Source organism: Aureimonas sp. N4 (assembly GCF_001463925.1).
GTDB classification, from domain to species: domain Bacteria; phylum Pseudomonadota; class Alphaproteobacteria; order Rhizobiales; family Rhizobiaceae; genus Aureimonas; species Aureimonas ureilytica_A.
In genome coordinates, this window is record NZ_BBWS01000010.1 from 54873 (window position 1) to 109971 (window position 55099).

Below are 55099 nucleotides of genomic sequence, written 5' to 3' on the forward strand. Positions count from 1 at the left end.
GCTCAAGCCGATGGACCGATCCGCGAGGTCCCATGCTTCGTGGCCTCCCTTCCCGTTCACATCATTACGAGCCCTGTGATTCGAGGCTTGCTTTCGAACCGGAAGACCGCGTCCTCGACGGCCTGGCCCTCCGCCCATCCATTTGGCAGATGCCTCGTTTCACGCCACGCTTTGCCGCCGGAATAAGCGACGTGACTGCCCGAGCCTGACCCGAGCCCGCTCGACGCGACGGAATATCAGCCATGCCGCGTCACGAGGCTTGGCATTTGGACGGTTTAGGCCATTCTTGTGATGGTTGATAAATCGGGGGGTTGGGTTGAGCGCATTCGACGAAATGCTGGCGAGCGAAGCAGGCGTTCGCGATCCTTATCGCCGTTTCCATTCCTGGTTCGAGACGCAGGTTCCCCAGACTCTTTCGCGCAAGGCCACCGAGGCCGAAGGGTTCTTTCGCCGCACCGGCATCACCTTCAACGTGTATGGCGATGAGGAAGCCGCCGAGCGCCTGATCCCCTTCGATCTCGTTCCGCGCATCATTTCCGGCCGCGAATGGTCGAAGTTGGCGGAAGGCATCGAACAGCGCGTTCGCGGGCTCAACGCCTTTCTGGACGACATTTATCATGACCAGGAGATCGTGAAGGCCGGCATCGTTCCCGAGCGGCTGATCAAGGGCAACGAGGCCTTCATTCCGCAGATGGTCGGCTTCCGACCGCCGGGCGGCGTCTATACCCATATTATCGGCGTCGACATCGTGCGCACGGCCGAGAACCAGTTCTACGTGCTGGAAGACAATGCCCGTACGCCCTCCGGCGTCTCGTATATGATCGAGAACCGGGAAACGATGATGCAGATGTTTCCCGAGCTTTTCGCGCAGAATCGCGTGCGCCCGGTGGAAACCTATCCGCGCCATCTCCGCCGCTCGCTTCAGGCGGTCGCCCCGCCCGCCTGCAAGGGCACGCCGCGTGTTGCGGTGCTGACGCCGGGCATCCACAATTCGGCCTATTACGAGCATGCCTTCCTCGCCGACCAGATGGGCGTCGAACTGGTGGAAGGCACCGATCTGAAGCTGGTGGACGGCCGGATCGCCATGCGCACGACGCAAGGCTACGTGCCGATCGATGTCCTTTATCGCCGCGTGGACGACGCCTTCCTCGACCCGGACGTCTTCCGGCCCGAATCCGTGCTCGGCGTTCCCGGCATCATGGACGTCTATCGCAACGGCGGCATCACCATCGCCAATGCGCCGGGCACCGGCATTTCGGACGACAAGGCGATCTATTCCTACATGCCGGAGATCGTCGAGTTCTACACGGGCAAGCCGGCCATTCTCGAAAACGTCCCGACATGGCGCTGCGCCGAGGAACAGAGCCTCGCCTACGTGCTGGAGCACCTCGAAGACCTGGTGGTGAAGGAAGTGCACGGGTCGGGCGGCTACGGCATGCTGGTCGGCCCCGCGGCCTCGAAGGCCGAGCGGGAGGCCTTCGCCGCCAAGCTGCGCGCGCGCCCCGGAAACTACATCGCCCAGCCGACGCTGGCCCTGTCCACCGTTCCGATTCTGACCGAAAAAGGTCTCGCGCCGCGCCATGTGGACCTGCGCCCCTTCGTGCTCGTGTCCGATAGCGTGAAGATCATTCCGGGGGGGCTGACGCGCGTCGCGCTCAAAGAGGGCTCGCTCGTGGTGAATTCCAGCCAGGGCGGCGGCACCAAGGACACCTGGGTTCTGGAAGACTGATGTCCTCCCGGCTCGGCCGTTCGCGGCCGGGCCATTTCCCTTTTCGCTCGGTCATCGTACGCACGTAACCGTCTTCGGCTCGCGCCGCCCCAACAGGATCAGAATCGCGACACATGGCTCTTCTCGGACGCACCGCCAACGGACTCTTCTGGATGCAGCGCTATATCGAGCGTGCCGAGAACATGGCCCGTCTGCTCGATGCCGGCCTGCGCCTGTCGCTGACCAACCTTTCGGCCGAACCCGACGAATGGCAGTCCGTGCTCGTGTCGGCAGGCGTCGAGACAGGGTATCTGGCGAAATACCGGAGCTTCGAGCCGAACCAGATCGTCGATTACATGCTGCGCGACTTCGACAATCCGTCGAGCGTCATCTCCTCCATGGGCATCGCGCGCACCAACGGGCGCATGGTGCGCACGGCGCTGACGCGCGAGACATGGGAGGCGATCAACGAAAGCTGGCTGATCCTGCGCCAGCATCTCTCTCAGCCCGTGGACGATCTTCCGGCCGTTCTCGACCTTGTGAAGGCCCGCACGGCACTGATTCGCGGCTCGTTCCACGGGACGATGCTGCGCAATCCGATCTTCGACTTCTGCAATCTCGGCACCTTCGTGGAGCGCGCCGACAACACCGCCCGCATTCTCGACGTGAAATATTGGGTGCTCATGCCGACCCATTCGTCGGTCGGCTCCTCGCTCGACAATTACCAATGGGGCTCGATCCTGCGCTCGGTCTCGGCGCTGCGCTCCTATGCCTGGGAATATGACGCGGACTTGCGGGCGGTCGACATCATCGACTTCCTGCTTCTCAATCGGCGGATGCCGCGTTCGCTCGCCTATTCCTATCGCTGCATCAACGACAGCCTCGACTATCTCGCCCGTGCCTACGGGCAGGAGCGCGAATGCCATGCGACGGCTCGCGCCATCTCCACCCGGCTGGAGCAGCACAGCGTCACCGAAATCCTGGAGACCGGCCTGCATGAGTTCCTGGAAACGCTGATCGTGGACAACAACCGCTTGTCCAACGAGATCGCGCGCGACTTCAGCTTCTATTCCTGATCGTCACGGCAGATCCGCCCCGATAGTGGGACGCTTCTGTTGCGATGCCGCGCCGCGTGTGGTTGATGGCGTTAACCTCCTTCGGCATAAGCTGCCGCCGAACGGCTCCCGTGGGAGCGGAAAGCGTCAGGAGCGTTCGAAGTGACCTATTGCGTCGGTCTCCTTCTCAATCGTGGCATGGTCTTCATGTCGGACACCCGCACCAATGCCGGGATCGACAATATTTCCGTCGTCACGAAGCTGCGCACCTGGAACATGCCGGGTGATCGCTTTCTCTGCCTCATGTCGGCGGGCAATCTGGCGACGACGCAGTCCACCATCTCGCTTCTGGAAGAGCGCGGCCTGGCCTCGCATGATCGCAAGCCCAAACTCCTGACGCAGCCGACCATGTTCCAGACGGCAAAGCTCGTTGGCGAGACACTGCGCGAGGTGATCTCCTATACGAACGAAGGCAGCGACGGATCGAGCCGCTTCCTCGGCTCTTTCATTCTGGGCGGGCAGATCAAGGGCGGCCGCCCTCGCCTCTTCATGATCTATCCCGAAGGGAATTTCATCGAGGCAGGCCCCGACAACCCGTTCTTCCAGATCGGCGAGCACAAATATGGTCGCCCGATTCTGGTGCGGACCTACGAGCCCACCATGTCGCTGGAAGATGCGGTGAAGCTTCTGCTCGTGTCCTTCGATTCGACCATCAAGTCGAACCTTTCGGTGGGCCTGCCGATCGATCTTCAAGTTTATGAGACCGACAAGCTCGAAACTGGCTATCGCCAGCGCTTCGACGATCGCGATCCCTATTACCGGCAGATTTCGGAAGGCTGGGGCGATGCGCTGAAATCGGCCTTCGATCAACTGCCGGCGTTCAGTCCGGCAGGTGTCGAGCGCTGACCCGATTCGTCAGGAATCGCGGCTGAGGCCCTTGGCCGCGAGTTCGTCCAGATAGGCGTTCCACAGACGCCCGCCGTCGCGCGCGAGCTGGAGCAGATAGGTCCAGGTGTAGATGCCGGTATCATGCCGATCGTCGAAGGCGATTCGGATGGCGTAATGGCCGACCGGAAAGATATTGGCGATCCGCACCTCGCGCTTGCCGCCGACGGTGACGCGCTGGTCCGGCGAATGGCCCTGCACCTCGGCCGAAGGCGATAGAACGCGCAGCATCTCGGCCGTGATTTCGGCCGGCGGCGCACTTCCGAAGCGCAAAACCAGGGTCTTGCGATCAGGCAAAACGCGAATTTCTTCGGGGACAGGCGCGGCGCACATGGTCATTCTCCTCAGCGAGTGTGATGCTCCCGCTTGACCGCATTGGCAAGCCTTTCCACATTCGTCACACGACGCAAGGAAAGGATGGCGGTTCGACGCCGCCGAGCATGACCCTGATCACGCCTCTCGCCCCGCGCCCGGAGAAGCCCGCGCTGATCGACCCGTTCCAGCGGGCGATCACCTATCTCCGTGTTTCCGTGACCGATCGCTGCGACTTCCGCTGCACCTATTGCATGGCGGAGGATATGGAGTTCCTGCCCAAGCGCGATCTCCTGACGCTGGAGGAGCTGGACCGTCTGTCGTCGGCCTTTATCGAGCGGGGCGTGCGCCGGCTCCGGCTGACGGGCGGAGAGCCGCTGATGCGCAAGAACATTCTCTACCTCATCCGTTCCCTGTCTCGTCATCTGGAGAGCGGGAATCTGGACGAGCTGACGCTGACCACCAACGGCTCGCAGCTCCAACGTTTTGCCAGGGATCTCGCAGCCTGCGGCGTGAAACGCCTCAACGTGTCGCTGGACACGCTCGATCCCGACAAGTTCCGTCACATCACGCGGCGCGGCGATCTCGCCGGGGTTCTGGCCGGCATCGACGCGGCTTTGGCGGCGGGCATCCAGCTCAAGCTCAACGCCGTCGCGCTCAAGAATTTCAACGAAGGCGAACTGCCCTTCATGATGCGCTGGGCCCACGAGCGCGGCATGGACATGACGGTCATCGAGACCATGCCGCTCGGCGAGATCGACGAGGATCGCACCGATCGCTACCTGCCCCTGAACCAGGTTCGCCGTAGCCTTGAAGAGCGCTTCACGCTGCGCGACATTCCCTACAAGACGGGCGGCCCCGCACGCTATGTGGACGTGGCGGAAACGGGCGGGCGTCTGGGCTTCATCACGCCGATGACCCACAATTTCTGCGAAAGCTGCAACCGGGTTCGGGTGACCTGCACGGGCACGCTCTACATGTGCCTCGGGCAGGAGGACGCGGCCGATCTGCGCGGCGCGATGCGCGGTTCGGAGGGCGACGAAGCGCTGCATCGGGCGATCGACGAAGCCATTTCCCGCAAGCCCAAGGGTCACGATTTCGTCATCGATCGCGCCACCAAACGCCCCTCCGTGTCCCGCCATATGAGCGTGACGGGCGGCTGATCTCCGCAAATCGCTTCGCCGAATTGCGAAAGCCCGACGCGGGAACGCGCTATACTGGTGGATTTCTAGGGAGCCACGGTATTTGCCGCAACGCTCGGGCGGCTGAACTTGGAACGACCTGTTAACGGTTCGCGTTACCCCGGTCAGTTCAGCACCAGCGTTTGGAAGGCTCCGATGAAAACCTTTGTGAAGACCAGCTTGGCCCTTGGTGCCGTGGTGATGGTGACGGCCGGCTGCACCACCACGGAGCGCACCGTGGGCGGTGCCTTGATCGGCGGCGCGGGCGGCGCGGTGGTTGGCGATGCGATCGGCGGTTCGGGCGGCGCGGTGATCGGCGGCTTGGCCGGCGGCACGGCGGGCGCGCTGATCGGCCGCGAATCCGGTCGTCGGGCCAACAACGGATATTATCGAGGATACTGAGCCGAGACGAAGCTCTGACACTTATGCTTCAGGGGATTAACGCGCTCGTGGTCGATCCCCTGATGCTTTCGGCGTATCGCCGCTATAAGAAACGAGAGCGCGCTATCGGCTGCCGTCTTCCTTGTAGGCGTTGGATGCCGATGTCGCTGAAATCGCATAAGCCCCGCCGCTGACGGAGATCGGCAAAGCCACGAAGGCGGGTGAAAGTGTCGCGGCGGCGGCAAGCCCGCCCGCGATCGCAGAAGCCGGTCCAGGGACCTGCACCTCGGCCGGATTGGCGAGCGTCGCGGTTGCGCCGGCTTTGCTCCAGGTGGTGCGCCATTGCGTCAATTGCTGGCTTCGCACCGCATCATCTGAAAATGCCAATCGATCCATCATGATCTGGCGTCGTCCCGCGTTCCGCAGTCCCGAGATCGGGGCCAGCCCTCACATAGGCTGAAGCAACTGCTCGCTTCCAATCTAGAGCGATTGTCTTGCCGGTTTCTTCGCGAGACACTTCAAATTGTGGATAACCCTGTCGTAGCGTCAACGCCTTCGCCAAAGCGCCGACCCGGCCACGCATTGCGACGGCCGCTGGCGCTTGTCCGCGCTCACCTTAAGCCTTTAGAAGCAGGCATCGATATGGTGAAGGCGAATGCCTATGAACGCGTCAGGCTCCTCTCTCGCCAGCGAGAATGCGCGCGCGAGCCTCCTGATGACAGGCGCCATGGCCTGTTTCGCCCTCAACGACATGATGGTGAAAACGCTCTCCGCCTCCATGGAGGCACCTCAGATCATGGCCCTTCGCGGGGTCATCGTATCCTGCCTCCTGATCGCGCTCGGCTTGCAACAAGGCGTTCTCCGTCCACTGTCGCGCCTTCGTCATCGCGCCGTTCTGTTGCGCACCCTGGCCGACATCCTGACGACCATTTCCTACATCTCGGCGCTCAAGCATCTTTCGCTAGGCAATGCCTCGGCGATCTTCCAAGCCCTGCCCTTCACGATCACGATCGGGGCGGCGCTGTTCCTGGGAGAAAGCGTCGGCTGGCGACGCTGGGTCGCCATCGCCGTCGGGTTCGTGGGCGTTCTGGTGATCTTGCGGCCGGCGACGGACGGGTTCAACACCTACGCCGTCTGGGTTCTGATCTCCGTCGTCTTCGCCGCGATGCGCGATCTCGTGACGCGCCGGATGCCGACCTCCATTTCCTCTCTGCAGGTGGCGACGGTCACATCGATTGCTGTCGCCATCACCGGCTTTCTGATGCTGCCGGCGGTCGGCTGGTCGCCCGTATCGGGAGCGAGCTGGCTAATTCTTCTGTGTGGCGCGTTTGCCATCGGCGCAGGCTACATCATGATCGTCGCGTCGATGCGCGTCGGAGACATGAGCTTCGTCGCACCCTTCCGCTATTCGATCCTGATCTTCGCCATGGCTCTCGGAGCCTTGGTCTTCGAGGAGCGGCCGGACGGTTTCGAGATCCTGGGCTCGCTCATCGTGGTGGGTAGCGGTGCCTACACGATCCACCGCGAAGGGGTGGCCCGGCGCGCGGCGCGCGCGGGGAGCACGGGTCCATGAAGGTCTATGGCGCGCTTCTGGCGGGCGGCGCGGCCTCGCGCCTCGGCGGCGTCGTCAAACCGCTTCTCGATCTGGCGGGCCGCACCATGGCCGAGCGCGCGCTGATGCCACTGCGCGGTCACGTCGAGAGGATTCTCGTCTCGACGGATCGGCACGAATTGTTCGCGCCGTTCGGCTTCGAGACGGTGGAGGACGGACGGCCCGAGCGCCTCGGCCCGCTTGCTGGCCTCGCGGCGCTTTATCGCGCGATCCGACGCGAGGACGACGCGCCCTTCGCGCTTCTGACCGTGCCGGGCGACACGCCCTTTCTTCCCCGCGATCTAGCCCCACGTCTCCTCAACCATGCGCGGCCGGGCACCGTGCGTGTCGCCGCGTTCGGCCCGCATTGGCAACCGACCGTCGCGCTCTGGCCGGATACGGCCTTGGAAGACCTGCCGGCCTGGCTCGACAGCGATACGTCCAATGTTTCGATTCGCCACTGGATCGCGCGCCATCCGCACGAGGTGATCGAGTTTGCGCCGACACTCTCAGCCCCGGACGGCGATCCCTTCTTCAACGTCAACACATCAGAAGACTTGGAGACCGCACGTCGCCATCTGAGCGCGATCGAAAGATGAGGGTGATGGTACCGAAGACTTGCCAAGGCCGGAAGCTAAGCCTTATTGCTTGGATAATAGGCATGCTCTTTTGTCGGGCTGCCACAGACTTGCAAGAAGGTTGACCATGCGATCCATCAAAACGGCTCTGCTCGCCCTGTCCGCCCTGGCCCTCACCACGTCTCTGGCGGCGGCGCAGGAGAGCGACGCCAACAAGACCTGGACCGAGGTCCGCATCGGATCGGAAGGCGCTTATCCGCCGTTCAACGTCTTGGACGCTTCGGGCAAGCTCAGCGGCTTCGACATCGACATTGCCAATGCACTTTGCGAGCACATGAAGGTGAAATGCACTTTCGTGACGCAGGATTGGGACGGCATGATCCCCGCCCTTCAGAACGACCGGTTCGACGCGGTGATCGCGTCCATGTCGATCACGCCCGAGCGTGAGAAGCAGGTTCTCTTCACCAACAAGTATTACAACACGCCGGGCGCGGTAGCCGTCCCCAAGGACTCGACCATTCCCGACACGTCGGCTGCTTCGTTCAAGGGCAAGACGGTCGGCGCTCAAGGGTCGACAACGCATTCGCAAGCCGTGGAAAAGTTCCTCCCGGACGCGGACGTGCGCATCTACCCCACGGCCGAAGAATACAAGCTCGACATTGAGAATGGCCGCCTCGATGCCGTCAGCGACGATATCGTCGTTCTGTCGCAGTGGATCGACAGCCCTGAAGGCGCATGCTGCAAGATTCTCGGCTCGCTTCCGGCGGACGAAAGCATTTACGGCAAGGGCGCGGGCATTGCGCTTCGCAAGGGCGACACCAAGCTGAAGAAGATGTTCGACGATGCGATCACCGCGATCCGCGCCGACGGCACCTACAAGAAGATCCAAGACAAGTATTTCAAGTTCGACGTCTACGGGAAGTGATCGCAGCCTGATCTCGGGAAAGCCGGATCGCCCGGCTTTCCCCTTCCACCAACGCCAATGCCCGACCCGTCGCCGGTTCGAGAGGGTTTCCAGGCCGAGCTTGAACCTCGGGTGGGATACGCTTTCGCGGGGCTGCGAGAGGTGCTACCAGCAGCTTTCCATTTTGAAGGCCAGGGGAACGATGACATCAGTCCGCAAAGGCGCGTCTCGCCCTGACCGGTGCCCCTCGTGACGACCGATTATCTCTCTCTTCTGTCCTACGGTGCCGATGGCTGGGGCGACGAACTCCTGTCCGGCCTGTTCATCACCTTCTCGCTGGCTTTGGCGACCCTGCCGCTGGGCCTCCTGCTCGGCCTCGGTCTGGCGCTGGCCAAGCGCGGCGGCGACCCGGCGCTGGCGCTATCGGCCAATATCTATACGACCCTGTTTCGCGGGCTGCCCGAGCTTCTGACGCTCTTCCTCGTGTATTACGGCGGGCAGAATCTCTTGAATTCGGTGAGCACGACGCTCGGCTGGGGCAATATCGAGATCTCCAGCTTTCTGGCCGGCATGATCGCGCTCGGCTTCGTCTTTGCCGCTTATTCCAGCGAAGTGTTCCTATCGGCTTTCCAGGCGATTCCGAACGGCCAATGGGAAGGCGGGCGAGCGCTCGGGCTGCGCGAGCGGCGCATCTTCCGGCTGGTGATCTTTCCCCAGCTCCTGCGCATCAGCCTGCCCGGCCTGTCCAATGTCTGGCTGAATCTTCTGAAGGACACGGCGCTCGTTTCGGTCGTCGGTCTCTCTGATATTCTGCGTCAGACAGGCGTTGCAGCACGTGTGACGCGCGAGCCGTTCTTCTTCTTCGCGCTTGCCTGCGTTCTCTATCTCATCCTCACCTTCGTTTCCTCGCTCGCCCTCGGGCGGCTGGAGCGTTGGACCCGGCGTGGGGAGGCCGCGCGATGACGTCACGGATCACCCATTTCGCGAAGCGTTCGAGCTGGCTCGGCCTTGCCACGCTTCTTGTCTGGATCGTGGGCGGCATCGGCCTCGTCTGGTACCTTGTGGCCGTCTGGAACCCGGATCTCGTAGCGCGCTACGGCCCACTTTATCTTCAGGGTCTGCGCACGACGCTGATCCTCGTGTCGCTGTCCTATCTCTGCGGCATGGCGCTGTCCGTGCCGCTGGCCGCCGGCCGTCTGTCGCAGAACCGATTGGCGCGCGGCATCAGCTCGGCCTATGTCGGCTTCTTCCGTGGCACGCCTCTCATCGCGCAGCTCTTCCTGATCTATTACGGCTTCGGCAGCTTCCGGCCCGCCTTCGAAGCGGTCGGCCTCTGGTGGTTCTTCCGGGAGGCCTGGTACTGCGCGGTCTTCGCGCTGGCGCTCAACACGGCGGCCTATCAGACCGAAATCCTGCGCGGTGCGCTGCTCAGCATTCCCAAGGGCCAATGGGAAGGCGCGCGCTCCCTCGCCCTGCCGCGCCACGTGACCTTCCGCAAGATCATCGTGCCGCAGGCGCTCATGGTAGCGCTGCGACCCTATGCGAACGAGTTGATCCTGATGGTGAAGGCCTCGGCCATCGTCGCCATCATCACCGTGTTCGATCTCTTCGGGGAAACGCGCCGCGCTTTCTCGCGCAGCTTCGACTTCCAAACTTATGTCTGGGCGGCGCTGTTCTATCTCGTCATCGTCGAGATCGTGCGCAATCTCACCGCGCTCGCCGAGAAGCGCCTGACGCGGCATCTCGTACGATAGCGCATCTTACGGCCGATCACGGCAGCATCCCATACAGCCAAAAGGACAGAGCATGGCGAAGACCGCTTTCATCGGACTGGGCGTGATGGGCTATCCCATGGCAGGCCACCTCAAGGCCAAGGGCGGGCATGAGGTCACGGTCTTCAACCGCACGCGGGAAAAGGCCGAGCGCTGGGCCGGCGAGCATGGCGGCGCGTTCCGTGAGACGCCGCGCGAGGCGGCCGAGGGCGCCGATTTCGTCTTCGTCTGCGTCGGCAATGACGACGACGTGCGCTCCGTCACGCTGGGCGAGACCGGAACACTCGCCGGCATGAAGCCGGGCGCGGTGCTGGTGGATCACACGACCGCCTCGGCGGAACTGGCACGCGAGCTCGACCAAGCCGCGCGCGAGGGAGGCCGGCGCTTTCTCGACGCGCCCGTTTCCGGCGGACAGGCCGGCGCTGAGAACGGCGTTCTGACTGTGATGGTCGGCGGTGAGAGCGAGACGTTCGAGGCCGCGCGCCCGGTGATCGATTCCTATGCCCGCATGGTCGGGCTCATGGGCCCGGCGGGCGCAGGGCAGCTTGCCAAGATGATGAACCAGATCTGCATCGCCGGTCTGGTGCAGGGCCTGTCGGAGGCCATCCATTTTGGCCAGAACGCCGGGCTCGACATCGGGAAGGTGATCGACGTCATCTCCAAGGGCGCGGCGGGCTCGTGGCAGATGGAAAACCGGCACAAGACCATGATCGAGGGGCGCTACGATTTCGGCTTCGCGGTGGAATGGATGCGCAAGGATCTCGGCATCTGCCTCACGGAAGCGCGCCGCAACGGCGCGTCCCTCCCTGTCACGGCGCTGGTCGATCAGTTCTATGGCGAGGTGGAGAAGCTCGGCGGCCAGCGCTGGGACACGTCCTCGCTTTTGGCCCGGCTGACGCGCTGAGGGCTCGGCACGCTGAGAGCTTGGGCCGTGCGGAGGGAGATCAACTCTCCCGCTGTTCCTTTTCAAGGATCATGTAATCGAGCGGCAGCTCGGTCGTGGTCTTGATCCGCTCCATGGCGAAGGCCGACGACACGTCGCGAATGTCGATCTTCGAGATCAAGCGTTTGTAGAAGCCGTCATAGGCGGCGATATCGGGCACGACGACGCGCAGGAGATAATCCACGTCGCCACTCATGCGATAGAAATCAACGACTTCCGAAAACTCGTTGACCACTTCCGAGAAGCGCTTCAGCCACTCGGCCGAATGCGAATGGGTGCGGATCGAGACGAAGACGGTGACACGCGTGTTCACCTTCTCGGGATCGAGAATGGCGACGCGGCGCTTGATGACGCCCTCTTCCTCCAGCTTCTGAATGCGCCGCCAGCAGGGCGTCGTGGACAGGCCGACCCGCTTGGCGACATCCGCCACCGCCAGCGTCGCATCCTCCTGAAGCAATCTCAGGATTTTCTTGTCCAAACGATCCATGGGTCGGCCTCACTCTCGTACAAAGACGTTTTGTACAACAGGACGCACGGCCTCGTCAGACCAGCGCAGCGATCCGGCGGCGCAGTTCGGGCAAAAAGATTTCCTCGAACCAGGGATTGCGCAAAATCCATCCGCTATTGCGCCAGGAGGGATGGGGCAGCGGCAGAATCACCGGGCCATCCCCAACCTCGTCCTTCCGATCCAGCCACGCATGAACGGTCTGCGTCATGCTTTGACCCGAGATGCTCACACCCGAGCGCGGCAGGTGCCAGGTTTGCGCGGCGCGGCCCACCGCCAGAATTAGTTCCAGCTGCGGCATGGCGGCGAAGACGGATGGATGCCACTGCCGACACTCCGCCCTCGGCGGTCGGTCTCCCCCCTTCGGGTCCGTGCCGGGAAAGCAGAAGCCCATCGGCACGATGGCGACCCGGCTGGCATCGTAGAACACGTCTTCGCCCACTCCCATCCACGCGCGCAGCCTGACGCCGGACGGGTCGGTGAAGGGCCGGCTGGAGCGGTCGGCGAGATTGCCCGGCGCCTGCCCCGCGATGCAGATTCGCGCGGTGTCGGATAGAACGAAGACCGGGTTGGGCTCGCGCTCCAGCGGTGGCCCGCTAGGCTGATCCCGGCAGATCCGGCACGCGCGAATGTCCCGCCGGAGCGCATCGACGCTTGGCCTCGTTCTGCCGTTATCCATGTCTTTCAAAGGCCTGCCTGCTGTTCGACCCGTCTCGTCCGGGCTTTCGAGGACGCCGCTCGTGCCGCATCTCGAGTGGCAATCGGGGGAAAAGACGACTTCTTAATCCAATTTTTTAAGCTTTTCGCAAGAGCATGAGACTCCCGCGCTCCGGTCGCTCGAAACCTCGCTGTGTCTCTCGGTTCATGTCTCTTGCGCCTCCCCATTCCCTGAACGAGACGCTGCCGCATCGCCGGCCGGCGACGCGTCGCGGCGATGTGACGGAAACCGTGCGTTCGGCGCGAGACCGGCTTCTGTCGCCCGCCGGCCTGCCGCCGCGCATCGAGCTGGCGCTTCTGCGTCAGCATGTCGGACAGCTTCTGGTCGGGGTGCCGATCATCTCGGGCCTCGTCGCCGTTCTGGCCATTGCGGTCGGCCTTCGGGAAGCGAGCTTCGCCTGGATCTGGATCGTCTCCCACGTGGTGGCCAGCGGTTTTCTGCTGGGTGTCGTCCTGCGCTTCGAAGCCTCGACGCGGCCGATCTTCCAGGCGCAGTCCTGGAAGCGTCTGTTTCTCGCAGGCCACTTCCTGTCCGGCTTGCCGTGGGCGCTTCTGTGGCTCTGGCCACTCTGCCGCAGCTGCGGCCCGATCGACACCAATGCCCTCCTGTTCGCCACGAGTCTGGGTGCGATCGCGACGGTCGCGATGATCGGCGCAGCGCTCGGCGGCGTCGTGATCGCCACCTTCCTGCCGCTGGCCGGCGCGCTGGCCTTCCGCGCGACCACCAGCCAGGACGCCAGCGAACAGGCCCTCTACGGCCTTCTGATTTGCGCCATCCCCTTTTTCACGCTCGTGGCGGATCGCCTGCGCCGGGGCTCGGTGGAGCGGCTTCGGCACCGGGCCGAGCGCGACCAGCTCGTGTCCGAAATCGAGACGGCCCGCATCCAGTCGGACGAGGCGCGCCAGCGCGCCGAGGAAGCCAATCTCGCCAAGTCGCAGTTTCTGGCCACGATGAGCCATGAACTGCGCACGCCGCTCAACGCGATTCTCGGCTTCTCCGAGGTGATCAGCAACGAAATTCTTGGGCCGGTCGGCAACGAGACCTATCGGGACTATGTCAACGACATCCATCAATCGGGGCAGCATCTCCTCGACCTCATCAACGAAATTCTCGACCTCTCGCGCGTGGAGGCCGGCCGGTACACGCTGAACGAGGAGCCGCTGCTTTTGGCCAACAAGGCGCGCGAGGGCATCGGCTATGTCCAGCTCAAGGCGGACACAAAGCGCATTTCCATCGTCTCGGAGTTCGAGCCGAACCTGCCCCAACTCTGGGGCGATCCGCGCTCGCTGCGGCAGGTCGTGCTCAATCTCCTGTCCAACGCCGTGAAGTTCACGCCCGAAGGCGGACGGATCGTCTGCCGCGTCGGCTGGACGGCGGGCGGCGGGCAATATGTCTCGGTGAGCGACAACGGGCCGGGCATCCCGGCCGAAGAACTGCCGACCGTCCTCTCCTCCTTCGGCCAAGGATCGAGCGCCATCAAGAGCGCGGAACAGGGCACCGGCCTCGGGCTTCCCATCGTGCAGGCGCTGATGACGCTCCACAATGGCCGCTTCGAGCTCCATTCGGAACTCGGGCGTGGCACGGAGGCCATCGCGATCTTCCCGCATTCGCGCGTTCTCGAAGTGATGCCCGCCATGCAGGACTTCGTCTGACGAAACCGTCACTTGCACGCCTGAAACCCCGCTCCCATCTTGGCTCCCATGTCCGCTGCGTCCGCTTCCGTGTCCTCCCCTTGCGTCCAAATCTGCGTGCTCGACGCCGCCAGCGGGTGGTGCGTCGGCTGCGGGCGCACGATCGAGGAGATCATCGCCTGGGGCAGCCTCAGCGAAGAATGCCGCTTGGAGATCATGGGCGGCCTGCCGAGCCGGCTGGACAGCATGGAACCCCAGGCGGGAGCCGCTTGAGATGCGCGCCCGCTCTCCTCGCCTCGCCATCCTGAGCGCCCTTCTTCTCCTCGCGCTCGATGGACAGGCCCTCGCCTTCGATGGCGAGCAGACGGCCTCAGTGCTTTATCTCGGCGTTTGGGCCGTGCTTCTGGCCAGCAGCGTCTTCGTCCTGTTCCGCTATCGCCTTGGCGAGGCGCTGCGCGCTATCGTCATTTGGGCCTTAGCCTTCCTGGTGCTGATCGGGGCCTATGCCTACCGGGACGAGTTCGGCGCGGTGCGCGACCGTATCATGGCCGAACTCTGGCCGGGCTACGCCGTCACATCAGGCGCGGCGGGCGAGGTCATGGCGGTGCGGGCCGACGACCGGCATTTCCATGTCGATGCCACGGTGAACGGTCGCCCGGTCTCGTTCCTCGTGGATACCGGCGCCAGCGTCATCGCGATCGACCGCGACGTGGCCCGCAGCATCGGCATCGACCCGGATCGCCTCAGCTATTCGAGCCGCATCCGCACCGCCAACGGCGTGGCGCAGGCCGCCGACGTGACGCTGGACACTGTGCGCATCGGCGGCATCGAACGGCGCAATGTGCGCGCCGTCGTCACGGAAGGCTCCGGCATCGGCACGAGCCTTCTCGGCATGAGCTTCCTCGGCACACTCGGCTCGTTCGAGTTCCGGGGCGATCGGCTGATCATGCGGGATTGAAAGACTATTTCGCGAGACTGCCGAGGAAGAGATAGGCGACGATCGACAGATTGCCGACGAAGCCGATTGCGACCACGGCCCAGATGGCCAGCCAGACCGGCGAGCGCTTCGGCGGTTTGCCAGTGGTCTCGGATTGCGGATTGTGTGTCAGGGCTCGGCCCTCCTCACGTTCGGATTGCGGGAAGGAAGCCTCACGCTGCCGTCTCCCTCGGCGTACCGGTGAGGCTTACATACGAAAAGGCTTCCAGAAGAAGATCGGGCGTCGCATCCGGGCGGACGGCGCGCTCCGACAGGATTTGCCGCCAGCGGCGTGCACCGGGCTGGCCCTGAAACAGGCCCACCATATGACGCGTCACCTGCGACAGGCGCCCGCCTCGCGCCATATGCGCGCCGGCATAATCGGCCATGCGCTGGAGCAGCGCTGGATAATCGACCTCGGCCGGTAGGCGGCCGTAAATCAGTGGCCCCACTTCGGCGAGGTCGGACGGATTGCCATAGGCACCGCGCCCCATCATGACGCCATCAAGGCCCTTCAGATGCTCGGCCGCCATGCGAACGCTGGTCAACCCGCCATTCAGCCCGATGAACATATCCGGCAGCCGCGCCTTCAGCCTGACAACGCGGCTATAGTCGAGCGGAGGAATGTCGCGGTTTTCCTTGGGGCTGAGCCCCTGAAGCCAGGCCTTGCGCGCGTGGACCCAGATCGCCGACACGCCCGCTTCGACCGCCGCATCGGCCAGAGCGTCGAGCGCGGCCTCGGGGTCCTGATCGTCGACGCCGATCCGGCATTTGACCGTGACGGGAATGGAGACGGCCTGACGCATGGCCGACAGGCATTCGCCGACGAGCGCGGGCTGAAGCATGAGGCAAGCGCCGAACGCGCCGGACTGAACCCGGTCGGACGGGCAGCCGACATTCAGATTGATCTCGTCATAGCCGAAGCCTTCCGCGATGCGCGCGACCTCGGCAAGCTTGGCCGGATCGGAGCCGCCGAGCTGCAGCGCCAGCGGATGCTCTTCGGAGTCGAAGCCAAGCAGGCGCTCTCGGTTCCCATGCAGAACCGCGTCCGCCACGATCATCTCGGTATAAAGAAGCGCATCGGGCGCGAGCAGCCGATGAAAGAAGCGACACCGACGGTCCGTCCAATCGATCATCGGCGCGACGGCAAAGAGCGGGCCGGAGGCGTAATGCGAAGGACTGGCGGATGCGGGCATGGCGGCGTTCGGCTCTTGGGTTCGTCGGCGGCCATCCGGCAGAAACGGGCCTTCCGTCTCTCCCTATTGTCGGGATCGCAGCACGGCTCTGTCTTTTGGCGTCTTTTCTATATGCGCAACAAGACACGCTTGCGCTACCCGCACGTCGCATTCCACACTGGGGCGATCGTCGCAGGAACGATGAACGGTCCGTGCGCGGAGCGAACGGGGTGCCCGCGCTTTGCAAAATCCTCCCGATTGCCTATAGGGTCGCGACTCGATCAGCTAGAGACCGTGCTTCACAACGGTCTCTCAGCCCCTCTCGAAGGAAACCGTTTTGACTTCAACGTTTGACCGGGTTGCCGACATCATCGCCGAAACCAGCGAGATCGATCGGGACAGCATCACCCCGGAAAGCCACACGATCGACGATCTGGGCATCGACTCGCTCGACTTCCTCGACATCGTTTTCGCGATCGACAAGGAATTCGGCATCAAGATCCCGCTCGAAAAGTGGACGCAGCGCGTCAACGAGGGCGAGGCCAACACGGAGGAATACTTCGTCATGAAGAACCTCTGCGCCAAGATCGACGAGCTGCGCGCCGCCAAGGGCGCCTGAAACTCCGATACGAGGCGGGGCGCCCTTGACCGGCGCATCCGCCCCGAAGACAGGACAAGACGACGGGCGCGGCCCTTCCGCGCTTCAGGTCCGGCGGCGATCTGCCCCGGCTCGCGCTGAAAGACGACCCATGACACAAGCCGCCCGCGACGTACTGATCACCGGACTGGGACTGGTTTCCTCCCTCGGAGAAGGCGTCGAAGCTCATGTGTCCCGCCTGTCCGCGCCGGGTCCGCTTCAGCCGACTATCGAGGCCGAGCGCTTCGCGCCCTCCTTCGTGCATCCGCTGCCACAGATCGACTGGAGCCGCCAGATCCCCAAGAAGGGCGACCAGCGGCAGATGGAGACCTGGCAGAAGATCGGCGTCTATGCCGCCGGTCTGGCGCTCGAAGACGCCGCCATTCCCGCTGACGAGGCGACCCGCGCCGGGATCGACATGATCGTGTCGGCTGGCGGCGGCGAGCGCGACCCGGATGTGGATGCGCTGGTCATGTCGCGCGCGCGCGGGCTCGATGATCCGCAGCCGCTCCTGAACGAGCTTCTGTCGAGCGAGCTTCGCCCGACGCTCTTCCTGGCGCAGCTGTCCAATCTCCTGGCCGGCAACATCTCCATCGTCCACAAGGTGACGGGCTCCTCGCGCACCTTCATGGGCGAGGAAAGCGCCGGCATGTCGGCGGTTCAGATCGCGAGCGCGCGTATTCGCTCGGGCCAGAGCCGCGTCTGCCTCGTGGGTGGTGCCTTTTCTGCCGAGCGTCTGGACCTTCTCACCAATTACGAGCTGGGCGGTTTCCTCCTGCGCGATCACTGGTTGCCGGTGTCCGGCCGCTCGGGCGAGACGGCAGGTCTCGCGCCCGGCAGCATGGGCGCGTTCCTGGTGCTGGAAGACGCAGAACACGCGGCCGAGCGCCACGCGACAGCCTATGCCAAGCTGCGCTTCGTGGCGGGCGATCGTGGGTCGCGCGAGGATGGGGCCTTCCGCAAGCGCCTGTCGCGGCTTCTGGATGAGGCCGGCGCGCGCGACGAGGAGCTTCTGGTTCTGTCCGGCGCGACGGGCCTCGACGGTGTAACGCAATCCGAAGCCGAGCTTCTGCGCCAGACCTATCCACTGGCTGCGCATCGCGCCTATGGCACGGCAATCGGCCATGGATTTGAAGCGCACTTCCCGGCCGGCGTGGCGCTGGCCGCGGCGCTTCTGGCAGGCCGCAAGATTCCGGCCGAAGCCGGCGGGGGCGAGGAACGTCCGGCCGATTTCGAGCCCAAGCGCGCGCTGGTGACCGGCGTCGGCCATGTGCGCGGCGAAGGCGTCTGCCTGATGGAAGCGGTCTGAGGCGGGTCTGCCGCCTTTTCTCGAACGATCGGCGCGCATGAGCCGCGCATGAGACGGAAGACGATCATGGCTTCAAGCGATCTGGATTTTCTTGGCCGCCCGGTGGTCGCCGTCACCGGCATCGGCGTCGTGTCCTCGCTCGGCCGGGGCGTTGCCGACAATTGGTCGGCGCTGGTCTCCGGCCGCTCGGGCATCCACACGATCACGCGCTTTGCGACCGACAATCTGCGCACCACGATCGCGGGCACGGTGGATTTCATGGGCGTCGAGCCTTGGAGCGGGATCGACCTGTCCTATGCGCTGGCGGAAGCGGCCGGCACCGAAGCCATCGCCATGGCCGGGCTCGACCCCGCCGGTTTCGATGCGCCGCTCTTTCTGGCCGCGCCTCCGATCGAACTCGAATGGTCGCAGCGTCTGGCGCTCGACAAGCTGACGGGCGAGGCGCGCGAGGAGGCCGGTTATCTCCGGCTGATCGAGCTGGCGCGCACGCATCGCTCGCGCAGCATCTACGACCTGACGCTGTTCGGCGGCATTTCGGAGCGGCTGGCCGACAAGCTGGGAACGCGTGGTCTGCCGGTCACGCTCTCGACCGCCTGTGCGTCGGGCGCGAGCGCCATCCAGCTCGGCGTCGAGGCCATCCGTCGGGGCGACGCGGATCGCTGCATCGCCATCGGCACGGACGGGTCGGTCGGCGCGGAGGCCTTGATCCGCTTCTCGCTTCTTTCGGCGCTTTCCACGCAGAACGATCGCCCCGAGAAGGCCTCCAAGCCTTTCTCGAAGGACCGCGACGGCTTCGTCATGGCCGAGGGTGCGGGCGCGCTTGTCTTGGAATCCTTGAGCGCCGCGAAGGCGCGCGGAGCGACGGTACTCGGCGTCCTGCTCGGCGTCGGCGAAAAGGCGGATGATTTCCACCGCACCCGCTCCAAGCCCGATGGATCGCCCATCATCGCGACCATTCGCGCGGGGCTGGACGATGCGGGCCTTCAGCCCGGCGATATCGGCTATATCAACGCGCACGGTACCTCGACGCCCGAAAACGACCGGATGGAATATACCGGCCTGTCGGCCGTGTTCGGCGACGCGATCGGGAGGACGCCGATCTCCTCCAACAAGTCGATGATCGGACACACGCTCACGGCGGCCGGCGCGATCGAGGCGGTGTTCTCGGTGCTTGCCATGCGCGAGGGCACGCTGCCGCCCACCATCAACTACGACCAGCCCGACCCGGCCATTCCGCTGGACATGATCCCGAACGTCGCACGCGCGGCCGATGTGTCGGCAGTTCTTTCCAATTCCTTCGGCTTCGGCGGTCAGAACGTCTCGCTCGTCATCGGGCGCGAGCCGCGCGGCTAACCAGAAAAGTCATTTCCCATGCAGGCATTGCAGCTGGTCGGCGACAAGGATCTTCGCCGCGTCGAGATCGATGAGCCGGGCGCGCCGGGTCCGGGCGAAGTCACCGTGCGCATCAAGGTCGTGGCGCTGAACCATATCGACGTCTGGGGATGGCGCGGCATGGCCTTCGCCAAGCGCAAGATGCCGCTGACGATCGGCGCGGAAGCCTCCGGCGTGGTCGAGGCCTTGGGCGCGGGCACGTCCGGTCTCATTCCGGGCCAGCTCGTCTCGATCTACGGAGCGCGCACTTGCGGCCTCTGCAAGGCCTGCCGCGAGGGACGCGACAATCTTTGCGAGCATGTCTCGGGCGTCCACGGCTTCCATCTCGACGGCTTCGCGCAGGAGCGCGTCAATCTGCCGGCGCGGCTGCTCGTCCCCGCCCCTCCGGGCTGCGATGCGGTCGGTGCGGCGCTCGCCCCCGTCACTTTCGGCACGGTCGAACATATGCTCTTCGACAATGCCAAGCTTCAGCCGGGCGAGACGATCCTCGTCCATGCCGGCGGTTCGGGCATCGGCACGGCAGCGATCCAGCTCGCCAAGCGCCACGGCGCGACCGTCATCACGACGGTCGGCTCCGACGACAAGATCGAGCCGGCCAAGGCGCTGGGCGCCGACCACGTCATCAACTATCGCACCGATCGCTTCGAAGGCGTGGTGCGGAAGTTGACCAAGAAAAAGGGCGTCGATGTCGTGTTCGAGCATGTCGGCAAGGACACGTTCGCCGGCTCCATGCTCTGCATGAAGCGGGGCGGCCGGCTCGTCACCTGCGGCTCCACTTCGGGCGTCTCCACCGAGGTCAACCTGATGATGCTGTTCCAGCAACAGCTGAAGCTTCTCGGCTCCTTCGGCTGCCGCATGGAGAACATGGCGGATGCCATGCAGAAAATGGCGCGCGGTCTCGTGAAGCCCGTGATCGACACGGAAGTCGGGCTGGACGACATCGCGGTCGCGCTCGACCGGATGGAAGGGCGACGGGTCTTCGGCAAGATCATCCTCCATATGGATCGCGGGACGCTTCCGACCGGATGAATCCGACGCTCGCCAAGGCCTGGAAAATCCAGAAGAAGACGCGTGACTATGTCGCCGCGAAGCTTCTCTTCGCCATTCTGCGTGTCCTGCGCCTCTTCCCCGCTCAGAAGGGTTTGAGAGCGGCGGACAGGCTGGCCCGGCTGATCGGACCCATCACCTCGCGCCACAAGCTCGCCCTCGACAATCTGGCTCTTGCCTATCCCGAGAAGGATAGGGCCTGGGTGGAGGCGACCGCGCGCGCCAATTGGGGCCAGATGGGGCGGATCGCAGCGGAATACGTCTTCCTTGACGAGATCTTCGATTTCGACCCCGCCCGCCCGCCGGGCGAGGGCTTGATCGAGGTCGAGGGCATCGACCTGTTTCTGGAACTGCGCGACAGCGACAAGCCGATCATCTTTTTCACCGGGCATCTGGGCTGTTTCGAACTCCTGCCGATCTGCGCGGCGACCTTCGGCCTCGAAGTCACGGCCCTCTTCCGGCAGCCCAATAACCGCTATATCGCCCGCGAGGTGCAGACCGCTCGCAAGACACGCGGCGGTCATCTCGTGCCGTCCAAGGCGGGCGCGGCCTGGGCGCTGGCCAGCATTCTGGACCGCCGCAGCAATGTCGGCATGTTGGTGGATCAGAAATTCGCCAAGGGCGCCCCGACGACCTTCTTCGGCCGGCCCTGTCGTACCAACCCGCTGCTGCCCAAGCTGGTGCGTCAGTTCGACTGCGACGTCTATCCCGCGCGCTCCATCCGTCTGCCCAATGGGCGCTACCGGCTCGAACTCCAGCCCCGCCTCGAACTGCCGAGAACCGAAACGGGCGAAATCGACATTCCCGCCAGCTGCCAGACGCTCAACGACGTCGTGGAAGGATGGGTGCGCGAGCACCCGGAACAGTGGATGTGGTTCCACCGACGCTGGCAGCTATAGGGCAGACCCGAGCGCCCAAGTTCCCATACGTCAGCTCCGCATGAGGCGTTAGAGAATATTAAGCGTTCTCTGGCTAGAGCTTATGTCAGAGGGAACTGCGGATGCTTCTGAAACTTGGGCGCAGATATGCTTCGACCGTCGCAGGGGCTATCGGCCTCCTGACGGTGGTTGGCTGCGCGAGTTACTACGCAAGCCAGATCGCTCTTCGACATCTCGTGGAGGGCGAAGTCGGAGCGCGCGGGCAAGCCTTCGCACAGGTTCTTCTTCAGAACGAAACCGAACTCAACGCCTTGCTGACCGGTCTGTCGCGCACCGCCGATGCCGAGGTCAATGCGCGCATTGCCGGCAACGCAGCCAATCTCCTGAATTTCTCGATCTTCAACCGTGATGGCCAGGAGGTCTTCACGCCGCGATCGACGCAGAACGAATGGCTGCTGCGCGAGCGGCCGGGGGGCACGGCGACCGGCGTCACGCTTTCGCAAAGCACTGTCGGCCGGCCCAGCCCATGGATCGCGACGGAAGGACTGGACGGCCCGCAGCCGACGGCCATCGTCCCGCTCGACCGAGGGGGTGAAAGGATCGGCTTCCTCTCCGTCAGCCCCGATATGGCGCAGTCGCGCCAGAACCTTTCGGACATGCTTCGCTGGATGGCCTGGATCGTCGCGAGCGCGGCGGTCGGCGCAGTGGGCGTTCCCGCCGGTCTCATCTGGGCGCGTCGGCATCGCACGCAGCTCGCCAATGAGCGTATTCGGTTTCTGGCCGATTTCGACCCTCTGACGCAGCTTCTCAATCGGCAGCGGATGCAGAAGGACGTCGATCGCATCCTCGCGACCTCGCGCGCCACCCGCGAGCGCATGGCCTTGTGGGCGATCAATCTGGAAGGCCTGTCAGGCATCAACAGCAGCTTGGGCCAGGAGGTCGGCGACGAATTGCTGCGAGTGGTGGCAGACCGGATCGGTCAGGTCATGGCCAAGACCGATCTGTTCGGGCGCATGGGGGCAGGTGATTTCCGCCTCCTTCATCGCAGCATGACGGGGCCCAACGCGACGCTCGACCTCGTGCGCGCGATTCGCCAGCAGATGGAGCAGCCGGTGGAGATCGGTGGACACTCCATCGTTCCACGCGTCTTCATCGGCATCGCACTGGCTCCCGAGCACGGCCGCAGCTTCTTCGAACTCGCGCGTCACAGCGATCTGGCGTTGACCGTCTGCAAGGACACCAAGACGGCCTTCCACACGGTCTTCGAGCCTTGGATGGACACCGAGGCCACGCGCCGCCGCCAGATCGAGCAGGACATGCGCACGGCCTTGAAGACGGGCCGGTTCGAACTGTTCTACCAGCCCATCGTGGCGGCCGGCTCCGGTACCCCAAAGGGCTTCGAAGCGCTGATCCGCCTACCAGACAGCCAAGGCGGGTATATCTCGCCGGCGGAGTTCCTGCCCATCGCCGAGGCGCGCGATCTCATCAAGCCGATCAGCGACTGGGTGATCGACGAAAGCATCCGGCAGGTTGCGCTCTGGCCGGAGCATCTCTACGTCTCCATCAATCTTTCTCCGGCCCAGTTCCGCGACGACGATCTCTTCGAGATCGTGAAGGCGGCGCTTGATCGACATGGGGTCGACGGACATCGGCTTCAGATCGAAGTCGTGGAAACGCTACTTCTGGAGCGCTCCGACGCGGTGCTGGGGCAGTTGCGCCAGTTGAAGCAGCTCGGCGTGTCCATCGCGATGGACGATTTCGGCACGGGCTATTCCTCGCTGGGCTACCTCTGGCGCTTTCCCTTCGACACGGTGAAGATCGATCAATCCTTCATGGTCGCCTTCGACGCGGGCGAAGCGAATGTCCGGCAAATTCTGGAAACCATCGTCGCGCTCGCTCATAATCTGGGAATGCGCGTAACAACCGAAGGCGTCGAGACGCAGGAGCAGGCGCGCCTGCTGGCCGAACTAGACTGCGACACGTTGCAGGGCTTCTACTTCTCGCGCCCCAAACCTGCGCAGGCGATCGATTTCGGGTCTCACTCCCCATCTGCAACGCCAGCGATTCGCGCGGCCTGAGGCTTTCGGGCCGGTACCCCGAACGGAGCCGACCTCTCAAAGATTGCCGTCGTCTCGCGCCGTCGATCAGGGCCTGTCGATAAAGCACATGCGGATCATTGGTCGCCCGCAAAACAATACCAACACTTGGATTATTGACGACTATTCATTCTGGTTAATACAGATTTACGATCGACTTGCATTATTTCTACATCCGGGCTGAACCAGATGGCCTATCGCGCATTCTTCTCTCGAGACAAGGGAGTTGTATCATGCGTATCCTGATTGTCGAAGACGAGCCGCTGATCGCGATGGATCTGGAAGACATTCTGCAAGAGAATGCCAATGCGGATTGCGTCTGGGCGCGGGATGTCGCGAGCGGTCTTCTCCACGTCGCGCAAGGCGTGGACTTCGCGCTGCTGGATTTCGACCTTGGAGGTCAGACCTCCCTCCCCGTCGCGCTGCGGCTTCAGGCGCAGTCCATCCCGTTCTGCTTCGTCTCGGGCAGCCTATCGGATGTGCCGCCTTCCTTGAGACGCATTCCCAGCATTTCCAAGCCGTTTCACCCAGCCGATATCAGACGGATTGTCGCGGCCGCTTGATCGCGCGCTCGCACCTTCCGCTTCGTATCCCGTCCGAACGACCCGACCGTCCGGTATCCGCCCACAGACGCGCGGATGCCGAACGGCTTTTTTTCCAGGATTCGTGAGGATCGGAAGAATGGGACGGCTCGAAGCAGCGAACGTCTTGAGCACACGCGAAAGAGCCGAAGCTTTCGAAGGAAAGCCTCGGCCTGGAAACAGACGTATGGAGCCCCTGAAGGATAAACCGCTTAGCGAGTGACATCCTTCACGGCCGCGCCAGTGGCATCGACCGTGTTGCCAACATCGCGTCCGACACCGCGAACAGTATTGGCACAGGCCGAGAGCGCCAGAACTGCAACAAGGGAGAGGGCGACGGAGGTGACGCGACGGGACATGCTGTGCTCCTTTGGAGGCTTTACGATCCTGCCAGAACGAAGAGCGCCTCGTATGGTTCCCACAATTTCGTCACTTTCGCGACATGGCGCGGTCATGCAGGGAAGATAGTCACATTTTGGGTGGTTGATCGTAACGCACTGCGGCCTCGCTCGGAGAGGATATCCATCGGCGGGGACGTGCCACTCGGGGGCGGTTTTCATCAAACTGAAGTGTGCCGCGCCGCGTTTGCTTTGCCTTCACCATTTCAATGGCTTATGTGGCAGGGCGGAGGAAGGCACCAGCGCATCTTGCTGTGCTGAAGGCCTTGGCGGGAAGGGTATTTTATGAAGTTCAAGGATGCCATCTGGCCCCTGATCGGCATCGGTGCGGTGGTCTTTTCCTGCTGGCTCCTGTTCCGCGAAGTGCGAACGATCTCACTGGATCAGATCTGGGCGAGCTTCGTGGCGATCACGCCGCTGCAATGGGTCGGCTCCGTGGTATCTGCCATCGTCGCTTATATCTTCCTTGCCTATTACGATCGACTGGCGCTGCGCCATCTCGGCCGGTCCGTGCCCTTCCCCTTTGTTGCGGCCACGTCCTTTGCGACCTACGCCCTGTCGCACAATATCGGCGCGTCGGTTTTTTCGGGCGCCGTCGTGCGCTATCGCGCCTATCGCTCGCGCGGCTTGTCGGGCTCGGAAATCGCGCTTCTGATCGCCTTCTGCTCCTTCACCTTCGGCCTCGGCGTGCTGCTCGTCAGCGCGACCTCGCTTCTGATCAAGCCCGATATCATCGAGCGCTATTTCGACATCCATTCCTCGGTCCCGGTGATCGTCGCGGGACTGATCGTGGTGGCGATCGCCTTCTACGTGTTCGGCAGTTTCAAGGGGTTCAAGCCGCTATCCATCGGCAAGTTCCATCTGCACTATCCCCGCCGCGACGTGGTGGTCCGCCAGTTGATCGCCGCTCCGATGGAGATCGCCGCCGCCGCCAGCATCATCTATTTCGCGCTGCCGCCCGAGCATAATCCCGGCTTCATCGTGGTTCTCGCGATCTTCGTCGTGTCCTTCTCGCTGGCGCTCGTGTCCCATGCGCCCGGCGGCCTCGGCGTTCTGGAAGTGACTTTTCTCGCCGGGCTGTCCGACGTTCCCGAGACGGACGTTCTGGCCGCGCTTCTGGTCTTCCGCATCCTCTATCTTCTGATCCCCTTCGCGATCGCGATCGTTCTGGTTCTCCTGTTCGAACAAAGCGCCTTGTGGCGTCGACGCTCGGCGGACACGCCGCCGCCGGTCTGAGACGCCGAAGCAAGTCTCAATCGAGAGGAATGGGGTGGACCCGACCCAACCCGTCGCTTTCGTGAGGGGACCTTAACCCTGCCGAGCGCAGAATGAGGATGAGCCGGTTGCATCGATCGGGGCTCACCGGATCTCTGGCCTGCCACGTCAGCCGTCCCGTCACACATCCATCCTGTCGCCAGGAGTGATGGGCGCGGAACGTGATGAGTGGCGTGCCAACCGATCGTCGCCTTGTCCTGATCGACTGAGCCAGCTTCGAGGAAACGGACGTTCTACAAACTCCGGCGCTCGGTCTTTGCGCGCCGATCGATCGGCGCAAGGCCGAACACTGCCGTCCGTGTCTTGGTTCGCCTGCTCGAGACATGTCCGGCTCGCCCATCGCGCCGTGCCTGCCTCAGCTCCTTGTTTTGCCGCAGGGTTCGGTGCGGGAGCCATTCCGCACTGGCCGGCCCTGCCCAGCGCCTGAGCTCCCGGATATGCCGACGCCGCCTCTCCCCCGCCCGATCGCCGGTCGACCGCATTCCGCGATGGGGTGGCTGTTTCAATGGGGCCAGCTTCCCCTTGTTCTAGGCGTTCTCGCTGCCTGCGCGCTCGGGCTCTGGCTGCCGCTCCACCTGCCGCTCGGGCCCTTCAATTGGGATACGGTGCTGTATCTCGACGGCGGCCAGCGTGTTCTCGACGGACAAATCCCCTCGGTGGATTTCTTCGCGCCAGTCGGGCCGTTGGGCTACTGGCTCTTCGCAGGTGGGCTAGCGCTATTCCCCAGCCCGCAGCCGGTGCTTCTGGCGCAGTGGATGCTGTTTGCGGTCACGCTGCCGCCGCTGCTGCCGACCCTGCTGCGCGTGCGCCCGGCGCTGGGCTGGGCATTGCTCCTGCCCTTCCTCTTCTTCCAGCTCGTGCCGCTGAATGTCGAGCAATATGGGCTTTTCCCGAGCTTCGACGGCTATGGCTTCTACAACCGCCATGTCGCGCAATTCCTGTACGTTCTCGTCACGGTGCTTCTGTTCGAACGGCGCGCGGGGCTCATCGTCTTCGCGGTTGCCTGGTGCTGCACGGCGCTATTTCTTCTGAAGATCACGGGCTTCGTCACGGCGGGGCTGATCTGCCTTCTCGCTTTTGCTGCGGGCCGCATCAGCTTGCGCGCCGCGCTCGTCTCCGCCGCCATATTTGCCGCTGTCCTCGCCGGGCTGGAACTCACGACCGCTCTCGTCAGCCACTACATCGGCGACATCATCTCGCTCGTGAAACTGAACGAGGGCGGTCTGGCGTCGCGGCTCCTTCAGGCGGCGTCCCTGCATTTCGGCACGTTCGGTTCCGGCTGCGCGCTGCTTCTGGGCCTTGCGATCATCGAGCACCCGGCCGCGCGCACGAGCCTGTCGAACCTTCTGCGGCGGCGCGACCAAGCCTCGCTATCCGCCTTTTTCGATCAGCCGATCGTCTGGCTCGGCGTACTTCTCGCCTGCGGCATTTTCTTCGAATCGCAAAACACGGGCGATCAGGCCTTCATCTTCCTCTGGCCGCTGCTCCTGCGCATTTTCGAAACGCCGGCCGCGCGCCGACTGCCGATCCTGATTCTCATCGGGGCCGTGGCTCTGCCGCCCTTCGTCGGCATCGCGCATCGCCTGTCCCGCGCGCTGGTCGGGCAGATGCAATATGTCGATCTGGACCGGCCGCAGCTCAAGATCCTCGGCCAAGTCGACCAACGGCCCGAATTGCTGGACCGCGCCCGCGAGGGACTCGACATCCTGCGCGGGAACAAGAGCCTTTATGAGGCCTATGCTGGCGTCGGCCTCCTGCCCTTCTACTCGCTCTATGCCGATATCGACTTCCAGATGACTTGGCTGCTGGCGACCGACGATGCGGTCAGCGCCATCAAGGCCTTCGAAGCGCGCGAAGGCGTCCGGTTCGAGACGATCATGGCGCTCAACTTCGTCAATCCCTATCCCTATCTTCTGGATCGCCACGCGACGCGGCGCATTCCCATCGGCGCCGACCCGACGCGCGCCGTCCCGAACCCCGACGCGGACACGATCGAGGCCGTCCGGAACACCGATCTGATTCTTTATCCAACCTGTCCGGTGACGCTCGCCAATATGCGGCTGCGGGAAATCTATCAGGCCGGCCTCGCGAACCATCGCGAAGTGAAGCTGTCGGCTTGCTGGATCGGCTATGTCAGGACCCCGCACCAGCTTCGCCCCTGACGAGCCATCGAAACACCGCCGACAAAAAAGGCCGGGTCTGCGAGGACCCGGCCTTTTTGGATTGGATCGGAGAAGCGCGATCAGCCGATCTGCGTCTTCACGAAATCCTTGACGATCGACACAATGCCCCGGCCGAGAAGCCCGTCCAGCGCGTCGCAGAACTGATCGACATTCTCGTGCGTGCAGATCAGCGGCGGCTCGAGCCGGATGACGTTGCGATTATACTCCGTGAAGGCGACGAGGCAGTCGTAATCCTTCAGAAGGAGCGCGCCGACGAAGCCCGACAGCGAGCCTTTCAGCTTGTCGTCTAGCAGGGCTACCATGGGCCGCAGCGCGAAGGGCAAGGTCTGCGAGAAGTCGTGGAACTCCAGCCCGACCATCAGTCCACGCCCGCGCACATCCTTGATGATGCTCGGATACTTGGCTTGAAGCGCGGTGAGCCGGTCCTTCAGATAGGTGCCGACGGCCGCCGCATTGCCGATCAAGTCCTCGTCATAGAGCGTGTTCAGCGCTTCGATCGAGGTCGCGCAGCCCTCGCCGATGCCGCCGAAGGTCGCATGGGCATGGATCATCGCCGTCTTCGGCGTGCCATAGGCCTTCATGTAGACGTCACGGCGCGCGACCATGGCCGCCATGGCCGCCTTGCCGCCGCCGAAGCTCTTGGCGAGCGCGGTCACGTCCGGGATGACGCCGTGATGCTCGAAGGCATAGAAGCGGCCGGTGCGCCCATAGCCGCACTGAACCTCGTCGGCCACCCAGATGACCTTGTGCTGGTCGCACAGGGCGCGCACGCCCTGCCAGTATTCGGTCGGCGCCTCGATGATGCCGCCGCCGCCCTGCACGGTTTCCAGAACCACCACGCCGACATCGGGGTCGGAGCGCACCACGGCCGTCAGCGCCTTCAGGTCGCCGAAGGGAACGCGGTAGGTGTTCTCGACCAGCTTGAAATCGCCGCGATAGAGCGGCGAATCGGTGAGCGAAAGGACGCCCTTGGTCTTTCCGTGGAACGAGTTCTCGGCATAGACGATCTTGCAGTTGGTGCGGCCCGAGGCGCGCTCGGCCACCTTGATGGCCGCTTCCATGGCTTCCGAGCCGGACGAGCCCAGGAACACCATATCGAGATCGCCGGGCGAGCAGCTGGCCACGTTCTTCGCCAGCGCCGCCGCATATTGCGACAGGAAGGCGATGGCGATCTCGTGGCGCTTCTCGTCCTGGAACCGCTGGCGCGCGGCTAGGATGCGCGGATGATTATGCCCAAAGGCGAGCGAGCCGAAACCGCCGAAGAAGTCGAGGATCTTCCGGCCGTTCTGGTCGATATAATACATGCCCTCGGCACGCTCGACCTTCACCTTATGAAAGCCGAGCAGCTTCATGAAATGAAACTGGCCGGGGTTGATATGCTCCTTGAACAGATCGGCCATGATGGCGACATCCATCGCCTTGGCCTGTTCGAGGGAGAGCATGGCAGGCTTGGGCGGCCCGCGGCGAATGGCGGGCTCCTCGGCCGCATCGAGACGGGGCGTCGGCATAGTCGGGCGATCCAGCATCGAAAAGGTCCTTACTCAGCCGGATGGGGGAAGGCGGAGCCGGGGGCCGAGCGGCCGTCCTTCTTCGCGCGATATTCGGAATAGGCGGCGATCAGCATGTCTTCGTCGCGATATTGCGGCACCCAGCCGAGATCGCGCTTGCCCTTGGACACGTCGAGAACGCATTCCTCGTCGGCGATCAGGTATTGCTCGGGGTCCATGATCGGCATGTTCAGCCAGTCAAGGAAATCGAGCGTGCGCTTCACCGCAAAGCCCGGCGTCGGAACGAGGATCGACTTCGATCCAGCATGGCGCACGAGATCGCCCAAGAGCTTGCGCACCGGCGGGGGGTTGAGCGAGCCGAGATTGTAGGCCTCGTTCGGCACGCCGGCCTTCCAGGCCAGGCGCGCGGCCTCGGCGCAGTCGAACACCGAGATGAACTGATAGGGATTGCGCCCCGAGCCGATCATCGGCACCGGCAGATGGGCGTCGATTAGCTTGAAGAGCTTTTCCAGAATGCCGAGACGCCCTGGGCCGATGATGAGGCGCGGGCGGAAAAGCGAGATGCGCATTCCGCGCTCGCGCCATTCGGCCGCCAGATGTTCGGTGTCGAGCTTGGACTGACCGTATTCGCCGAGCGGAGCGACCGGGTGATCCTCGGTCATCGGCGTGGTCACCGTGTGGCCGTAGATCATGTCCGTGGTGAAATGGACGAGCCGGGAGGCGCCTGCCTTGTCCATCGCCTCGATGATATGTTTCGTGCCGTCATAGTTGACGGGGTAGAAGAAGTCGTGCCGCTTGGCGCGCACCTGGATCGGCGAGAGCATCTTGGCCGACAGATTGTAGACCATGTCGCCCGGCGCGATGGGCGCCTGCATCACGGCCTGACGGTCGGTCACGTCGAGAGACATATGCCGGGCCTGCGCGTAATGCGGCAGATCGCTCTTGGCGATGTCGAGAACGACCACCTCGGCGCCCTCGTCCACCAGCTTCTGCGCCAGATGACGGCCGACGAACCCGTCTCCACCAAAGATGACGTGTTTCATTTGCGGGCTCCTTCGATCGAATGGATCTTCACTTCGGCGGTCAGCGGGGCGACATCCTCGCTCCCACGCGTGCCGGCCTTGGCGATGAAGACGGTGCCGAGGCAGATCAGCGCGATGCCGCCGACACGGGCAAAACTCATCTCCTCACCGAACAGCGCCCAGGCCGCAAAGGCCACGACGACATAGGCGAGCGAGAGGAAGGGATAGGCGTAGGAGAGTTCGACCTTCGACAGGACGAAGAGATGCGAGGCCATCGACACGACAAAGGTCAGAAGGCCGATGAAGACGAACGGGCTGAATACGATCTGGAGGATCTTCAGGATCGGGTTGACGCCCGCAAAGCTCAGAGGCCCCAGCTGCATCATTCCGTATTTCAGACAGATCTGCGCCGCGGCATTGGTGAAAACCGTAAAGAGAATGAAGGGGATGTAGCGGCTCATGGGACTTCCATCCGTTCGGGTCGCCGCAACATGACGCAGCGTTACCCTTATGATCGTTAACCGAGGCGAGTTTTTTACCGGCAGCCTCAACAAACCCTTTCCGAGCTGGACGTGGGTTGAGCGAGTTGCGGCAGCGCAAGGGCCGTTCGCCGCCAGAAGTCGGAAACAACAGCGGGATCGCGCAGCGCCTCCAGTTCGCGCCAGCGCGGAAAGGATGCCTCGAACGTCTGGGCCGACATGCGCGCGTCCTTATAGGGATTGACCCGCCCGCCCGCGCGGCGGACGATCGCATCCAGCGCCTCCAGAAGGCGCTCCGTGCGCTCGCCCAGATGCGGGAAATCGAGCGTCAGCGTGTAGCCCTCGCGCGGGAAGGACAGGAGCCCCGGACTGGTGGACGCTCCGAAGCGCTTCAGCACGGTCAGGAACGAGCCCTGTCCATGCGCGAGTGCGGTTTCCATCAGTTCACGGACATACTCATGCGCGCCTTGCAAAGGCACAACGCTCTGGTGCTGGTGCAGACCCCGCGGGCCATAGAGCCGGTTCCACTGACCGACCCGGTCCAGCGGGTAGAAGAAGGCGTCGAAGGGCACGGTGCGCTGGCTGACGCCGGCCCTGGCCTTGCGAAAATAGGCTTCGTTGAAAGCGCGCAGGCCGAGGCCCCGCAAGGGGCTGATCGGAGGTGTGAAGGGCACATTGGCGATCGGGGCGCGGGCAATGCCCGTGCGGTCCCCCGCTGGCGCATGATCGCCGCAGATGAGATGCCCTCGCCCGAAGGATCGACCGGCCGCCAGCGAGTCGATCCAGGCCACGGCATATTCATGGCTCGTGTCGGCCTCTTCCGCCGCCTCGAAATAATCCGCCAGCCGGTCGAAGCGATGCGTCGTCTCGGCGATCGACAGGGAGCCGACGCGCATCAGGCGAAGGCGCAGCCGCGTGACGAAGCCGGTCAGGCCGAGGCCGCCAATGGTCGCGCGGAAGAGATTTCCGTTCTCAGTTTCGGAGCAGTGAAGCACTGCGCCGTCGGAGCGAACGAGGTCGAAACTCTCGATCCAGGATCCGAACGTGCCGCGCCGATGGTGGTTCTTGCCATGAACATCGTTGGCGAGCGCTCCGCCCAGCGTCACGAACTGAGTGCCTGGCGTCACCGGCAGAAACCAGCCGGAGGGCGCGACCGCGCGCGTGACATCGCACAGGAGAACGCCCGCATCGGCGTCGAGCAACCCGGTCGAGACATCGAAACGGTGAATGCACGGGTGCGCCGCCGGCGTTACCAGCCAGCCCGAATCGTTGAGGCAGGTGTCGCCATAGGAGCGGCCATTGCCATAGGGCAGCACGGTCTCCCCGGCTCTACCAGCGCCAAGCCGGCCCGCGAAGGGCATCCGCTCGCGCCCGCCGGCCGGGGCCGCAATCGTGCGCCCCCAAGTGTCGCCGGTCTCAGCCATAGGCAGCGGCCAGGAAGAGCAGCGCGCCGCAGCCGACCATGATCTGCGAGCGCCAATCGCGCAGGATGAAGACCACCGGATCGTCATGCATCTCGTTGCGCTTGGCCAGAACCCAGATGCGCACGATGATGTAGAGAACCAGCGGGCAGAGCGGCCAGATGAGATAGGGGTGGGTCTGCAACTGCCGGATGGCGGCGCTGTCGATATAGAGCGCGAGAACCACCACCGAGGCGAAGCCCGACGCCATGCCGGCCTGCGCCAGCGTGTCGAGATCGGCCGAGACATAGCCGCGCCCCGTCGTCTGGCGCGAGGCGCCCTCGCCGAACTCGGCGAGTTCCACATAGCGCTTCACCAGCGCCAGCGAGAAGAAGAAGAAAAGCGAAAAGGCCAGGAGCCAGAAGGAGCCGACCGTATCGGCCGCCGCCGCGCCCGCCAGAATGCGCAGGGTATAAAGGCCCGCCAGCGTCAGGACGTCGATCAGCAGCATTCGCTTCAGAGCGAAGGAATAGGCCGTGGTCAGAACAAGATAGATGGCCAGGATCGCGGTGAACTCGATGGGCAGCGCGAGGCTGAGACCGAAGGCCGCCGCAAACAGCGCCAGCCCGGCCGCGACGCCAGTCGGGATCGGTACGAGGCCACTTGCGAAGGGACGCCGCCATTTGGTGCGATGGCGACGATCGGCCGTGAGGTCCAGAAGGTCGTTGAAGATATAGACCGACGAGGCGGCCATGGAGAAGCAGACGAAGGCGAGGACGCCCTGCATCACCATCAACAGGTTGAGGAATTCGTGGTTGAGGCCGATCGGCACGAAGATCAGGACGTTCTTCATCCACTGATGCGGGCGCATGGCTTTCAGAAGCCCGCGCGCGACATGGCCCTCGTCCTGGATCAGGCGGCAGTCGCGCTCGGCCTCGCGGTGCCAGCGCGCGGCGGCGCGGTCCGGCTGCACGACCGTCACCGTCTCGGCCGCATCGAACAGGCAGAGATCGTCGCGCGAATTGCCGACATAATCGAAGGCCCCGCCCTGCCGGTCGGCGCGGATGCGGTCGAGCTTGCGCTCGGCCGAGAGGTTCTCCTCGCGGCTGCTGGCGATCACCTCGTCGAAGAGGCCGAGATGATCGGCAACGCCCTGCGCCAGCCGCTCGTTCGAGGCGGTCGCCAGAACGATATGCCGGCCAGCCTCGCGCTCGGCCTGAAGGGTCGCGACGACCTCTTGCCGATAGGGCCAGATCGCGGGATCGACCTCGACGCGCTTCGCCAGCTCGTCTTTCAGGATCGCCTTGCCGGCGAGCGCCCAGCCGAAGACCTTCCACGCTTGCAGAGGATGCTGGCGCGCGAACAGGAACAGGCTTTCCCACAGCAGGTCGCTCTGGACCAGCGTCCCATCCAGATCGACATACAAAGGCCGATCGGCTCTCGCCAGAAGCGTATCCATCGCAGACAGCCATCACCCAAGGTGGAAATCGAGCTCTATCGTTCCACCCGCAGGGGTTTCAGTTACGTAAACGTACGGCTTACTTTCGCGTGGGCGAGACTTTCCGCCAAGGAAGACCTACGCAAAAAGCGAGAATACACGGATTACGCCGGGCAAGACCGGGGCTGTGTGGAGAGAGAGCCGTCTGCCAGACATGTTTGGCTCCGGCCCGCCTGCGGCCACCGCTCGTTACGGCCTCAGGCCAGCCCCCAGGCGGCGCGGGCCATCAGGCACTCCTCGTCGCCCGGCTGGCAGGTGTGGCAGACATGCGGGCGCAAGAGATAGATCCCGCAGGCCGTCCCCTCCCCCACTTTTCCCGTCAACGCACAACAGCGGTCATTCTCGCAGCGCATTCCCGATAGGTCGGCGGCCACGAGCTCAGGCGGAATGCGGTCGAGTTCCTCGTCGGTCTCAGTGGAAAAGCGCGGCCATTCGGCGGAATAGCTGCAACAGGCGCCGCAGCTCTGACAATCGAAACGCGCAGGATCGATCGAACTCATGTTTCCTCGCGATCCTCTTAGACGGCCTGCCATGCAGCTTGGCATAGCCGTGCCGAAGGATGACAGCCGACTCACCGCCAGCCATGTGTCTAGGGCTGAGAGCAGCCGAGGCCGATACGGATGGGCCTACCCTGAAAAACGAAAGGCGCCCTATCAGGCGCCTTGCAACGAAAGGCGCCCTATCAGGCGCCTTGCTCGGTGTCGTTAAATGGTGGGTGATGTAGGGATCGAACCTACGACCCGCTGATTAAGAGTCAGCTGCTCTACCAACTGAGCTAATCACCCGGACCAACTCGCTCTTCGCGTCATCGCGAGGCTTCGAAGAAACCTCACGCCAAGCTCGAACGAGACAAAACGTCGTCATTCCTACAGATCGCCTTATCCGACCCCGCAAGACACCATGGCATCCTGTCGTCCAAATAAGTGGTGGGTGATGTAGGGATCGAACCTACGACCCGCTGATTAAGAGTCAGCTGCTCTACCAACTGAGCTAATCACCCGAAGCAGATTGTGATCCGCTCTTCAGTGCCGGTCGGCGTCTGTGAGGCGGTGTATAGGCACGAGAGCCCAACCTGTCCAGCGCTTTTTTGCCGAAGACCCGCTTTTCTTCGAGGTCTCTCCCCTCTCCTATCGCGCACTCCAGGGCAGGCGCGAGACGATGGAATAGGGCAGCGGGCGGGCCTGAATGCGCAAGCTGGTTTCCTGCGACACACTGGCTTGCGCAGCGGCGCGGGCGGCCGAGGTCACGGCGATTTCGTCTTCGACATCCTGTTGCGCGTCGAGGAAGTGGATGCCAGCAAACAGCTCGCGGCGATACACCAGCTTAGCCGGACGAAGGTCCTCCTCCCCGATTCGGAACTCGAACTGACGGGGCAGCGGCACGGCCGTATCGATGGTCAGCAGCGCGCCCGTCGCCGATATGTTGCGAACGATGCAGTCGACCGTCGAGTAGCGATTGTTGAAGAGGATTTGCGCACGCTTGAAGATGCGCGTGCGAGGCGCGACTCGGCGCTCGCTTCCGTCCGAGTTCAGCTCTGCCACCGCCATGGTCGTGCCTCATGACCCAATCGTTGACATGTTCTAACAGCTGAATCGTTTTCGGACTCTGAATCCAGTAGTTCGACTTGCCGTGCTTAACGCAACGGAAAAGCCCGCCGGCGCGCTGAGGCATCCGGCGGGCTCATCATGACGAACCGCACCCCGACGAAACGGGGTGCGACCTAGGAGAAGACGAGGCTTAGTTGCGGGCCTTGTCGACCAGCTGGTTCTTGGCGATCCAGGGCATCATACCGCGCAGCTTGGCGCCGACTTCCTCGATCTGGTGCGAGTCGTTGACGCGGCGGATGCCCTTGAAGCGGGCGGCGCCGGAACGATACTCCTGCATCCAGTCGGAGGTGAACTTGCCGGTCTGGATGTCCTTGAGGACACGCTTCATCTCGGCCTTGGTCTCGTCCGTGATGATGCGCGGGCCGGTGACGTACTCGCCCCACTCCGCCGTGTTCGAGATCGAGTAGTTCATGTTGGCGATGCCGCCCTCGTAGATGAGGTCGACGATGAGCTTCACTTCGTGGAGGCACTCGAAATAGGCCATCTCGGGGGCGTAGCCGCCCTCGACCAGCGTCTCGAAGCCGGCGCGGATCAGCTCGACCAGACCGCCGCAGAGAACGACCTGCTCGCCGAACAGGTCGGTTTCGCACTCTTCCTTGAAATTGGTCTCGATGATGCCCGAACGGCCGCCACCGACGCCGCAAGCATAGGAGAGCGCGAGGTCGAGCGCATTGCCCGAAGCGTCCTGATGGACGGCCACGAGGCAGGGCACGCCGCCGCCCTTCTGGTACTCGCCGCGCACCGTGTGGCCCGGGCCCTTGGGCGCGATCATGACGACGTCGACGCTCTTCTTGGGCTCGATCAGACCGAAATGAACGTTGAGGCCGTGAGCGAAGGCAATCGCCGCGCCGTCGCGGATATTGCCCTCGATGTCGGCCTTGTAGATGTCGGCCTGGAGTTCGTCCGGGGTCGCCATCATCAGGAGGTCGGCCCACTTGGCGGCCTCGGCCACCGTCATGACCTTGAAGCCGTCGGCCTCGGCCTTGTTGATCGTGGGCGAGCCGGCCTTGAGCGCGATCGCGACGTTCGTGGCGCCCGAGTCCTTCAGGTTCAGCGCGTGGGCGCGGCCCTGGCTGCCGTAGCCGACGATCGCGACGTTCTTGGACTTGATCAGGTTCAGATCGGCATCGCGATCATAATACACGCGCATGGACGTTTCCTCTCTCGTTGTTGGATGCGGCCGGGGCCGTTGCCGGAGCCGTTGAATGTGCTCCGTGCAGGGACAGAAACTGCTGCGTCGCGCGCCGGGCGTCCCGGTCGATCTCCGCATCAGTGATGGGGGTGCGATCGCCCAAGAGAAGGCGAATCTGAAGATCGCGCACGACGAGGCCGAAGAACGTGCCGAAGGCTTCGTCCGCCGTCTCGAACTGAAGGAGGCCCGCTTCGCTGGCGAGTTCCAGGAAGGGGCGCAGCCGCGCGCGCAGCGCAACCGGGCCGTTCTCCAGAACGATCAGCCCGAGATCGTGCTTGTCGGTTCCCGCCTGCCCCACCGCCACGCGATTGAGCGCGATCGAGGTGCGGCTGGCGATGACCCGCAGCCAGTCCGAGGCGAACTGCTCCAGCCCCTGCACCAGCGATTCGGGGCAAAGGGTCTCGCGCCGGGCGGGCAGCGCCCTCACCTTCGCGGCCTGCCATTGCACCGTCGCGGTCAGGAGACCGTCGCGGCCGCCGAACCATTTGTAGAGCGTTTCCTTGGAGCAGCTGGCGCGCCGCGCGACGGCCGTCATGGTCAGCTTGTCGCCATCCTCCACCAGAAGCGACAGGGCCGCGTCGAGAACCGCCTTCTGGCGCTCGCTCAGGGCCTCGTCCATGGGCAGGATCGCACTCATCGCCACTCGCTCTGGCCGGCCGCAGAACACGTACCGTACGTTACGGTTCGCACTACACAAGCCCGCCCGCGGAGGCAAGAGGGGCAGAGCCCCTCCCGCACTATTTCACGATGGTCAGCCGCTCCGCGGCGCGGGTGATGGCGGTGTAGAGCCAGCGCTCGCGCGAATCCTTGAAGGCCCAGCTCTCGTCGAAGAGCATGACATCGTCCCATTGCGAGCCCTGCGCCTTATGGACGGTCAGGGCATAGCCATAGTCGAAATCGTCGTAGCGCCGCTTCAAGGCCCAAGCGACCTCGGCGGTGGGATCTTCGAAGACCTGCTTCAACAGCTTGATCTTGGCCATGCCCTTGTCGATGTCGTCATCGTCGGGCTTCACGAGAAGATTGGTGCCGGGCTTGGTGGTCTCGGGTGAGGCCGTCATCACCTGCCAGAGCGAGCCGTTGAGAAGGCCCTTGGCCGGGTCGTTCCTGAGACAGACCAGCTTGTCGCCCGATTGCGGCAGCGCGCCGGTGAAGCCTTTCAACTCGCGCAGGCGGTTGTTGTAGAGCCGCCGCGTCCTGTTGGTGCCGACCAGAACCTGATCGGCGCTAAGCACCTCGTCCCGGTCCACCTCGCGCTTGGTGATGACGCGAGCCGCGCCATAGTCGCCCCATTTCAGTTCGCGGCCCTCGCGCGCGTCGAGCGCCAGTTCCAGAATCGGGTTGTCGCGCGCCTGGCGGTGAATCTCGGTGAGCAGGAAGTCCGGCTCGGCCTCGGTGAAGAAGCCACCGCCCGACACGGGCGGCAACTGGCCGGGATCGCCCAGCACCAGAATCGGCGTGCCGAAGGACAGGAGATCGCGCCCCAGCGCCTCGTCCACCATGGAGCACTCGTCCACCACCACGAGCTTGGCCTTGGCGACGGGGCTCTGGCGGTTCAGCGAGAAGGTCGGGGACACGCGGGCGGTGCCCGTCGATTCGTCTTCCAGCGCTTCCTCGCCGCGCGGGCGATAGATCAGCGAATGGAGCGTCTTGGCCGATTTCGCGCCCTTGGAGCGCAGCACCTGCGCCGCCTTGCCGGTGAAGGCGGCGAACTGCACGCCGCCCTCCACGCCTTCGGCGAAGTGACGCGCGAGCGTCGTCTTGCCCGTGCCGGCATAGCCGAACAGGCGGAAGATCGGCTGGTCGCCACGCTTGAGCCAGTCGGCCACCCGCGTCAGCGCCTCGTCCTGCTGCGGAGAAAACTTCATGGGCGGAGGGGTCGCAGAATTCGCGCCTTTTGCCAAGCGGTCTCGTTATGTTCCTTCGAAGATCGAAACGGATTGTAAAACCGTCACGCAAGCGAACTATGAGCACGAGCGCCGCCGGCGGGGTGGCAGACCCCAATGATGGGGTTCATACCCGCCGGCCTTTCACAGCGTGCGACCCGAAGGATCATCCCATGTCCGGCATCATTTCCGCCGTCGGCTTCTGCAATCACACCGGACCGGGCGACCTGTCCACGCTCGACGCCTCCCTGCGCGCCGTTGCCGACACGGGCGCGGACGCTTGCGAGATCGGCATCTATGGCGAGGAGATCATCGCGGGCGGGCGCAGCATCGAGGAGCGGCTCCAGCGCGTCTCCGCCATCGCCAGCCAGTATTCGTTCCGCAAACTCTCGCTGCACGGGCAGATCGTGTCCAATTTCATGGACCGCGAGAACCTGCATCTGCAGAAGCGCGTCGTGCGCACCATGCTCGAACTCTGCGACCGGCTGGGCGCGGGCGTGCTGGTGCACCATTGCGGCGCGGCCCAGCTGAGCGAGGGCGAAAGCGCCGGGGATCTCGATCAGATGGAGCGCGAGGCGCTGCACGAGATGGCCGAGGTCGCGAAGGGCTACGGCACGCGCATCGTTCTGGAAAACATCTTCACCACCCTGCCCGGCCAGTATCGCCAGACGCCGAGCGAAGTGGCGGCCACCGTGCGCGCTGTCGGACACAGCCATCTCGCCGCGCTGATCGATTTCAGCCACGCCTATATCGAATCGAGCTTCAAGGGCCTCGACTTCCGCCAGGAGCTTCGCGCCATGGCCGAGGTGGCGGGCCATCTTCATGTGCATGACAGTTTCGGCCTGCCCTACACGATGAAGACCTTCTACCACCGCGCCGAAGCGACGGCGCTCGGCATCGGCGATCTTCACCTGCCGCTCGGCTGGGGCGACATCGCCTGGGAGGACATCTTCTCCGAACTGACCTTCCTGCCCGACACGACCCTCATCATGGAGATCGGTGCCGAGCGCTTCGCCGCCGAGCAGCCCGCCTGCCTAGAGCGCGCCCGCAAGCTGGCCGATCTCGTCAACACCCGCGCGCAGGCCGCCTGACCAAGCGATGTTTCGGCCGAGCCCTCGGTGGGCTCGGCCGGGATCAGCGCAGCATGGGCCAGATCGAGGCGACGAGCGCGAGGCCCATGACGATGTTGAAGATGCGCAGACGCTTGGGCTCCGACAGGAAACCGCGCAGGGCCACGCCGAAGCCGGCCCAGACCGAAACGCTCGGCAGGTTCACCAGCGCGAAGGCCGTGCCGACGAGAACCACCGACAGAACGGGCGTTTCGACCTGCGTATAGGCCCCCATGGCGACCAGAGCCATGGCCCAGGCCTTCGGATTGACCCATTGAAACGCCGCCGCCTGCCCGAAGGTCAAAGGCTGGCCGCTCGCGCGCGCCTCGCCCATCGCGCCCGAGGTCGCGATCTTCCAGGCCAGCCAGAGCATGTAGGCGAGGCTCACGGCCTTCAGCGCCGTCTGGAGCGCGGGGACGGCGTGAAGCAGCGCGCCAAGGCCAAAGCCCACCGACAGAAGCAGCACGAAAAAGCCGATGGCGATGCCCAGCATATGCGGGATCGTGCGACGAAAGCCGAAATTCACGCCCGATGCCATCAGCATCATATTGTTCGGCCCCGGCGTGACCGAGGAAACGAAGGCGTAGACGAGAAGTCCGAGAAACAGATCGAACGGCATGGGAAGTTCCGGGCGCGCGCCATCGCGCCGCCCGGATGGGGCGGCGTCAGACGCCGAAAAGGGATCGGTCGAAAATCATCAGCTCTCGTGGGCCGCATCGCGGCCGCGCGCCATGGCGGCGACGCCCGTGCGGCAGACCTCGACGAGGCCGAGCGGCGCCATGATCTGAATGAACTTCTCGATCTTCGAGCCCTTGCCGGTGATCTCGAAGACGAAATGATCGGTCGTGGAGTCCACGACCTTGGCGCGGAACACGTCGGAGAGGCGCAGCGCCTCCACACGGTCGTCGCCCTTGCCGGCCACCTTCACCAGCGCCAGCTCGCGCTCAATCGGGCCGTCGTCGCCCAGGCCCATGGCGGTCTTGGTGAGGTCCACCACGCGGTGAACCGGAACGATGCGGTCGAGCTGGCTCTTGAGCTGCTCGATGACGGGCGGCGCGCCGCGCGTGACCACGGTGATGCGCGACAGGTGCTTGTTGTGGTCGGTCTCGGAGACGGTCAGGCTTTCGATATTGTAGCCGCGCCCCGAAAACAGGCCGATGACGCGCGCGAGCACGCCCGGCTCGTTGTCGACCACGATCGACAGGGTGCGCGATTCGACCGAGGGCTTCTCGTCGGTAATGAAGTAAGCGGAGGCCGGCGGCTGGACGGGTAGGTTCATGACATCAGTCTTTCGATGAGGAAGCGGAGGGCCTGAGCGGGGTTATGCCCCGCCCGGCCGGGTCAGACCAGCGCCTTGCCCTTGGCGTCGATCGCGTTCGCCACCGCCTCGTCGCTTGCCTCGTCGGGAAGCAGGATTTCGTTATGCGCCTTACCGCTCGGGATCATCGGAAAGCAGTTTTCCAGATTGGCGACGCAGCAGTCAAAGATGACAGGCCGATCGACCGCGATCATCTCGTCGATCGCCGCATCCAGATCGCCCGCCTTCTCCGTGCGGATGCCGACGCCGCCATAGGCTTCGGCCAGCTTCACGAAGTCCGGCATCGCTTCCGAATAGGAGTTGGACAGGCGGTTGCCATGCAGCAGCTGCTGCCACTGGCGGACCATGCCCATATACTGGTTGTTCAGGATGAAGACCTTGACCGGCGCGCCGTGCTGAACGGCGGTCGAGAGCTCCTGCGTCATCATCTGGATCGAGGCGTCGCCCGCGATGTCGATGACCAGCGCGTCCGGATGCGCGATCTGGACGCCGACCGCCGCCGGCAGGCCGTAGCCCATCGTGCCGAGGCCCCCGGAGGTCATCCAGCGGTTCGGCTCTTCGAAGCCGTAGAACTGCGCAGCCCACATCTGATGCTGGCCGACCTCCGTGGTGATGAAGGTCTTGCGGTCCTTGGTCTTCTCATAGAGCCGCTTGATCGCGTGCTGCGGCAGGATGATGTCGCCTTCCTGGCGATAGGCCAAGCAGTTGCGCGCCTTCCAGCGAGCGATCTTCGCGTTCCAGTCGGCGAGTGCAGCCTCGTCGGCCTTCGCCCCGGTGTCGCGCCAGATCGAGACCATCGCCTCCAGAACGTTGGCGACATCGCCGATGATCGGCAGATCGACGCGGACGTTCTTGTTGATGGAGGACGGGTCGATATCGATATGGATCTTCTTGGAGCCCGGCGAGAAGGCGTCCAGCCGGCCGGTGATGCGGTCGTCGAAACGCGCGCCGACGCAGATCATGACGTCGCACTCGTGCATCGCCAGATTGGCCTCGTAGGTGCCGTGCATCCCCAGCATGCCCAGCCATTTCTCGCCCGACGCCGGATAGGCCCCGAGGCCCATCAGCGTGGAGGTGATCGGGAAGCCGGTCAGGCCGACGATCTCGCGCAGGAGTTGCGAGGCGCGCGGGCCGGAATTGATGACGCCGCCGCCTGTGTAGAAGACCGGGCGCTTGGCCGAGCGCATCAGCTCGACCGCCGCCTGGATGCGGCCGCGCTCGGCCTCGCGCTTGGGCTGATAGCGCTGCAAGGCGCGCGAGAGGTTCGGCGGCGTATAGGTGCCGGTCGCGAACTGGACGTCCTTCGGGATATCGACGACAACCGGGCCGGGCCGGCCGGAGGTCGCAACATGGAAGGCCTCGTGCAGGATCTCAGCCAGATCCTCGACATTCTTCACCAGCCAATTGTGCTTGGTGCAGGGGCGCGTGATGCCGACCGTGTCACACTCCTGAAAGGCGTCGGAGCCGATCAGCGTGGTCGGGACCTGCCCCGTGATGCAGACCAGCGGGATGGAATCCATCAGCGCGTCCTGCAGCGGCGTGACGGCATTGGTCGCGCCCGGGCCGGAGGTGACGAGCATGACGCCCGGCTTGCCGGTGGAGCGGGCATAGCCTTCGGCCGCATGGCCCGCGCCCTGCTCGTGCCGAACCAGGATATGCTTGACCGCGCTCTGCTGAAACAGGACGTCGTAGATCGGAAGAACCGCGCCGCCGGGATAGCCGAACAGATGCTCGACGCCATGATCCTTCATGGCTTGAACCACCATCTGGGCGCCCGTCATCTTGCGGGTGCCCGTCTCCATCATCAAGTCGTTCATGGTGCGGCCTTCGTCTTCTTCGTGCCGGTCGGCGCTAATGCGGGGGAATCTCAGGCAATAAAAAAGGCCCTCCGAGGGGCCTTGGGTTGCGCACACGTGGCATCAGCCGGACGGTTTCTAAACCGTCTCGCGTGTGCGCCTACTTACGAGGAGAATGATCTTCTTCGACATGGTGCGGGACGTTATCCCTCGATCCCCCTCCCGTCAAGCGCCCGAGCGCGCCTTTCGGATAACCTCGCTCGGGTCGAGATCGGGCGAGCGGATGCGCCCGTAGAGCGAGAGCAGCAGCGCGTAGGCCCCGAAGGCGACAAGCCCGAGGCCCGTGGCCGACAGGAGCACCCAGCCATAGGGCCAGGAACCGATCTCACTCAGCGCATCTTCCAGCCCAGGCGTATGATCCGGTGTCCAGCGCGAGGCCCCCGTGAAGAACAGGACGGCGATCGCCGCGAACACCATCCCCCGCGCCGCAAGGCCGAAACGGCAGATCGCGATCATCCACCGCGCATGAGCCGGAGGCAGCGAGAGAAAGCGCAGGAAGCTGCCGTCCCAGGCCTTCTTCAGCTGCGAACCCGCCACACCCAGCATGACCAGCCCCGCCGGCAGCGTGAACCAAGGCCCGAGGATCGCGCCCCAGCGGTTGAGAACATCCGATCCGCCCTGCCCACCGCCGACCGATACGCCGAACAGAAGCGAGGCGGCATAGAGCGCCAGAAACACATAGGCGAGGCCCGACACGAAACGGCCGATGCGCACGAAAACGCCCTTGGCCCCTGTGCCGTAGCCATCCGCATCGAACACGGCCTGCACGAAACGCCACAGCGCGAAGCATGGCAAAGCGACCACGAGAAGCACCAGCATCACCCCGCCGAAGGGCGAGCCGACGATCCGCGAGATCGCCTCCTCTTCGCTCAGCGTCGTGCCGCCGGCAAAGGCCGTGCGAAAGGCGAAATAGCCGATGGTGATGAAGACGGCGGCGCGCGCGAGATAGCCGAGCCGCGCGCCCTTTTCGATGGCGTCGCGATGATCGCTGATACCGATGGGCGTGGTCGACATGGCGCGCTCCCCCTGCAAGCCCACCGAAACGATAGGGAATGCTGACGGTTCCAGCCCTTGGCGCGTCGCCCTCAAGCCAGGCCGGGTAGTCTCGCCTCCAGCGCTGCCAGCGCCTCGGCGGGGTCGGCAAAGCGCAGCCAGGTCTCGTCGAACTGGTGGCGGAACCACGTCTCCTGCCGCTTGGCATATTGGCGCGTGCGGGTGACGGAGAGGTCGCGCGCTTCGCTCTGTGTCAACTCGCCCGCGCGCATCCGGGCGAGTTCCCCAACGCCGATGGCGTTGGCCGCCAGACCCGTCGCCGCGCCCGGCCGGGCGGAAAAGGCCTCGGCCTCTTCCGCCGCGCCCTCCGCCAACATGGCGTCGAAGCGCCGGGCGATGCGCTCGCGCAACAGCGCGCGGTCCGGCGTCAGCACGAGTTTCAGCGCCTTCGCTCCCTTCACCAACCCAGCCCCCGCGCCGCGTTGCAGCTGAGCGAGCGGCGCGCCCGTCGTCTCGAACAGTTCCAGCGCGCGCAGGATGCGCTGCGGATCGCTCGGGCGAAGGCGCGCGGCGGCCTCGGGGTCGAGCCCCGTCAACACGCGGTGCAGAGCCGCCGGCCCCTCCTGCGCCATGCGGGCGCGCCAACGCTCGCGGATGGTGGAGGGAATTTCGGGTAGATCGTCGAAGCCCCCGAGCAGCGCCTTGAAATAAAGCCCCGTGCCGCCGCAGAAGACGGGAACCTGCCCGCGCGCGCGAAGCTCCGGCAGAAGCGCTTCCACCTCGCGCAGCCAGACCCCGGCCGAATAGGGCGCATCCGGCGGCACATGGCCGTAGAGCCGGTGCTCGACGCCGCCCATCTCATCAACGGCCGGGCGCGCGCTCAGGATGCGCAAACCGTCATAGACCTGCATGGAATCGGCATTGACGACGGTGCCCCCGACGCGGCGCGCGAGCGCCACCGCCAGCGCCGACTTGCCGCTCGCGGTCGGCCCCGCTATCAGGATCGCCTCCGGCTGTTCCATCGTCAGGCCCTGCTTCCCATGTATGTCGTCACCCTTCTGTCGTCGCGGCAAGACCCCCGCGTTTCGCGCACCCTCGTGAATGCCGCCGCCGACGAGATCGGCGAAGCGGAGATCACTTGGCTGGAGCCTGATATCGCCTGCGATCTCGTGACATCCGAAAAGCCCTCCGCTGCCACGATCGAGCGGCTGAAGCGGCTGGCGCTGGACGAGGCTGTGGACTGCGTGGTGCAGGAGGTCGCCGGGCGGCGCAAGCGGATTCTCCTGGCCGACATGGACTCCACCATGATCCAGCAGGAATGCATCGACGAACTGGCCTCCGCGATCGGTATCAAGGATCAGGTCGCCGCCATCACCGCGCGCGCCATGAACGGCGAGATCGCCTTCGAGCCGGCGCTGCGCGAGCGCGTGGGCCTCCTGCGTGACCTGCCGGTTTCCACAATCGGCGAGGTCATCGAGAGCCACATCACGCTCGCCCCCGGCGGGCGCGAACTCGTCGCCACGATGAACGCCCACGGCGCGCATACCGCGCTGGTCTCGGGCGGCTTCACGGCCTTCACCTCCGTCATCGCTAGCCAGCTGGGCTTTGCCGAGAACCGCGCCAATATCCTGAACATTGCGGATGATCGGCTGGACGGCACGGTGGCCGAGCCGATCCTCGGCGCCGAAGCCAAGCTCGAGGCCCTGCGCGCAATTTCCGCCGGGCTCGGCCTCACCCCGGCCGACGCCATCGCGGTCGGCGACGGGGCCAACGATCTGCCGATGATCCTGGCGGCCGGCACGGGCGTCGCGATTCACGCCAAGCCGACGGTGGCGGCGCAAGCCCCCTTCCGCATCGACCATGGCGATCTGACCGCGCTTCTTTTCATCCAGGGCTACCGCGCGAGCGAATTCCGTTCCTGATGGACGGGCTGCGCACCGAGCGCCTGGTTCTTCGGCGCTGGATCGAAAGCGATCGGCCGGTCTTCCATCGCCTGAATCACGACCCCGCCGTCATGCGCTTCTTTCCGATGCGCATGACCGAGGCGGAAGCGGACGCCACCATGGATCGCTGGAATGCCGATCTGGAAGCGGACGGTATGGGCTTTCTGGCGGCGGTGCGCCTGACGGATCGGCGCGTTGTCGGCGTGATCGGCTTGTCGCCTGTCACCGAACCCGTGTTCGATTTCGCGCCGAGCGTTCAGATAGGCTGGCGTCTCCTGCCCGAGGCCCAAGGTCAGGGTCTCGCCTCGGAAGGCGCGCGCGCCTGTCTCGCCTTCGGCTTCGACAGATTGGCCTTGCCCGACATCGTCTCGCAATGCGTGGTGGAGAACCGCGCGTCCGAAGCGGTGATGCAGCGGATCGGCATGAGCTTCCGCCGCAGTTTTGATCATCCGCGCGTGCCGCGCAGCCACCCGCATCTCGTCCGCCACAGCCTCTACGGGCTGCGGCGAAGCGAGTGGCAGATGATAACGGGCCGCTGATCAGTCGATCGGCACCACGACGAGGCGCAGATCGCCCGCCTTGTCGGCGACGAGCAGCAACGCGTTCTTGCGCCCGTCCGCCTTGGCCTTGGCGAGCTTTTCGCGGGCCTCTTCGCCATTGGCGACCTTCTCCTGGCCGATCTCACGCACGGTCATGCCCGATTCCAGCCCCTTGTCGGCCGAGGCCGAGTTGGGCTCGACCGCCGAGATCACCGCGCCTTGCGCCTCGGCCGGGAGGTCGAACTGCTTGCGCGACTCGTCGCTGAGATCGGTGAACGAGAGGCCCAGCAGCGGGCCTTCGGTCACGACGTCCTCATCGGGCGCGTCCTCGCCCTGATCGGTCTGGTTGTCGGCCGCCTCGCCGTCCTCAAGCCGGCCGAGCGTCACCTCGACCTCGACCGGCACGGCCGGCGCGTCGAGGCTCTGCTTACGCAGGATTTCCAGCTTTACGACCTTGCCGACCGGCGATTCGGCCACCATGCGCGGGAGATCACGCGAGGTCGCGACGGGCTTGCCGTCGAACTTGCGGATCACATCGCCGATCTCGATCTTGCCGGTGTCGGACGGCCCCTGTGGCACGACGCCCATCACCAGCGCACCCGCCGCGCTCGGCAGGCCAAGGCTTTCGGCGATCTCCTCGCTCACCTCTTGGAGGCGCAGCCCCAGCCAGCCTCGGCGCGTTTCGCCGAAATCGCGCAGCTGCGCCACGACATTCTGCGCCAGGACGGCGGGAATGGCGAAGCCGATGCCGATGGAGCCGCCGGTCGGCGAGATGATCGCCGTGTTGATGCCGATCACACGGCCATACATGTCGAAGAGCGGGCCGCCCGAATTGCCGCGATTGATGGCGGCGTCCGTCTGGATAAAATTGTCATAGGGGCCGGCATTGATGTTGCGCCCGCGCGCCGAAACGATGCCGACCGTCACCGATCCGCCGAGGCCGAACGGATTGCCGATCGCCATGACCCAATCGCCGATGCGCACCTGCTCGCTGTCGCCGAAGGGCACGGCGGCGAGCGGCGCCTCCGGCTCCACCTTCAACACGGCGATGTCGGTCTTGGTATCCACGCCGACGATCTTGGCGTCGAGCTGCTTGCCATCCGCGAAATTGACGGTGATCTCGTCCGCGTCGGCGATGACGTGATTGTTGGTGACGATGATGCCCGAGGGGTCGATCACGAAGCCCGAGCCGAGCGACTGGACCTTTCGCGTCCCGTCCTTGCTGTCGCCCTGCAGGAGATCGTCGAAGAACTTCTGAAGCGGCGATCCGTCCGGAGCGTTCAGCTTCGGCACCGCAGGCGCGGCCGGCGCGTCCTCACCATTGTTGCCATCGCCATCGCCGTCTTCGTCGTCTTCGTCATCCGCCGTGCCGCGATCGACGGTCTGAGACGTCGAGATATTGACGACCGCGCCCAGAAGCCGCTCGGCGAGATCGGCGACGGAAGCCGGCCCCTGCGCACGGGGCTGGGCGGCGTTCGGCGTCGGCGGCACGCCCGCCGCATCCGGATTCAGCGTGCCGGCGGCCGGTGGCTGGGGCGCGATGGGCTGGCCTTCGGATGGCGGCGCGATCACCCCTTGCGCAAAGGCCGGCAGCGGCGAGATCGCGACCGTCGAGAGAAGGACGGCGAATGCGCGAAGGCGCCGATACGGGCGGCGGGGATGTGTTGCGGTCATCAAGCGATCCGGTGCCGTTGCAGCCAAACGCCCTCGCCGCGCATGGGCGAGGGATCAAAGGCCAAAGCACGCGGCATACGGGATTCGGCCGGAAACGAGTCCAGCGGATAAAAGCGACCGAATCAAGAAGGGGCGCGCGCCATCCCCCGGTCTCTGCCCGATCACACGGCCAAAACGAAACCGCCCGCTCCTTTCGGACGCGGGCGGCAGGGGAATGGACCGGATCAGTTGGCCGGTGCGGCCGGGGCCGGTGGCGGCGCTGCAGGCGCGGGTGCGGCCGGTGCCGGGTTGGTTGGTGCCGGGCTGGCCGGCGCACCGGGCGGAGGCGCCGAGTTGGTCGATGCCAGCGGCCGGGACGACAGGTCGCCCTTCACGTCGCCCGAGTTGAAGTAGCGGAAGAACTCGGTGTCGGGCGACAGCACCATGGTCGTGCCGCCCTTGGCCATGGCCTCGCGATACGCCTGGAGCGAGCGGTAGAATTCGAAGAATTCCGGGTTCGCCTGATAGGCATTGGCTGAGATGGTGTTGCGCTCGGCCTCGCCCTCACCCTGAAGGATGGTGGCATCGCGCCGCGCGCCGGCCACCAGTTCCGTGACCTCACGATCGACGCCGGCGCGGATCTCCCGTGCCGAAACGCGGCCACGGGCGCGCACGCGCTCGGCCTCGGCCAGACGCTCGGCCCGCATACGGGCATAGGTCTGTTGCGAGACCTCCTGCGTCAGGTCGGTGCGGCGGATGCGCACATCCACTAGATCGAGGCCCAGCGAAGCCGCATCGGGGCGAATCTGGTCGCGAACCTCGACCATCATCTGCAGACGCTCTTCCGACAGCGCGGACTGGAAGTCCCGCAAGCCGTAGACCCGGCGGATGGCCGCGTCGAAGCGCGTGCTCAGACGCTGCTCCGCCTGGGCGATCGAGCCCGACAGGGTGCGGCGGAACACGGCCGCATCCGAAATGCGGTACACGAGGAACGCATCCACCTGATAGAAAGCGCCGCCCGCGACCTGAACGCGCTTGTCGTTGAGGTCCAGCCGCAGAAGGCGGTTGGGCAGCATCTGAATCGTATCCGCCCCGGCGAAGCTGAACGGCATCTTGAAGTTCAGGCCGGGCTGCGTGACGACGCGCTGGATTTCGCCGAAGCGCGTGACCACGGCCTGCTCGCCCTCGCGAACGATGAAGACCGAATTCCAGAGAACGAAGAGAACAAGGGCGATCGCAATGAGAACGCCGTAGAAACGGTTGCTCATCGGCTATTCCCCTGCGCAGGCGTGGACGCGGCGGCACCCGTCAATTGTGAACGGGTGACGTTGGACGCGGCGGGCGCAGCCGAGGTCGGCTGAGGCGCAGCGTTGGGGGTGGGTCGCTGCTGCAACTCGCCGAGCGGCAGGTAGGGCACGACGCCCTGGCCGCCCGAGGTTTGACCATCCATGATCACCTTGTTGGAATTGGCCAGAACCGATTCCATCGTCTCCAGATACAGACGCTCGCGGATAATCTCCGGCGCGCGCTCGTAGGCGGTCAGAATGGAGGTGAAGCGTTGCGCCTCGCCCTGCGCTTCCTGCACGACGCGGTTCTTGTAGGCGGCTGCGTCCTCGCGGATCTGCACGGCTTCGCCCTGGGCGCGGCCGAGCTGCTCGTTGCGATACAGGCGCGCTTCTTCGATGAACTGCGACTCGTTCTGCTCGGCGCGCTGCACCTCCTCGAACGCATCGGCGACTTCGGGCGGCGGCGCGGCTTCTTCGATGGAAATCGCGTTGACCGTCAGACCCGCATTGTAGCTATTGAGCGTCGCCTGCGTGATCTGGCGAACCTGCTCGGCAATGCCGGCGCGGTCGTTGCGGAACACGTCCTCGACCGGGCGACGGCCGACGACTTCGCGCATGGCGCTTTCGGCGACCTGCCGCAGAACGCCCTGCGGGTCCTGCACGTTGAACAGATAAGCGACGGGGTTCTCGACGGAATAGAGAACGGCGAACTGGACATCCACGATGTTCTGGTCGCCCGACAGCATGAGGCCGGAGGAATCGCCGCCCCGCTGGCCGCTGCCGATGGTGATCTGGTTTTCCACGATCGGAACGGTTTCGACCGTCTCGAAAGGCCACATCATCACATGCAGGCCGGGCTCGGAGAGTTCGGCGCGCGGCTTGCCGAACAGAAGCTCGACGCCGACCTCGTCCGGCTGCACGGTATAGACCGCGTTCAGAAGCCAGACCACGGCAAGGCCGGCGACCGCGAGGCCGCCCAGGGCCAGGCCACCGCCCGAACCGCCGGACCCGGACCCGCCCCCGGGCATCGCTCGGCGCAATCGGTCCTGCCCACGGCGCAGAATATCCTCGAGATCAGGCGAGTTGTTGCCGCCGGGCCGCGGTCCTTGCGGCCCCTGGCCCCATGGGCCGCCGCCACCGCCCCCTTTCCCCGTCTGATTGCTCCAGGGCATGTAGATCCTTCCACTCAGGTCCGGTCGCGGGCGATACGTCGCCGCGACGCGAGAAACTCGTCGAAATGCTTATAGGAACTCGAAAAACCGCTTTCAACGCGCGGGCCGCCGTTTCGGCCCGGCGAAGGCGCGCATGGTTAGCGCGCGGCAACGCGCCTTGCGGGCGCTTCGACGCACCGTGGCATCACCTCGGTGGCGCGTCCGTGCGTTCCCAGGTCTCGAAGCGCATGGGCGCGCTATCCCTCGGATTTTGCGGCGGAGTCCGCTCGCTGCGCCGCTCGAACCCTTCGTTCTCGAAATCGGGAAAGAACGTGTCGCCCGCCGGATCGGCCTCGACGCGCGTCAGCTCGATCAGGTCGATCTGGCCGAGAAAGTGTTGATAGATCTCGCCTCCCCCCGCAATCACGATTTCGTTCGATCCGCGCGAGGCCGCCATCATGCGCGCCGCCTTCAGAGCCGTTTCCGCGTCCGCCACCGTCAGGACATCGGCCCCCTCGATCTCAGGGCCACGCGACAGGACGATCGTGTCACGCCCGTCCAGCGCCTTGCCGATCGCCTCGAAGGTCTTGCGACCCATGATCATGGGCCGGCCGAGCGTCAGTTCGCGAAAATGCCGGAGATCGCTCGGCAGCGTCCAGGGCATCCCCCCCTTCGCCCCGATCACACGGTTGCGCGCCATGGCGACGACGGCGACGAGGCGGGGCGGACGGTCAGGCTCATACATGAAGGGTGCTTCCGGTTTGCGAAACCAGAAGTAGGCGGGGCGAGAAGAGAAGGAAGCGGCAGCGTCGAACCCCTAGCGACCGCATCCATATAGAAATTAGCGAAATCGAAAGGACATCAGCAACATAAAAGAAACCATCACAGATATCGGCCAGCGGCCGAGCGGGGCCGGACCGAGGCTGTCCGGTCGCAACAGGAGACCGATCCCTTGAGCCAGTTCACCAGCGAGCAGATCGCGGAGATCGAGCTCCTGCGCTCGACGCGCTCCAGCACCATCCGCCCCGTGTCCGAGGGGCTCGAAGAGGTTCTCTATCAACCCATCCCGGTGCTCGACCACGGCTTCGTGCGCGTCATCGACTATATGGGCAATGACGACGCCGTGGTGCAGGCGGCCCGCGTGTCCTATGGGCGCGGCACCAAGCGCGTGTCGGAAGATCGCGGCTTGATCAACTATCTCCTGCGCCATTGGCACACGACGCCTTTCGAGATGGCCGAAATCAAGCTGCATGTGAAACTGCCGATCTTTGTCGCGCGCCAGTGGATTCGCCATCGCATGGCGAGCGTCAACGAATATTCGGCGCGCTATTCGGTGCTGGACCGTGAATTCTACATTCCCGCACCCGAGCATCTGGCCGCGCAATCGGCCTCCAACCGTCAGGGTCGCGGTGAGATTTTGGAGGGCGAAGAAGCGGCAGCCGTTCTCGACATGCTGCGTCAGGACGCCGGCCGCGCCTATGACGATTACGCCTTCATGCTGAACGAAGGCGGCGAGGATGAAAGCCGCAAGGGTCTGGCGCGCGAGTTGGCCCGCATGAACCTTTCGCTCAACTTCTATACCCAATGGTACTGGAAGGCGGACCTCCACAATTTTATGAGCTTCCTGCGCCTGCGGGCCGACCCGCACGCGCAATATGAAATTCGCGCCTATGCCGATGTGATGATCGACCTCCTGAAGCGTTGGGTGCCGATCACGCACGAAGCCTTCATGGAGCATCGCTTCGGCGCGGCGCAGCTGTCCGCGACCGCGATCCAGGCCGTGCGCCGCATGATCGCGGGCGAGACGCTGGATCAGGTGTCGAGCGGGCTGACCAAGCGCGAATGGGGCGAGCTTTGCGCGGTGCTCGGTCTGCCCGAAACCGCCACGACGTAAGACGCATTGGAAAGGAGCCGAAGACCCTCGGCTCCTTTTGTGTTTGGGTCGGATCACTTCGCCGGCTAGGGCCGCCTCTTCGATTACCTTCGTGACGGCTGCGGCCCTGACCGATTCGCGAGGTTGGTTCCTCAATCGAGATGGACGGCCTCTTTCCCGATCTGGCGGAGCGGGTTCACGCGCTGCATCGCGCGATGGGACGCGGATGAGCCCAGCCGGCCTCAGGGAAACGGCGTAATCTTACGCAGAGATTGCATGTTCTGATGTCGGGGCCTTTTCACCAATGCCGCGAGTGCCTATATTCGCGGAGCCGGACTTGATCCGGCTATGGCAATAAACGGCCGATGTAATAAACCTTTCGGACCCGGGGGCGGTACCCGGCGCCTCCACCTGAACCCACCCCGGCGATCGTCGTGCCGTGGGTTGAGGCGGGGGCGAAATAGGATCGACGAGGGCGTAAAAATCGGACTTTTGCTCGGCATGGTACCACCGTCATCGGGCTGTAAAAGTAGTTGCCAACGACAACTATGCGGAAGTCCGTCTCGCCGCGTAATGCGGTGCGATAACTTCGAATCAAGCCCTAGTGGTTCGCACTTCTAGGCGGGGCTCGGAGGCGCCTGGCAACAGAAGCCTCCACCTTTTTATACGGCGCCAGCCCGGCTGCCATGTCTGCGAGTTCAGGACGACCGAATGGGTCAGGATCTTATCCGTTACGATGTTCTGGCGCAGGACGCTCTGCGCGGCGTCATCCGCAAGGTATTGGGCGAGGTCGTCAAGACCGGTCTGCCCGGCGATCATCATTTCTTCATCACCTTCCTCACCTCCGCTCCGGGTGTTCGCATCTCGTCCCGGCTGCGTGAGAAATATCCCGAGCTGATGACCATCGTCATCCAGCATCAGTATTGGGACCTGTCGGTGACAGACACCTCCTTCGAGGTCGGCCTGTCCTTCTCCGATATCCCCGAGCGTCTGCTGATTCCCTTCAGCGCGATTCGCGGCTTCTACGATCCGGCTGTGAACTTCGAACTCGAATTCGACGTCCGCGATATGGACGCGGCCAATTCGCAGACCGAGGACAGCCCGGCTCCGACCGCGCTCGCCCCTGTTGCGACGGCCCCTGCCCCTGTGGCGGTTGCCGCGCCTGCCAAGCCCGCTGCGGCTGCGCGCAAGGAGACGGCGGCCAAGAGCCCCAGCGAGCCGAGCAAGGACGCCGAGAAGGCCGAAGACAAGCCGGCCGAGAAGAGCGCCGAGGTCGTGTCTCTGGACGCCTTCCGCAAGAAGCCCTGAGCGAGATGGGCGAGGTCGTCAATCTTCGGATGGCCCGCAAACGGTCCGAGCGGGCGGCGGCCGAATGCAAGGCCGCCGAGAACCGCAGCCGCCACGGCCGCAGCAAGGCCGAGCGGGAACGCGAGGCGATCGAAAAAGAGCGCATGGAGCGTCAGCTTGACGGGGCGCTTCGCGATCCACCGGCCCCATGATCGAGAAGCATTCGCTTTCGATCCGAGGCCATCGGACATCGATCAGCGTCGAAGCGCCGTTCTGGGCCGAGTTGAACCGCCTTGCGAACATGGCGGGATGCGCCGTCGCCGAGCTTGTGGCGCGCATCGACAGCGAGCGCCTGCCCGAGACCAATCTCTCCTCCGCCATCCGCCTGCATGTTCTCCAGGAGTCGTTGCGAAAAGCGCAGACGCCCGCGGGGCGCGGCGACACGTCCCACGTGATTCTGTCGCATGTCTATCTCGGCACGGATGATTTCGAGCGCTCGCTGCGCTTCTGGGCCGCGGTCGCGCGCGAGATGGGCCTGCGCTTCCGCTTCGAAGATGGCGAGCGCGGCTGGGCGGGATGGCAGCCGGCCGACGCCGATCGCCCGCTTTTCCTGATCGGCCGGCCGGAGAATGGCGCTCCCGCATCCATTGGCAACGGAACGATGATCGCCTTCAACCTCGGCAGCCATGCCCTTGTGGACCGTGTTCACGCGCTGGCGTTGGCGCTCGGCGGCCGCGACGAAGGCGCGCCGGGCCTGCGGCCGCATTATCACCCGAACTATTACGGCGCGTATTTCCGCGACCGCGACGGCCACAAGATCGGCCTTGCGTGCCATCGGCCAGATGGTGGCTCGTCTCCGTAGCGAGAGCGGCCTGCCGCCTTGGCGGGGGCTCTGCGGCGCTCACAGCGCCCACGAGAACCATCCCTCACACGGCCGAAGCGGCTCCCAAGTTTTTGGTGCAAGCTCGTCCGACCATCCAAGCGCGCCTTTAGAACCGCTGAAGCGGCTCGACGCCCGGCAGATTGCGGAAGCCTTCACTCGGCTGCGGCGGCGGCACGGCGACGGGCGGGGCTTCGAGTTCGAGCGCGGCCGGCGCGGGGACTGAGCGCTGCGGCGCAGGTTGAGGACGCGCGGCCGCCTCCTCGGCGCGCCGCCGTTCCGCCTCTGCCGCCTCGCGTTCGCGCTGCTCGGTCTCGGCTCGGCGCGCGTCCTCTTCGGCTTTGATGCGGGCGTCGCGAAGGGTTTGACGGGTCTTCTCGCGCGCCTCGTAGAAGCGCGTTTCCCGGCGCAGACGAACGGTTTCCCGCAGCGCCTCCTCCAAGCTCCGCAC

56 protein-coding genes, 2 tRNA genes and 1 other RNA gene (1 of these 59 running past the window's edge) are annotated in these 55099 nt (G+C 64.5%); 31 read left to right on the forward strand and 28 right to left on the reverse strand.

Translation table 11 applies throughout. From position 1 onward, the window contains the following. Nucleotides 1-316: 316 nt before the first annotated feature. The 3 genes from AUL28_RS03665 (at nt 317) to AUL28_RS03675 (ending at nt 3669) form a co-directional block, all read left to right on the forward strand. Nucleotides 317-1729: a circularly permuted type 2 ATP-grasp protein gene (locus tag AUL28_RS03665; protein WP_156418210.1), complete on the forward strand. Its 1413-nt coding sequence runs from the start codon at nt 317-319 to the stop codon at nt 1727-1729. Between the two features lie 113 nt (nt 1730-1842). After that, on the forward strand, nt 1843-2784 hold the full coding sequence (locus AUL28_RS03670) for an alpha-E domain-containing protein (protein ID WP_058598981.1): 942 nt from the start codon (nt 1843-1845) through the stop codon (nt 2782-2784). A 141-nt stretch (nt 2785-2925) separates the two neighbouring features. Continuing rightward, on the forward strand, nt 2926-3669 hold the full coding sequence (locus AUL28_RS03675; protein WP_058598982.1) for a peptidase: 744 nt from the start codon (nt 2926-2928) through the stop codon (nt 3667-3669). 9 nt (nt 3670-3678) lie between these two features. Here the strand turns inward: AUL28_RS03675 and AUL28_RS03680 are convergent, their stop codons facing one another. Then, nucleotides 3679-4041, reverse strand: a complete 363-nt coding sequence (locus tag AUL28_RS03680; RefSeq protein WP_058598983.1) for a gamma-butyrobetaine hydroxylase-like domain-containing protein — start codon at nt 4039-4041, stop codon at nt 3679-3681. A gap of 107 nt (nt 4042-4148) precedes the next feature. Between AUL28_RS03680 and moaA the strand changes: the two genes are divergently transcribed. After that, a complete protein-coding gene (gene moaA, locus AUL28_RS03685; RefSeq protein WP_062230747.1) occupies nt 4149-5183 on the forward strand; it encodes a GTP 3',8-cyclase MoaA in 1035 nt (344 codons plus the stop codon). 174 nt (nt 5184-5357) lie between these two features. Further along, nucleotides 5358-5603, forward strand: a complete 246-nt coding sequence (locus tag AUL28_RS03690) for a YMGG-like glycine zipper-containing protein (RefSeq protein WP_058598985.1) — start codon at nt 5358-5360, stop codon at nt 5601-5603. Nucleotides 5604-5705: 102 nt separating this feature from the next. Here the strand turns inward: AUL28_RS03690 and AUL28_RS03695 are convergent, their stop codons facing one another. Next, nucleotides 5706-5981 carry a hypothetical protein gene (locus AUL28_RS03695; RefSeq protein ID WP_156419878.1) on the reverse strand — a complete coding sequence of 92 codons (276 nt, stop codon included), beginning with the start codon at nt 5979-5981 and terminating at the stop codon, nt 5706-5708. Between the two features lie 262 nt (nt 5982-6243). Here AUL28_RS03695 and AUL28_RS03700 point away from each other — a divergent pair, with 262 nt between their 5' ends. The 6 genes from AUL28_RS03700 to AUL28_RS03725 all read left to right on the forward strand — a co-directional run bounded on the left by AUL28_RS03700 (nt 6244) and on the right by AUL28_RS03725 (nt 11331). Further along, complete coding sequence (locus AUL28_RS03700; RefSeq protein ID WP_062230700.1) at nt 6244-7155, forward strand: DMT family transporter; 912 nt, start codon at nt 6244-6246, stop codon at nt 7153-7155. Continuing rightward, on the forward strand, nt 7152-7772 hold the full coding sequence (gene mobA, locus AUL28_RS03705) for a molybdenum cofactor guanylyltransferase (RefSeq protein WP_062230701.1): 621 nt from the start codon (nt 7152-7154) through the stop codon (nt 7770-7772). The genes AUL28_RS03700 and mobA overlap by 4 nt, the downstream gene beginning before the upstream one ends. A gap of 106 nt (nt 7773-7878) precedes the next feature. After that, complete coding sequence (locus AUL28_RS03710) at nt 7879-8676, forward strand: ABC transporter substrate-binding protein (RefSeq protein ID WP_062230702.1); 798 nt, start codon at nt 7879-7881, stop codon at nt 8674-8676. A 219-nt stretch (nt 8677-8895) separates the two neighbouring features. Further along, complete coding sequence (locus tag AUL28_RS03715; protein WP_058598990.1) at nt 8896-9618, forward strand: ABC transporter permease; 723 nt, start codon at nt 8896-8898, stop codon at nt 9616-9618. Beyond that, nucleotides 9615-10409, forward strand: a complete 795-nt coding sequence (locus tag AUL28_RS03720; protein ID WP_062230703.1) for an ABC transporter permease — start codon at nt 9615-9617, stop codon at nt 10407-10409. Before AUL28_RS03715 ends, AUL28_RS03720 begins: the two co-directional genes overlap by 4 nt. 52 nt (nt 10410-10461) lie before the next feature. After that, nucleotides 10462-11331, forward strand: coding sequence for an NAD(P)-dependent oxidoreductase (locus AUL28_RS03725; RefSeq protein ID WP_062230704.1), 870 nt, complete (start codon nt 10462-10464; stop codon nt 11329-11331). Between the two features lie 40 nt (nt 11332-11371). Here AUL28_RS03725 and AUL28_RS03730 read toward each other — a convergent pair whose 3' ends face one another. Further along, a complete protein-coding gene (locus AUL28_RS03730; RefSeq protein WP_062230705.1) occupies nt 11372-11857 on the reverse strand; it encodes an Lrp/AsnC family transcriptional regulator in 486 nt (161 codons plus the stop codon). Nucleotides 11858-11912: 55 nt separating this feature from the next. Next, entirely contained in the window at nt 11913-12554 is a 642-nt protein-coding gene (locus AUL28_RS03735; protein WP_062230706.1) for a uracil-DNA glycosylase family protein, read from the reverse strand. Nucleotides 12555-12739: 185 nt separating this feature from the next. Here AUL28_RS03735 and AUL28_RS03740 point away from each other — a divergent pair, with 185 nt between their 5' ends. Genes AUL28_RS03740 through AUL28_RS03750 form a run of 3 tightly spaced genes read left to right on the forward strand, consistent with a single transcriptional unit; the run spans nt 12740 to nt 15182 of the window. Beyond that, complete coding sequence (locus tag AUL28_RS03740; RefSeq protein ID WP_062230707.1) at nt 12740-14245, forward strand: sensor histidine kinase; 1506 nt, start codon at nt 12740-12742, stop codon at nt 14243-14245. Nucleotides 14246-14293: 48 nt separating this feature from the next. Then, on the forward strand, nt 14294-14497 hold the full coding sequence (locus AUL28_RS21980) for a DUF1289 domain-containing protein (RefSeq protein WP_082640231.1): 204 nt from the start codon (nt 14294-14296) through the stop codon (nt 14495-14497). 1 nt (nt 14498) lies between these two features. Further along, entirely contained in the window at nt 14499-15182 is a 684-nt protein-coding gene (locus tag AUL28_RS03750) for a retropepsin-like aspartic protease family protein (protein WP_062230709.1), read from the forward strand. A 191-nt stretch (nt 15183-15373) separates the two neighbouring features. Here the strand turns inward: AUL28_RS03750 and dusA are convergent, their stop codons facing one another. Beyond that, nucleotides 15374-16396: a tRNA dihydrouridine(20/20a) synthase DusA gene (gene dusA, locus AUL28_RS03755; protein WP_062230710.1), complete on the reverse strand. Its 1023-nt coding sequence runs from the start codon at nt 16394-16396 to the stop codon at nt 15374-15376. Between the two features lie 316 nt (nt 16397-16712). On the opposite strand from dusA, the gene AUL28_RS03760 reads away from it, so the two are divergent. The 7 genes from AUL28_RS03760 to AUL28_RS03790 all read left to right on the forward strand — a co-directional run bounded on the left by AUL28_RS03760 (nt 16713) and on the right by AUL28_RS03790 (nt 24297). Next, nucleotides 16713-16994: an acyl carrier protein gene (locus tag AUL28_RS03760; protein ID WP_019996367.1), complete on the forward strand. Its 282-nt coding sequence runs from the start codon at nt 16713-16715 to the stop codon at nt 16992-16994. 130 nt (nt 16995-17124) lie between these two features. Then, nucleotides 17125-18321, forward strand: a complete 1197-nt coding sequence (locus tag AUL28_RS03765; protein ID WP_062230711.1) for a beta-ketoacyl-ACP synthase — start codon at nt 17125-17127, stop codon at nt 18319-18321. 66 nt (nt 18322-18387) lie between these two features. Continuing rightward, complete coding sequence (locus AUL28_RS03770) at nt 18388-19674, forward strand: beta-ketoacyl-ACP synthase (protein ID WP_062230712.1); 1287 nt, start codon at nt 18388-18390, stop codon at nt 19672-19674. Between the two features lie 18 nt (nt 19675-19692). Then, nucleotides 19693-20742 carry a zinc-binding dehydrogenase gene (locus AUL28_RS03775; protein ID WP_062230713.1) on the forward strand — a complete coding sequence of 350 codons (1050 nt, stop codon included), beginning with the start codon at nt 19693-19695 and terminating at the stop codon, nt 20740-20742. Beyond that, the gene (locus AUL28_RS03780) at nt 20739-21659 is read left to right on the forward strand and encodes a lipid A biosynthesis lauroyl acyltransferase (protein ID WP_062230714.1); all 921 of its coding nucleotides are present in this window, start codon (nt 20739-20741) and stop codon (nt 21657-21659) included. The genes AUL28_RS03775 and AUL28_RS03780 overlap by 4 nt, the downstream gene beginning before the upstream one ends. A 101-nt stretch (nt 21660-21760) precedes the next feature. Then, nucleotides 21761-23716: a putative bifunctional diguanylate cyclase/phosphodiesterase gene (locus AUL28_RS03785; RefSeq protein ID WP_082640232.1), complete on the forward strand. Its 1956-nt coding sequence runs from the start codon at nt 21761-21763 to the stop codon at nt 23714-23716. A gap of 251 nt (nt 23717-23967) precedes the next feature. Next, a complete protein-coding gene (locus AUL28_RS03790; protein WP_062230715.1) occupies nt 23968-24297 on the forward strand; it encodes a response regulator in 330 nt (109 codons plus the stop codon). 230 nt (nt 24298-24527) lie between these two features. Here the strand turns inward: AUL28_RS03790 and AUL28_RS22975 are convergent, their stop codons facing one another. After that, nucleotides 24528-24674, reverse strand: a complete 147-nt coding sequence (locus AUL28_RS22975) for a hypothetical protein (RefSeq protein ID WP_192843391.1) — start codon at nt 24672-24674, stop codon at nt 24528-24530. Between the two features lie 324 nt (nt 24675-24998). Between AUL28_RS22975 and AUL28_RS03795 the strand changes: the two genes are divergently transcribed. Further along, the gene (locus AUL28_RS03795; protein ID WP_062216831.1) at nt 24999-25949 is read left to right on the forward strand and encodes a lysylphosphatidylglycerol synthase transmembrane domain-containing protein; all 951 of its coding nucleotides are present in this window, start codon (nt 24999-25001) and stop codon (nt 25947-25949) included. 527 nt (nt 25950-26476) lie between these two features. Next, a complete protein-coding gene (locus tag AUL28_RS03800) occupies nt 26477-28150 on the forward strand; it encodes a hypothetical protein (RefSeq protein ID WP_062230716.1) in 1674 nt (557 codons plus the stop codon). 80 nt (nt 28151-28230) lie between these two features. Here the strand turns inward: AUL28_RS03800 and AUL28_RS03805 are convergent, their stop codons facing one another. The 12 genes from AUL28_RS03805 to AUL28_RS03860 form a co-directional block, all read right to left on the reverse strand. Beyond that, complete coding sequence (locus AUL28_RS03805) at nt 28231-29679, reverse strand: aspartate aminotransferase family protein (RefSeq protein WP_062230717.1); 1449 nt, start codon at nt 29677-29679, stop codon at nt 28231-28233. A 29-nt stretch (nt 29680-29708) separates the two neighbouring features. Further along, entirely contained in the window at nt 29709-30722 is a 1014-nt protein-coding gene (locus AUL28_RS03810) for an NAD-dependent epimerase/dehydratase family protein (protein WP_062230718.1), read from the reverse strand. Continuing rightward, entirely contained in the window at nt 30719-31162 is a 444-nt protein-coding gene (locus AUL28_RS03815; protein ID WP_062230719.1) for an EamA family transporter, read from the reverse strand. Before AUL28_RS03815 ends, AUL28_RS03810 begins: the two co-directional genes overlap by 4 nt. 86 nt (nt 31163-31248) lie before the next feature. After that, nucleotides 31249-32604 carry an FAD-binding oxidoreductase gene (locus AUL28_RS03820; RefSeq protein ID WP_062230720.1) on the reverse strand — a complete coding sequence of 452 codons (1356 nt, stop codon included), beginning with the start codon at nt 32602-32604 and terminating at the stop codon, nt 31249-31251. Beyond that, nucleotides 32597-34039 (reverse strand): UbiA family prenyltransferase, encoded by a 1443-nt coding sequence (locus tag AUL28_RS03825; RefSeq protein WP_058600646.1) that lies wholly within the window; start codon nt 34037-34039, stop codon nt 32597-32599. Before AUL28_RS03825 ends, AUL28_RS03820 begins: the two co-directional genes overlap by 8 nt. A gap of 236 nt (nt 34040-34275) precedes the next feature. Continuing rightward, nucleotides 34276-34578, reverse strand: coding sequence for a YkgJ family cysteine cluster protein (locus AUL28_RS03830; protein ID WP_156419879.1), 303 nt, complete (start codon nt 34576-34578; stop codon nt 34276-34278). 209 nt (nt 34579-34787) lie between these two features. Beyond that, nucleotides 34788-34863, reverse strand: a tRNA-Lys gene (locus AUL28_RS03835). Between the two features lie 139 nt (nt 34864-35002). Beyond that, nucleotides 35003-35078, reverse strand: a tRNA-Lys gene (locus tag AUL28_RS03840). 127 nt (nt 35079-35205) lie between these two features. Beyond that, nucleotides 35206-35625 carry a PilZ domain-containing protein gene (locus AUL28_RS03845; protein WP_058634341.1) on the reverse strand — a complete coding sequence of 140 codons (420 nt, stop codon included), beginning with the start codon at nt 35623-35625 and terminating at the stop codon, nt 35206-35208. A 190-nt stretch (nt 35626-35815) separates the two neighbouring features. Next, nucleotides 35816-36835, reverse strand: a complete 1020-nt coding sequence (gene ilvC, locus AUL28_RS03850; protein WP_062230722.1) for a ketol-acid reductoisomerase — start codon at nt 36833-36835, stop codon at nt 35816-35818. Continuing rightward, nucleotides 36819-37514 carry a TetR/AcrR family transcriptional regulator gene (locus AUL28_RS03855; RefSeq protein ID WP_058600649.1) on the reverse strand — a complete coding sequence of 232 codons (696 nt, stop codon included), beginning with the start codon at nt 37512-37514 and terminating at the stop codon, nt 36819-36821. The genes ilvC and AUL28_RS03855 overlap by 17 nt, the downstream gene beginning before the upstream one ends. Nucleotides 37515-37614: 100 nt before the next feature. Continuing rightward, nucleotides 37615-38742, reverse strand: a complete 1128-nt coding sequence (locus AUL28_RS03860) for an ATP-dependent DNA helicase (protein WP_058600650.1) — start codon at nt 38740-38742, stop codon at nt 37615-37617. A 191-nt stretch (nt 38743-38933) separates the two neighbouring features. Here AUL28_RS03860 and AUL28_RS03865 point away from each other — a divergent pair, with 191 nt between their 5' ends. Next, on the forward strand, nt 38934-39851 hold the full coding sequence (locus tag AUL28_RS03865) for a sugar phosphate isomerase/epimerase family protein (RefSeq protein ID WP_062230723.1): 918 nt from the start codon (nt 38934-38936) through the stop codon (nt 39849-39851). 43 nt (nt 39852-39894) lie between these two features. On the opposite strand, the gene AUL28_RS03870 is transcribed toward AUL28_RS03865, so the two are convergent. From AUL28_RS03870 to miaA, 5 genes are all read right to left on the reverse strand, one after another. Next, nucleotides 39895-40488 carry a LysE family translocator gene (locus AUL28_RS03870; protein ID WP_062230724.1) on the reverse strand — a complete coding sequence of 198 codons (594 nt, stop codon included), beginning with the start codon at nt 40486-40488 and terminating at the stop codon, nt 39895-39897. 78 nt (nt 40489-40566) lie between these two features. After that, complete coding sequence (gene ilvN, locus AUL28_RS03875; RefSeq protein ID WP_019996390.1) at nt 40567-41148, reverse strand: acetolactate synthase small subunit; 582 nt, start codon at nt 41146-41148, stop codon at nt 40567-40569. A 62-nt stretch (nt 41149-41210) separates the two neighbouring features. Continuing rightward, the gene (locus AUL28_RS03880; protein ID WP_062230725.1) at nt 41211-43004 is read right to left on the reverse strand and encodes an acetolactate synthase 3 large subunit; all 1794 of its coding nucleotides are present in this window, start codon (nt 43002-43004) and stop codon (nt 41211-41213) included. A 204-nt stretch (nt 43005-43208) separates the two neighbouring features. After that, a complete protein-coding gene (locus AUL28_RS03885) occupies nt 43209-44057 on the reverse strand; it encodes a DUF1206 domain-containing protein (RefSeq protein ID WP_062230726.1) in 849 nt (282 codons plus the stop codon). Nucleotides 44058-44128: 71 nt separating this feature from the next. Beyond that, nucleotides 44129-45058, reverse strand: coding sequence for a tRNA (adenosine(37)-N6)-dimethylallyltransferase MiaA (miaA, locus tag AUL28_RS03890; RefSeq protein ID WP_062230727.1), 930 nt, complete (start codon nt 45056-45058; stop codon nt 44129-44131). 18 nt (nt 45059-45076) lie between these two features. On the opposite strand from miaA, the gene serB reads away from it, so the two are divergent. Both serB and AUL28_RS03900 read left to right on the forward strand, forming a co-directional pair. Further along, the gene (serB, locus tag AUL28_RS03895; protein WP_062230728.1) at nt 45077-45958 is read left to right on the forward strand and encodes a phosphoserine phosphatase SerB; all 882 of its coding nucleotides are present in this window, start codon (nt 45077-45079) and stop codon (nt 45956-45958) included. Then, nucleotides 45958-46518, forward strand: a complete 561-nt coding sequence (locus AUL28_RS03900) for a GNAT family N-acetyltransferase (protein ID WP_062230729.1) — start codon at nt 45958-45960, stop codon at nt 46516-46518. Before serB ends, AUL28_RS03900 begins: the two co-directional genes overlap by 1 nt. Here AUL28_RS03900 and AUL28_RS03905 read toward each other — a convergent pair whose 3' ends face one another. The 4 genes from AUL28_RS03905 to AUL28_RS03920 form a co-directional block, all read right to left on the reverse strand. Continuing rightward, nucleotides 46519-48192, reverse strand: coding sequence for a Do family serine endopeptidase (locus tag AUL28_RS03905; RefSeq protein WP_058600658.1), 1674 nt, complete (start codon nt 48190-48192; stop codon nt 46519-46521). It lies immediately after the preceding gene. 224 nt (nt 48193-48416) lie between these two features. After that, nucleotides 48417-49439 (reverse strand): protease modulator HflC, encoded by a 1023-nt coding sequence (gene hflC, locus AUL28_RS03910; protein ID WP_062230730.1) that lies wholly within the window; start codon nt 49437-49439, stop codon nt 48417-48419. Then, nucleotides 49436-50629 carry an FtsH protease activity modulator HflK gene (gene hflK / locus AUL28_RS03915; RefSeq protein WP_082640234.1) on the reverse strand — a complete coding sequence of 398 codons (1194 nt, stop codon included), beginning with the start codon at nt 50627-50629 and terminating at the stop codon, nt 49436-49438. The genes hflC and hflK overlap by 4 nt, the downstream gene beginning before the upstream one ends. A gap of 184 nt (nt 50630-50813) precedes the next feature. Beyond that, nucleotides 50814-51353: a dihydrofolate reductase gene (locus AUL28_RS03920; RefSeq protein ID WP_062230731.1), complete on the reverse strand. Its 540-nt coding sequence runs from the start codon at nt 51351-51353 to the stop codon at nt 50814-50816. 207 nt (nt 51354-51560) lie between these two features. Here AUL28_RS03920 and thyX point away from each other — a divergent pair, with 207 nt between their 5' ends. From thyX to AUL28_RS21985, 5 genes are all read left to right on the forward strand, one after another. Beyond that, on the forward strand, nt 51561-52502 hold the full coding sequence (thyX, locus tag AUL28_RS03925) for an FAD-dependent thymidylate synthase (RefSeq protein ID WP_062230732.1): 942 nt from the start codon (nt 51561-51563) through the stop codon (nt 52500-52502). A gap of 270 nt (nt 52503-52772) precedes the next feature. Further along, nucleotides 52773-53140, forward strand: a transfer-messenger RNA (tmRNA) gene (gene ssrA / locus AUL28_RS03930). Nucleotides 53141-53192: 52 nt separating this feature from the next. Beyond that, nucleotides 53193-53789, forward strand: coding sequence for an SspB family protein (locus tag AUL28_RS03935; RefSeq protein WP_062230733.1), 597 nt, complete (start codon nt 53193-53195; stop codon nt 53787-53789). Between the two features lie 5 nt (nt 53790-53794). Further along, complete coding sequence (locus AUL28_RS03940) at nt 53795-53980, forward strand: DUF4169 family protein (protein WP_062230734.1); 186 nt, start codon at nt 53795-53797, stop codon at nt 53978-53980. Then, nucleotides 53977-54630 carry a ribbon-helix-helix domain-containing protein gene (locus AUL28_RS21985; protein WP_082640235.1) on the forward strand — a complete coding sequence of 218 codons (654 nt, stop codon included), beginning with the start codon at nt 53977-53979 and terminating at the stop codon, nt 54628-54630. Before AUL28_RS03940 ends, AUL28_RS21985 begins: the two co-directional genes overlap by 4 nt. Nucleotides 54631-54757: 127 nt before the next feature. Here the strand turns inward: AUL28_RS21985 and AUL28_RS03950 are convergent, their stop codons facing one another. Then, nucleotides 54758-55099 carry the 3' end of an AsmA family protein gene (locus AUL28_RS03950; RefSeq protein WP_062230735.1) on the reverse strand. 3351 nt of this gene lie beyond the right edge of the window, so only the last 342 of its 3693 coding nucleotides appear in the window; the start codon falls outside the window, past its right edge — the gene reads right to left on this strand; it ends in the stop codon at nt 54758-54760.

What these genes read in the sequence shown, in the direction of transcription:
- AUL28_RS03670 (WP_058598981.1), top strand. Translation starts at nt 1,843, where the DNA reads ATGGCTCTTCTCGGACGCACCGCCAACGGACTCTTCTGGATGCAGCGC.
- AUL28_RS03680 (WP_058598983.1), bottom strand. Translation starts at nt 4,041, where the DNA reads ATGTGCGCCGCGCCTGTCCCCGAAGAAATTCGCGTTTTGCCTGATCGC.
- moaA (WP_062230747.1), top strand. Translation starts at nt 4,149, where the DNA reads ATGACCCTGATCACGCCTCTCGCCCCGCGCCCGGAGAAGCCCGCGCTG.
- AUL28_RS03690 (WP_058598985.1), top strand. Translation starts at nt 5,358, where the DNA reads ATGAAAACCTTTGTGAAGACCAGCTTGGCCCTTGGTGCCGTGGTGATG.
- AUL28_RS03695 (WP_156419878.1), bottom strand. Translation starts at nt 5,981, where the DNA reads ATGATGGATCGATTGGCATTTTCAGATGATGCGGTGCGAAGCCAGCAA.
- AUL28_RS03700 (WP_062230700.1), top strand. Translation starts at nt 6,244, where the DNA reads ATGAACGCGTCAGGCTCCTCTCTCGCCAGCGAGAATGCGCGCGCGAGC.
- mobA (WP_062230701.1), top strand. Translation starts at nt 7,152, where the DNA reads ATGAAGGTCTATGGCGCGCTTCTGGCGGGCGGCGCGGCCTCGCGCCTC.
- AUL28_RS03710 (WP_062230702.1), top strand. Translation starts at nt 7,879, where the DNA reads ATGCGATCCATCAAAACGGCTCTGCTCGCCCTGTCCGCCCTGGCCCTC.
- AUL28_RS03720 (WP_062230703.1), top strand. Translation starts at nt 9,615, where the DNA reads ATGACGTCACGGATCACCCATTTCGCGAAGCGTTCGAGCTGGCTCGGC.
- AUL28_RS03725 (WP_062230704.1), top strand. Translation starts at nt 10,462, where the DNA reads ATGGCGAAGACCGCTTTCATCGGACTGGGCGTGATGGGCTATCCCATG.
- AUL28_RS03730 (WP_062230705.1), bottom strand. Translation starts at nt 11,857, where the DNA reads ATGGATCGTTTGGACAAGAAAATCCTGAGATTGCTTCAGGAGGATGCG.
- AUL28_RS03735 (WP_062230706.1), bottom strand. Translation starts at nt 12,554, where the DNA reads ATGGATAACGGCAGAACGAGGCCAAGCGTCGATGCGCTCCGGCGGGAC.
- AUL28_RS03740 (WP_062230707.1), top strand. Translation starts at nt 12,740, where the DNA reads ATGTCTCTTGCGCCTCCCCATTCCCTGAACGAGACGCTGCCGCATCGC.
- AUL28_RS21980 (WP_082640231.1), top strand. Translation starts at nt 14,294, where the DNA reads ATGTCCGCTGCGTCCGCTTCCGTGTCCTCCCCTTGCGTCCAAATCTGC.
- AUL28_RS03750 (WP_062230709.1), top strand. Translation starts at nt 14,499, where the DNA reads ATGCGCGCCCGCTCTCCTCGCCTCGCCATCCTGAGCGCCCTTCTTCTC.
- dusA (WP_062230710.1), bottom strand. Translation starts at nt 16,396, where the DNA reads ATGCCCGCATCCGCCAGTCCTTCGCATTACGCCTCCGGCCCGCTCTTT.
- AUL28_RS03765 (WP_062230711.1), top strand. Translation starts at nt 17,125, where the DNA reads ATGACACAAGCCGCCCGCGACGTACTGATCACCGGACTGGGACTGGTT.
- AUL28_RS03770 (WP_062230712.1), top strand. Translation starts at nt 18,388, where the DNA reads ATGGCTTCAAGCGATCTGGATTTTCTTGGCCGCCCGGTGGTCGCCGTC.
- AUL28_RS03775 (WP_062230713.1), top strand. Translation starts at nt 19,693, where the DNA reads ATGCAGGCATTGCAGCTGGTCGGCGACAAGGATCTTCGCCGCGTCGAG.
- AUL28_RS03780 (WP_062230714.1), top strand. Translation starts at nt 20,739, where the DNA reads ATGAATCCGACGCTCGCCAAGGCCTGGAAAATCCAGAAGAAGACGCGT.
- AUL28_RS03785 (WP_082640232.1), top strand. Translation starts at nt 21,761, where the DNA reads ATGCTTCTGAAACTTGGGCGCAGATATGCTTCGACCGTCGCAGGGGCT.
- AUL28_RS03790 (WP_062230715.1), top strand. Translation starts at nt 23,968, where the DNA reads ATGCGTATCCTGATTGTCGAAGACGAGCCGCTGATCGCGATGGATCTG.
- AUL28_RS22975 (WP_192843391.1), bottom strand. Translation starts at nt 24,674, where the DNA reads ATGTCCCGTCGCGTCACCTCCGTCGCCCTCTCCCTTGTTGCAGTTCTG.
- AUL28_RS03795 (WP_062216831.1), top strand. Translation starts at nt 24,999, where the DNA reads ATGAAGTTCAAGGATGCCATCTGGCCCCTGATCGGCATCGGTGCGGTG.
- AUL28_RS03800 (WP_062230716.1), top strand. Translation starts at nt 26,477, where the DNA reads ATGGGGTGGCTGTTTCAATGGGGCCAGCTTCCCCTTGTTCTAGGCGTT.
- AUL28_RS03805 (WP_062230717.1), bottom strand. Translation starts at nt 29,679, where the DNA reads ATGCCGACGCCCCGTCTCGATGCGGCCGAGGAGCCCGCCATTCGCCGC.
- AUL28_RS03810 (WP_062230718.1), bottom strand. Translation starts at nt 30,722, where the DNA reads ATGAAACACGTCATCTTTGGTGGAGACGGGTTCGTCGGCCGTCATCTG.
- AUL28_RS03815 (WP_062230719.1), bottom strand. Translation starts at nt 31,162, where the DNA reads ATGAGCCGCTACATCCCCTTCATTCTCTTTACGGTTTTCACCAATGCC.
- AUL28_RS03820 (WP_062230720.1), bottom strand. Translation starts at nt 32,604, where the DNA reads ATGGCTGAGACCGGCGACACTTGGGGGCGCACGATTGCGGCCCCGGCC.
- AUL28_RS03825 (WP_058600646.1), bottom strand. Translation starts at nt 34,039, where the DNA reads ATGGATACGCTTCTGGCGAGAGCCGATCGGCCTTTGTATGTCGATCTG.
- AUL28_RS03830 (WP_156419879.1), bottom strand. Translation starts at nt 34,578, where the DNA reads ATGAGTTCGATCGATCCTGCGCGTTTCGATTGTCAGAGCTGCGGCGCC.
- AUL28_RS03845 (WP_058634341.1), bottom strand. Translation starts at nt 35,625, where the DNA reads ATGGCGGTGGCAGAGCTGAACTCGGACGGAAGCGAGCGCCGAGTCGCG.
- ilvC (WP_062230722.1), bottom strand. Translation starts at nt 36,835, where the DNA reads ATGCGCGTGTATTATGATCGCGATGCCGATCTGAACCTGATCAAGTCC.
- AUL28_RS03855 (WP_058600649.1), bottom strand. Translation starts at nt 37,514, where the DNA reads ATGAGTGCGATCCTGCCCATGGACGAGGCCCTGAGCGAGCGCCAGAAG.
- AUL28_RS03860 (WP_058600650.1), bottom strand. Translation starts at nt 38,742, where the DNA reads ATGAAGTTTTCTCCGCAGCAGGACGAGGCGCTGACGCGGGTGGCCGAC.
- AUL28_RS03865 (WP_062230723.1), top strand. Translation starts at nt 38,934, where the DNA reads ATGTCCGGCATCATTTCCGCCGTCGGCTTCTGCAATCACACCGGACCG.
- AUL28_RS03870 (WP_062230724.1), bottom strand. Translation starts at nt 40,488, where the DNA reads ATGCCGTTCGATCTGTTTCTCGGACTTCTCGTCTACGCCTTCGTTTCC.
- ilvN (WP_019996390.1), bottom strand. Translation starts at nt 41,148, where the DNA reads ATGAACCTACCCGTCCAGCCGCCGGCCTCCGCTTACTTCATTACCGAC.
- AUL28_RS03880 (WP_062230725.1), bottom strand. Translation starts at nt 43,004, where the DNA reads ATGAACGACTTGATGATGGAGACGGGCACCCGCAAGATGACGGGCGCC.
- AUL28_RS03885 (WP_062230726.1), bottom strand. Translation starts at nt 44,057, where the DNA reads ATGTCGACCACGCCCATCGGTATCAGCGATCATCGCGACGCCATCGAA.
- miaA (WP_062230727.1), bottom strand. Translation starts at nt 45,058, where the DNA reads ATGGAACAGCCGGAGGCGATCCTGATAGCGGGGCCGACCGCGAGCGGC.
- serB (WP_062230728.1), top strand. Translation starts at nt 45,077, where the DNA reads ATGTATGTCGTCACCCTTCTGTCGTCGCGGCAAGACCCCCGCGTTTCG.
- AUL28_RS03900 (WP_062230729.1), top strand. Translation starts at nt 45,958, where the DNA reads ATGGACGGGCTGCGCACCGAGCGCCTGGTTCTTCGGCGCTGGATCGAA.
- AUL28_RS03905 (WP_058600658.1), bottom strand. Translation starts at nt 48,192, where the DNA reads ATGACCGCAACACATCCCCGCCGCCCGTATCGGCGCCTTCGCGCATTC.
- hflC (WP_062230730.1), bottom strand. Translation starts at nt 49,439, where the DNA reads ATGAGCAACCGTTTCTACGGCGTTCTCATTGCGATCGCCCTTGTTCTC.
- hflK (WP_082640234.1), bottom strand. Translation starts at nt 50,629, where the DNA reads ATGCCCTGGAGCAATCAGACGGGGAAAGGGGGCGGTGGCGGCGGCCCA.
- AUL28_RS03920 (WP_062230731.1), bottom strand. Translation starts at nt 51,353, where the DNA reads ATGTATGAGCCTGACCGTCCGCCCCGCCTCGTCGCCGTCGTCGCCATG.
- AUL28_RS03935 (WP_062230733.1), top strand. Translation starts at nt 53,193, where the DNA reads ATGGGTCAGGATCTTATCCGTTACGATGTTCTGGCGCAGGACGCTCTG.
- AUL28_RS03940 (WP_062230734.1), top strand. Translation starts at nt 53,795, where the DNA reads ATGGGCGAGGTCGTCAATCTTCGGATGGCCCGCAAACGGTCCGAGCGG.
- AUL28_RS21985 (WP_082640235.1), top strand. Translation starts at nt 53,977, where the DNA reads ATGATCGAGAAGCATTCGCTTTCGATCCGAGGCCATCGGACATCGATC.